This window comes from Paraburkholderia atlantica, assembly GCF_009362785.1.
Classification (GTDB): Bacteria; Pseudomonadota; Gammaproteobacteria; order Burkholderiales; family Burkholderiaceae; genus Paraburkholderia; species Paraburkholderia atlantica.
The window spans coordinates 1-41,154 of the sequence record NZ_WHNQ01000046.1 but is presented as its reverse complement, the minus strand read 5'-3'; the positions used below and the strand labels follow the sequence as shown (position 1 = coordinate 41,154).

At 59.8% G+C, this 41,154-nt stretch carries 33 protein-coding genes and 6 pseudogenes; 16 read left to right on the top strand and 23 right to left on the bottom strand.

Going from position 1 to position 41,154, the window contains the following annotated elements:
* From GCT19_RS35770 to GCT19_RS35720, 11 genes and pseudogenes are all read right to left on the bottom strand, one after another.
* Positions 1-1,159 (bottom strand): annotated as a pseudogene (locus tag GCT19_RS35770) (ATPase, T2SS/T4P/T4SS family); the annotation flags it as partial.
* 3 nt (positions 1,160-1,162) lie between these two features.
* Positions 1,163-1,846, bottom strand: coding sequence for a hypothetical protein (locus GCT19_RS35765; protein WP_227749413.1), 684 nt, complete (start codon positions 1,844-1,846; stop codon positions 1,163-1,165).
* 25 nt (positions 1,847-1,871) lie between these two features.
* On the bottom strand, positions 1,872-3,200 hold the full coding sequence (locus tag GCT19_RS35760; RefSeq protein ID WP_152854530.1) for a type 4b pilus protein PilO2: 1,329 nt from the start codon (positions 3,198-3,200) through the stop codon (positions 1,872-1,874).
* Positions 3,201-3,208: 8 nt separating this feature from the next.
* The gene (locus tag GCT19_RS35755) at positions 3,209-4,822 is read right to left on the bottom strand and encodes a type II secretory pathway protein (RefSeq protein ID WP_152854529.1); all 1,614 of its coding nucleotides are present in this window, start codon (positions 4,820-4,822) and stop codon (positions 3,209-3,211) included.
* A 4-nt stretch (positions 4,823-4,826) separates the two neighbouring features.
* The gene (locus tag GCT19_RS35750; protein WP_152854528.1) at positions 4,827-5,444 is read right to left on the bottom strand and encodes a toxin co-regulated pilus biosynthesis Q family protein; all 618 of its coding nucleotides are present in this window, start codon (positions 5,442-5,444) and stop codon (positions 4,827-4,829) included.
* Positions 5,445-5,447: 3 nt separating this feature from the next.
* On the bottom strand, positions 5,448-5,885 hold the full coding sequence (locus GCT19_RS35745) for a lytic transglycosylase domain-containing protein (RefSeq protein WP_152854535.1): 438 nt from the start codon (positions 5,883-5,885) through the stop codon (positions 5,448-5,450).
* Positions 5,885-7,186 (bottom strand): TrbG/VirB9 family P-type conjugative transfer protein, encoded by a 1,302-nt coding sequence (locus GCT19_RS35740; RefSeq protein WP_152854527.1) that lies wholly within the window; start codon positions 7,184-7,186, stop codon positions 5,885-5,887. The genes GCT19_RS35745 and GCT19_RS35740 overlap by 1 nt, the downstream gene beginning before the upstream one ends.
* Positions 7,183-7,971, bottom strand: a complete 789-nt coding sequence (locus GCT19_RS35735; RefSeq protein ID WP_152854534.1) for a transglycosylase SLT domain-containing protein — start codon at positions 7,969-7,971, stop codon at positions 7,183-7,185. Before GCT19_RS35735 ends, GCT19_RS35740 begins: the two co-directional genes overlap by 4 nt.
* Positions 7,972-8,002: 31 nt before the next feature.
* Positions 8,003-9,307, bottom strand: a complete 1,305-nt coding sequence (locus GCT19_RS35730; RefSeq protein ID WP_152854526.1) for a TrbI/VirB10 family protein — start codon at positions 9,305-9,307, stop codon at positions 8,003-8,005.
* A gap of 8 nt (positions 9,308-9,315) precedes the next feature.
* Positions 9,316-10,200 carry a TrbG/VirB9 family P-type conjugative transfer protein gene (locus GCT19_RS35725; RefSeq protein WP_152854525.1) on the bottom strand — a complete coding sequence of 295 codons (885 nt, stop codon included), beginning with the start codon at positions 10,198-10,200 and terminating at the stop codon, positions 9,316-9,318.
* Positions 10,197-10,898, bottom strand: a complete 702-nt coding sequence (locus tag GCT19_RS35720; RefSeq protein ID WP_152854524.1) for a type IV secretion system protein — start codon at positions 10,896-10,898, stop codon at positions 10,197-10,199. The genes GCT19_RS35725 and GCT19_RS35720 overlap by 4 nt, the downstream gene beginning before the upstream one ends.
* Before the next feature lie 470 nt (positions 10,899-11,368).
* On the opposite strand from GCT19_RS35720, the gene GCT19_RS35715 reads away from it, so the two are divergent.
* Positions 11,369-11,947 (top strand): hypothetical protein, encoded by a 579-nt coding sequence (locus tag GCT19_RS35715; protein WP_152854523.1) that lies wholly within the window; start codon positions 11,369-11,371, stop codon positions 11,945-11,947.
* A gap of 139 nt (positions 11,948-12,086) precedes the next feature.
* Here GCT19_RS35715 and GCT19_RS35710 read toward each other — a convergent pair whose 3' ends face one another.
* Positions 12,087-13,451 carry a replication initiation protein gene (locus GCT19_RS35710; protein ID WP_152854522.1) on the bottom strand — a complete coding sequence of 455 codons (1,365 nt, stop codon included), beginning with the start codon at positions 13,449-13,451 and terminating at the stop codon, positions 12,087-12,089.
* Positions 13,452-15,030: 1,579 nt separating this feature from the next.
* On the opposite strand from GCT19_RS35710, the gene GCT19_RS35705 reads away from it, so the two are divergent.
* From GCT19_RS35705 to GCT19_RS35685, 5 genes are all read left to right on the top strand, one after another.
* A complete protein-coding gene (locus GCT19_RS35705; protein ID WP_152854521.1) occupies positions 15,031-16,239 on the top strand; it encodes a ParA family protein in 1,209 nt (402 codons plus the stop codon).
* Positions 16,236-17,216, top strand: coding sequence for a ParB/RepB/Spo0J family partition protein (locus GCT19_RS35700; RefSeq protein WP_152854520.1), 981 nt, complete (start codon positions 16,236-16,238; stop codon positions 17,214-17,216). Before GCT19_RS35705 ends, GCT19_RS35700 begins: the two co-directional genes overlap by 4 nt.
* Before the next feature lie 2,710 nt (positions 17,217-19,926).
* A complete protein-coding gene (locus GCT19_RS35695) occupies positions 19,927-20,283 on the top strand; it encodes a hypothetical protein (protein WP_152854519.1) in 357 nt (118 codons plus the stop codon).
* Positions 20,284-20,801: 518 nt separating this feature from the next.
* Positions 20,802-21,227 (top strand): hypothetical protein, encoded by a 426-nt coding sequence (locus GCT19_RS35690; protein ID WP_227749412.1) that lies wholly within the window; start codon positions 20,802-20,804, stop codon positions 21,225-21,227.
* A 156-nt stretch (positions 21,228-21,383) separates the two neighbouring features.
* On the top strand, positions 21,384-21,773 hold the full coding sequence (locus tag GCT19_RS35685; RefSeq protein WP_152854518.1) for a hypothetical protein: 390 nt from the start codon (positions 21,384-21,386) through the stop codon (positions 21,771-21,773).
* A 61-nt stretch (positions 21,774-21,834) separates the two neighbouring features.
* Here GCT19_RS35685 and GCT19_RS35680 read toward each other — a convergent pair whose 3' ends face one another.
* The gene (locus tag GCT19_RS35680; RefSeq protein WP_152854517.1) at positions 21,835-22,455 is read right to left on the bottom strand and encodes an SEL1-like repeat protein; all 621 of its coding nucleotides are present in this window, start codon (positions 22,453-22,455) and stop codon (positions 21,835-21,837) included.
* Between the two features lie 235 nt (positions 22,456-22,690).
* Between GCT19_RS35680 and GCT19_RS35675 the strand changes: the two genes are divergently transcribed.
* Both GCT19_RS35675 and GCT19_RS35670 read left to right on the top strand, forming a co-directional pair.
* The gene (locus GCT19_RS35675) at positions 22,691-23,044 is read left to right on the top strand and encodes a hypothetical protein (RefSeq protein ID WP_152854516.1); all 354 of its coding nucleotides are present in this window, start codon (positions 22,691-22,693) and stop codon (positions 23,042-23,044) included.
* An 11-nt stretch (positions 23,045-23,055) separates the two neighbouring features.
* Positions 23,056-23,790, top strand: coding sequence for a hypothetical protein (locus tag GCT19_RS35670; RefSeq protein WP_152854515.1), 735 nt, complete (start codon positions 23,056-23,058; stop codon positions 23,788-23,790).
* Positions 23,791-24,966: 1,176 nt separating this feature from the next.
* Here the strand turns inward: GCT19_RS35670 and GCT19_RS35665 are convergent.
* Together GCT19_RS35665 and GCT19_RS35660 are read right to left on the bottom strand one after the other, a co-directional pair.
* A complete protein-coding gene (locus tag GCT19_RS35665; RefSeq protein WP_193727483.1) occupies positions 24,967-25,188 on the bottom strand; it encodes a hypothetical protein in 222 nt (73 codons plus the stop codon).
* Positions 25,189-25,385: 197 nt separating this feature from the next.
* On the bottom strand, positions 25,386-25,802 hold the full coding sequence (locus tag GCT19_RS35660; RefSeq protein WP_152854514.1) for a hypothetical protein: 417 nt from the start codon (positions 25,800-25,802) through the stop codon (positions 25,386-25,388).
* A gap of 365 nt (positions 25,803-26,167) precedes the next feature.
* Between GCT19_RS35660 and GCT19_RS35655 the strand changes: the two genes are divergently transcribed.
* Together GCT19_RS35655 and GCT19_RS35650 are read left to right on the top strand one after the other, a co-directional pair.
* Entirely contained in the window at positions 26,168-26,431 is a 264-nt protein-coding gene (locus tag GCT19_RS35655) for a hypothetical protein (RefSeq protein WP_152854513.1), read from the top strand.
* Positions 26,428-27,561: a sensor histidine kinase gene (locus GCT19_RS35650; RefSeq protein WP_152854512.1), complete on the top strand. Its 1,134-nt coding sequence runs from the start codon at positions 26,428-26,430 to the stop codon at positions 27,559-27,561. Before GCT19_RS35655 ends, GCT19_RS35650 begins: the two co-directional genes overlap by 4 nt.
* 713 nt (positions 27,562-28,274) lie before the next feature.
* On the opposite strand, the pseudogene GCT19_RS35645 reads toward GCT19_RS35650, so the two are convergent.
* The 8 genes and pseudogenes from GCT19_RS35645 to GCT19_RS35605 all read right to left on the bottom strand — a co-directional run.
* A pseudogene (locus GCT19_RS35645) lies at positions 28,275-28,433 on the bottom strand (ATP-binding protein); the annotation flags it as partial.
* 443 nt (positions 28,434-28,876) lie between these two features.
* Positions 28,877-29,875 carry a site-specific integrase gene (locus GCT19_RS35635; RefSeq protein WP_152854511.1) on the bottom strand — a complete coding sequence of 333 codons (999 nt, stop codon included), beginning with the start codon at positions 29,873-29,875 and terminating at the stop codon, positions 28,877-28,879.
* A pseudogene (locus GCT19_RS35630) lies at positions 29,872-30,288 on the bottom strand (tyrosine-type recombinase/integrase); the annotation flags it as partial. The pseudogene GCT19_RS35630 and the gene GCT19_RS35635, both read right to left, overlap by 4 nt.
* Positions 30,289-30,438: 150 nt before the next feature.
* Positions 30,439-31,437, bottom strand: a complete 999-nt coding sequence (locus tag GCT19_RS35625) for a tyrosine-type recombinase/integrase (protein ID WP_152854510.1) — start codon at positions 31,435-31,437, stop codon at positions 30,439-30,441.
* Positions 31,434-32,342 (bottom strand): tyrosine-type recombinase/integrase, encoded by a 909-nt coding sequence (locus GCT19_RS35620; protein ID WP_227749411.1) that lies wholly within the window; start codon positions 32,340-32,342, stop codon positions 31,434-31,436. Before GCT19_RS35620 ends, GCT19_RS35625 begins: the two co-directional genes overlap by 4 nt.
* 17 nt (positions 32,343-32,359) lie before the next feature.
* Complete coding sequence (locus GCT19_RS35615; RefSeq protein ID WP_227749410.1) at positions 32,360-33,592, bottom strand: site-specific integrase; 1,233 nt, start codon at positions 33,590-33,592, stop codon at positions 32,360-32,362.
* Between the two features lie 36 nt (positions 33,593-33,628).
* A complete protein-coding gene (locus GCT19_RS35610) occupies positions 33,629-34,240 on the bottom strand; it encodes a hypothetical protein (protein ID WP_227749409.1) in 612 nt (203 codons plus the stop codon).
* On the bottom strand, positions 34,237-35,106 hold the full coding sequence (locus GCT19_RS35605) for a site-specific integrase (protein ID WP_321576924.1): 870 nt from the start codon (positions 35,104-35,106) through the stop codon (positions 34,237-34,239). The genes GCT19_RS35610 and GCT19_RS35605 overlap by 4 nt, the downstream gene beginning before the upstream one ends.
* Before the next feature lie 524 nt (positions 35,107-35,630).
* On the opposite strand from GCT19_RS35605, the pseudogene GCT19_RS35600 reads away from it, so the two are divergent.
* The 6 genes and pseudogenes from GCT19_RS35600 to GCT19_RS35575 all read left to right on the top strand — a co-directional run.
* Positions 35,631-35,750 (top strand): annotated as a pseudogene (locus GCT19_RS35600) (tyrosine-type recombinase/integrase); the annotation flags it as partial.
* 87 nt (positions 35,751-35,837) lie between these two features.
* Complete coding sequence (locus GCT19_RS35595; RefSeq protein ID WP_152854507.1) at positions 35,838-37,085, top strand: tyrosine-type recombinase/integrase; 1,248 nt, start codon at positions 35,838-35,840, stop codon at positions 37,083-37,085.
* The gene (locus GCT19_RS35590; RefSeq protein WP_152854506.1) at positions 37,082-38,020 is read left to right on the top strand and encodes a tyrosine-type recombinase/integrase; all 939 of its coding nucleotides are present in this window, start codon (positions 37,082-37,084) and stop codon (positions 38,018-38,020) included. The genes GCT19_RS35595 and GCT19_RS35590 overlap by 4 nt, the downstream gene beginning before the upstream one ends.
* Positions 38,017-39,015 carry a site-specific integrase gene (locus tag GCT19_RS35585; RefSeq protein WP_152854505.1) on the top strand — a complete coding sequence of 333 codons (999 nt, stop codon included), beginning with the start codon at positions 38,017-38,019 and terminating at the stop codon, positions 39,013-39,015. Before GCT19_RS35590 ends, GCT19_RS35585 begins: the two co-directional genes overlap by 4 nt.
* 221 nt (positions 39,016-39,236) lie before the next feature.
* Positions 39,237-40,406: pseudogene (locus GCT19_RS35580) on the top strand (IS91 family transposase).
* 478 nt (positions 40,407-40,884) lie between these two features.
* Positions 40,885-41,154 (top strand): annotated as a pseudogene (locus GCT19_RS35575) (IS6 family transposase); the annotation flags it as partial.

The following is a 41,154-nucleotide window of genomic DNA, read 5'->3' as shown; positions in this document are numbered from 1 at the left end:
GCGACGCCGTGGGCTGGAACGTCTCGCCAGAGTTGGTGTTGCGCGCGACGAGATCCTGATAGGCGGCCGAGAGCGCGCGACGCACCAGCGCCTTGGGCAGCTTCCGGTACGTGTAGAGGTCGCCGTTCACGCGGAACCGGACTTCGACATCGTCGTTGAAGTCGCGGTACTCGAAGTGGATGTCACCGGCGCCATACGCGTGTGCGGCTTCGGCCACGTCGCGAAATGTGCCGATCGCACGCGAACTCTCCGGAAGAATGGCCGCCGAGCGGTTGCGCTCGGTCGCGTAGATCGCGGCGATCACCGCGTCCGTTGCGATCATCTCTTCATGCACCTTGATGTCGGCGCGCTCGAGATCCATCACATACGTCGGATACAGCGCGGACTCGTGGAACGTGCGGGTCGTGATGATGATCGCCATCCCCGCTTGCACTTCGACCGCCACAAACTCGCGGCGCGCCGCATCGGTAATGCGCAGGGTTGCATCCTGGCCGCGCTCACTCAGGATGCGCTTGAAACCCAGTGCGTCCGCGGCCACCAGTTGCGGCAGGCCTGACGGCAGGAACTCCGTCTGCTGCGACACCACGTCAGCTTGTGCATGGAGTTCGTGCACGTCATGTGCCTCGTCGGCGGACCCTGTGAGCGGCACTGCCTGCGGTGCAACGTCATGCGCTTCCATGCTTTGGACGGCGGGCTCAGCAAGGGGCTCCACCATGCTGGACGCCATCGCTGATTCGGGACCAGCATTGCGCATCGTTTCAGCGACGTCCTCCGCGACCCCTTGCCTTTCAGCCGGGTGATGAGCCGCCGGCTCAACGTGCGCCTGGTGCGCCGTCGCTTCGGGTTGTGACGGATCACCGCCGGCGCTCACCACGTACGAGTCTCCTTCATTGGCGTCGACGTCAGTGACGTCGCCCATTCTCAGCCGCATGCCCAACGTCATGGGCTGGCCCGGCTTCGTGTCCACAGGCTCTGCCTTGAGCGGCTTGTCCTTACGCACGAAGCGCGGCTCGCGATTCTTGTCCTCATTGCGACCTGCGCCCGCGATAGGCATCGACGCGGGGGATTCGTCAGTGAACCCGGCGCGCAGTGCACGGAACCGCCCAAGAATGCCGCGCGAGGACGGCTCGTCTTTTTCAATACCGTTGAACAGGCTCATCGTTTATCGTGCGGCAGCGGAAAGAGGAAAGGAGGAAGGCAGCGGACCACCGAGATCACTCAGCGTTCGCGCCGGACTGCCCGGCTGCTGCGCGTTGTCGGACGTATTGGTCGTGCCGCCGCTGATGGTTTCGGTCCAGGTACGCTTGCCATCGGTGACAGTGACGACGAATCCCTCAACCCGCTTCACGGTCCAGCCATTGAGCAGCTTCACGCCAACATGCGCGGGATAGGAGGCGTTGCGGTAGTCGTACAGCACCGACGTTCCGCTCGTATCGCTGAAAGCGCCAACGAATCGCACCGGTTCCGTGTGGGAAGCCGGCGGTGTCGCCCTCATGACCTGCGGAGCGACTGGCACTGTCGAAGGCGGAGGGGCGTTGAGCGTGACAGCAGTACCCTGCGGGCCGCCATCGCCGGCAAGCTGCCGTGCGATTTTCGAACGGGTAATCTCGTCGATCTCGTCGATCGACAGGTGCGGCGCAGCGGGATCCGGCAACGTCTGCGCTGCCGGTTGCGAGATGGGTTGCGAGATGGGTTGCGAAACCGGTTGAGAAGCCGCGGAGGCCGAAGCAGCGCGAGGCGAACCCATGTCGAGATTGGCCGAGGGTACGCGCACGCTCGCCGTCTGCATGTGCGGCGAAGCCGGCTTCGTCTGTTGCGCCTGCGCAGCACCGGTGATCAGCGTCAATGCACTGGCAATCGCCGTCAGCCGTTTATTCGAGAACATAGTATTTGCCCTTCGCTGTGAAATGGATACCACCTTGGTCGGCTGTGCCGCTGCCCGCCTTTCCTGTTGCGCCCTGTTCGGTCAGCTTCAGCTCAACGGTCATGGAGTCGAGCGTCATGTTGGATGGCAACTTCGCGAGCAACGGTGATTGCCAGCGAAAGCCATTGATCTCCCACGCCCCGACGCGAATCATCTGCGCAGGCCGCGGGCCGGTTGCGCCAGGCGGAATCGCGAGTAACGGCCTGGCCGGTTCGATGCGCACTGTGTAGCCGTAGCTGACCAGCTCGAACGGTTTGGTCGAAAGCTTCTGTGGTGGCGTCTGCAGCGCGTCGATCAGTCCCTGCTCGGTCGGCCACGTCTTCTGGTCACTGGCTGTCACGAGCGCGACGCCGGGCACCAGCGGACCGCGTGCTCCGGCAAGCAGACCATCCGCGTCAAAGCGCAGCGGACGCATCGCTTCGGGCGCCGCCTGGCGGAGGTCATCGAAACTGCCGCCATACCGGCGGAGGGTCAACGAGCAATAGCCCTGCGTCGCGCACACGGCCTTCTCGAAGACCCATCCCGCCACGACGGATTCGCTACTGCCAAGGGTGGAAAGAAGGGCTGGCGCGAGCAGATTCGCGCGCGGCATCTTTGCGGCGAACGTCTGGCGCACTAGCGCGGCGTACCGGTCTTCGAGCGACGGCTCTTTCGGGGCCGGCGGCGTCGGGGGATCCAACAGGTCCCTCAGTTGCATGCCGCCCAGGACAACGGCCACGAGAATCACGAGAACCGGCACGACTGTCGGCACGTTAGCCGGCAGCTTCGAAATGCGCCCCGTCTTGCGATCGTCCAGCAGCGCGGCCGCGCCGAAGCTCTCGTCCACGTCGCCAACAGCCTGGCCGGAGCCGAGCGTCGTTAGCGTCAGGTTCAGCCTCAGGCATTCCTGCTCGATCGCCAGACGCCTTTCGTGCGCCTTCGGTACCGTGAGAACCTCATCGCTGCGTACGACACCACGCACCACGAAGACGATGTGCACGCGCTGGTCATCCTGCAGCATGACGAGTACGGCAGCCCTTCCATTCACACGTTCGTGTTGGGCGATCCGCGCCGCGCCCGAGTAAAGCCTCGCGCCCTTGATCTCACCCGGCTCAGGTGCGCAGAAACCACCGATGGCGTCCTTGCCGACCTTGTATTCGATGTAGTGCGTCGCGCCGAAATCATCGGCGTATCGGCGGCGCTCGGCGCGCATCTGTTTTGCGGGATACGCGCGCCAGTCCAGTCCGAAGACCAGACGCGCGTTCTTCTCGCGCGGCAGCGGATCGGTAATGTGCATGCCCACGCTCACATCGACGGGACGACCGTAGCCGTCAGCATGATCACCTGGAAGGTCTTCGACTTGTTCCACAGACCCGTGATACCCGCGATACCGCCATTCGTCGTGCTGTTCGCAAGGTCCGTCATCTGGCCGTACAGCACGACCGTCTGACCATCAGACAGCGCAATCGTCTGGTCCTCCTTGCTGCCTGTCGTGTGCGCCAACTGGATCTGTTGCAGCGTCTGGCCAGAGCCGACCGACGCCGAGGTGAACGGGCCATTGAGCTTCGAACTGTCGGCCCAGTACGAGAGGATGATCTGGTTGTGGTCGTTGACGGCCGGCAGGATGTTGACGAAGTCACCCGTGGTCACGGTTCCCGGCGTGAGACCCGGCACGCCCCCAGACGTGGCCGTGAGGCTCCCCGCAGACGGCGATGTCGAGCGCAGATAGTCGTCGCTCTGGAACGAGGCGATCGAAACGGGCAGGCCGTTGAGCGTCATCTTCGTCTGCGTATTGTCCTGCACCGTGCGGCCATACTGGTTCAGCGCATTGAGGACGGCGTTCGTGCCGGAGAACGGCGCATTCGGTTGCAGCACTGACAGGCCGACCGTACCCCCGCCCGACGAGAGCGACGTGGGTGACGTGAAGCTGACCGCATACTTGGCAAGACCGCCCTGGATATAGTTGAACACCACGTCGGCATTCACGCCCGCCTGACTGCCGTTGTTCAGCGCGATCTGCAGCGTACGCACGCGCAACATCACCTGGCGCGTCGAGACGGCGTTTTCCTGCGCAAGCAGCTTGCCCATGCGGTCTGCCGCCTCACGCGTGTCGTAAATCATCACGAGCCGGCTTTGCGGGTTGACGTTGACGTGGCCCATCGGCGTGCGCAGTTTGTCGAGCGCATCACTGATCGACTTGATCTGGTCGAAATCGCCTTCCCGCCCCGTCGACGTCTGTGCTGCAAATGAGCCCGTATTGCCGCCCGATCCACCGGTGCCGTTCGCCTGGTTCCCCGTCGAGGTATCCATGCCCTTCGACATGGTCGACTTGATGGACACCTTGCCCGGGATTGCGGCGATCTGGTACATGCGCGTGACAAAGCGCGTGATGTTGATGGTCGAGCCGTCGAACGACCAGTCGAGACCGAGGTCTTCGGTCATGCGTGTCAGATACGCGCCGGCATAGCCCGTGAATACCTGCCCGTAGACAGGCTCTTCATAGGCATTCCCGTTCGAGCCTCTCGTTGTGACATTGCCGCCCGCTGACTCTCGCGGCACCAGCGAACTGCGCGGCACGAACACGTCCGGGCTCAGATGGACGGGATAACCGGTTGCGCCCGAGATCAGGGTCGAAATCTGCCTGATGCCGATGTTCGCTGGCATCGTCACCTTCTTCTCGCGGAACGTGGCGGGCAGCTTCGCTTCATACGCGACGGGCACAAGCCGGTCGCCGAGGAACGCAGTCGGCACATCTTCAACCAGCGCCATCGAACCGGGCAGATTGGCCATCGCATCGCTCCCGGTGCGATGAGCCGCGTCGTAGGACGCGTTGATGTCGCTCTGATTGACCGCGCAACCCGCGATCATCAGCGAGCAGGCGAAGGAAAGGCCAGTTTTGATAATGGATGCGTGACGCATGGTGTTAGTCCTGGCAGTTGGCCGCGCGCGCGATGACGCGGATGACGTTGTTCGTGTGACGGCAGATGCGCGTGGGCACGCGCATGTGATTGGTCGCCTGCATGACCTGCGTGAGAACGGTCGTGAAGTCGCCAGAGAAAGTCGCATTGAATTCGAGCGGCAGATCGTCATCGACCTTCCACGCAAGTTGCCAGCCCTGCGTCTGCAACCAGCGGTCGAGCGCGTTGCGCAGATTGAGGTCCTGCGGCGAGAGCGAAAGCGTCATCGTGGCAGCCGGTGCTGTCGGTGTGCCCGGCAGAACCACCGAGGCAACACTTGTTGCGGTATGTGAGGACGAGGCATCCAATGCCGTCCGCGCAACGGGTGCAGCAACCACTGCGGGTGCTGGTGCTGGTGCGAGTGCCGGCGCGGGCGCGGGTGCTGGTGCAGAAATCGCAGTTGTCGCGCGAGACGACGGGACTGCCGCGAGGATCTGCCATCCGTCGCCGGCGGGGGCCGCGACATGCGACTGGTCCGGGTCGATTGCGGCGTGGCTCCAGCCTGATGCGCCCACTAGCGCCAGTGCAGCCAGGATACGCGCGATCACGCGCACCCGTTCATTGCGTTCGATGGTCACGTTCATTCGTTATTGCCCCTGCCGCTGCAGGCGGCGATAGATTGCGTTGACATAGATCAGCTGCTTCTGGGTCGAAACCGCGTTATAGGCACCCACGGCCTTCCAGGTCGGCCCGAACTGTCTGATGTTCGAGGCCAGAATCCACGTACCGACGTAGGCGTTCACGCAGGCGTTGAAAAGGTGCTCCCGGCGAATGCCATACCGGGCAAGCCTGGGTAGCCACGATGAGTTGATCTGCATCAGGCCGATGTCTTCGGTCCCGTTGCTGTTCACGTTCACTGCGTTCGGCCGCATGCCGGATTCGTGCTGTGCGATCGCGCGGACCAGTTGTGCGCTGACGTGCCGGTAGGCAGCAGCGTCATCAAGGCAGTCAGCCCGCGCAACGGAGGCACTGCCGAGCAGCACCGCGCTGACCACGGAAACAATGGAAATGCGCGCCCCGTGCATCACGATTTCGCCACCGCAGTTGCAAGTGCCGTCGACGCGGGCCGGGAGCCGGGCGCGGCACGCTCGAAGTACTTCACATCGTGGCGACGGGTGACATTCACGGTATTGCCATCCGCGGTGACGATGAACTGTTCGGCCGTGCCGTTAAACATGTAGTACCGGCCCTTCTGCTCGCCGGAACCCAGGTGCTTCACGTCTGCCACATGGATCTGCACTACCGACCCGGCGAACTTGAAATACGTTTGGCCGTCGCGATCGAACACTGCCTCGAGGTGCGCCGGGCTGGTGGTGTCGAATTCATAGACAGTCCCCGCGGAACGCGCGAGTTCGACGGTCTTCGTGCCGTCCGACACGACCATGCGCTCGGCGCGCTCGATGGTCATCACGTTCGTACCAGCATCCCACTTCGGATGCAGCGAGCGGCCTTCGGGCGTTCTGAACGTCAGCTCCCCGGTCGGCTTCGACGCGAAGCGGATCTGCGTATGCGTGTCGTCGCCGTCGCGGATCGCCTGCGCGCCAAAGTATTCGGCCAGCAGGGATGCAGGCGCAGCGGCCGGTGCCGCTTCCTCTGGTTTCGCAGCCACCGTCTGCGCAACGGCATCGGCTTGCGGCTTCTCGCCAGCGGCATAATTGAGCGCGCCTGACTTCGGCGCATCGCGGTGCAGGCGGATGTGTCGCGACGTGAAGTCGACGTCCGCATACAGTCCGGTTTGCGTCATCAGGCGATCGAGCGCCTGCATCCAGTTCTCGCCCGCGCGCGTGGCAAAGGCGCTTGCATCCGTGATGTCCACGTCCTTCTGTGCTGAGCCTGTCCAGCCCTGCGGAGCCAACGCCTTCACAAAGCTGGCCACGGGCATGCTTGCCTTGAGCGCGCGGACCGGTTCGAGCGCACCATGTGTGCCGATGAGCACGAGGCGATTGGTGAAGCCATCGAAGCCAGCGGGCTGATCGTCGCGCAACGCCGCGAGCGCACCACGCGCTCCGCCGCCAATGAACGTGTTTGCTCTCGTCCAGCGCGCACTGGCCTGCCGGCCGGCCACCGTGTACGTGACCGTTTCGGGCGTGCCGTCGACCACGACATAGGGGCCTTCCGCGTGGCCACCGACTGCGGAAATAACCTGGCCCGCGCGAGGCTGGATGTAGGTCTTCGATCCATCGTTGAAGATGAGCGCGGGACGCTCGGCGATACCGCCAGCAATCTCGTAATCGAAATCGAATGGGTCAGTGTTCGCTGCATGGACCGTGATCGCGCCGAACAGCGCGAGACAGGCAAGAGCAGTTCGGGAAACGTTGAGTTTCATAGGCCGGCCTGGATCTGGTTGAGGTGCCGCGCGAAACGCGCGAGATACGCCTGCCCCGGAGCCGGATTGGCGCTGTGGTAATAGGCAATCGCCTTCGCGACGGAGTGCGTCTTGCTGTAGTTCTCGTTGAGAATGTCCTCAGCAACGCGGATGCTGGTGGCCGGAGACAACGCGTCCCACGGCGATGCGAAACGGCGCGAGTGGTACGCCCAGTTGATCTGCATTACGCCTACGTCGAAGTCGCTGCGACCGCGTGCGATCAGCGACTGGACGACGCGATAAGCATCCGCACGCGTCTTGAAGAAAAAGCCCTGCCCCGCGATGTTCAGCGTCCAGGGCCAGGCCCGCCCGTTTAGACCAGACTCGTTCAAGGCGATGCCCGCGAGTATCTTCGGATCGACGCTTCTATGCATGAGCTCAAACGGAGCTGTCGCGCTCGCGCACGCCCAGCCGCCGCGGCCCTCGGCGATCGCGGCCTGAGCGTCATCGTCCAGTACGGTTGGCTGCAGCCAGCCTTTCGCGACGAGCAACCGCTCGAGCGAGACGTCGCGCGAGTCGACCGACACGGTAATACCCGTATCCGGATTGCTTGCCACGGATTGCCCCACCAGCGGCGTCGCCCATTTTTCGAACACCTGGAGCCCGCACCAGAACACGGGCTTACCATCAAACGAAGCGAGCGCGCGGGCTTTGCCTTCGGCAAGAACAACGCTTGTCGGGCTGATCACTTCAGCGATCGTCGCAGCCTGGGCGCCGTGAAGGTACGCGACCAGCGCAACAACCATCCCGCCGATAGCAATAAGTTTTTCGAGCGACTTACTCATCGCGATACGGCTCCAGCACAATGTCGCGATTGACCTTGAGCATGAAACGGCGCTCACCTGGGTCCGATGTAATGGTCGGCGGGATGTTCTTGTATCGTTCAAGCACTGACTGGGCCGTCGTGGCGGCAACCTGGCCCGCCGTACTGCCGACCTGGGTGACACCAAGCGGACCCGTGGTGGTGGACGTTTCGCCACCGTCGTACTTGTGCAGAAGGATCGCGACGAGAAACGACGTCCCGAAAATCTTGAAGAAGTGGTTGTTGACATCGCCCGAGAAGCCAGCCGAACCGTCGCCATCCGCGCCCTGCGCGCCAAAGAGCGGCACATGCTTGCCGTTCGGCAGGCGCAACTCCGTCGCAGCTACGAGAATGCTTTCCTGGCCCGGCTGAATGTCAGAGCTATACGGCGCCGTGATGAAGCTGCCTTTGGGGATCATCAGGCAGTCGCCACGGATGCTGTCGTACACATCTTTTTCGACGATCAGTGAGGCTGTGCCGGGACGATCGGAATTAAGTCGCTCTGTCGAGAGCACGCCGATGTGGTGGGGAGGCGAAAGCACGCAGCCATGCGCCTGGCCCACAAAACCGGAGCGCGGAAAATCCTGGTCGCTACCGGACTGCGCCGACACATTCCTGATGAAGGTGGCATCGTGGTCCTGGCCCGAATATGGACGCGCCGACTGCGGCTGTCCTGCTCCTGCGGCCGCGAAGGCCGACGCGAGTCGTTCAGCGACCGACCCTCCCGCCGCCTGCGCGGCAGCCTGCTGGGCCGCGACCTGAGCGGGCGTGAGCACTCCCGGCAACGGGTTGGGCGTCGTAGACGCACGCGCCGTATCCTTGACCTTCAGGCCCGGTTTGAAGATCGGCGACGCGAAGATCGCGTCCGTGTCGGCGTCAGCCTTAATCTGCCTGGTCTGCTGATCGTTGATAAAACCATCGGCGGTTAGCGCAGGCGCGACATTCATATTCGACGTAGCCGCGGGCGAGGACGAGCGTGCGGCGGCCGCCGCGCGCGCTTCGGAGGCCGCCATCTTGCGCGCCTCGCTCAACTGGTCGTCGATCGTCTTGTTAAGGTCCTGCGTGTTGTTCGACTTGTCGACGACTTCAGCAGCCTTCGCCTTTTTCTGCAGCGCCGCCTGTTCGTCAACCTTGGCGCTCTCTTTCACCTGGTAGTAGAAGCCGAGTGCTCCGATCACGACTGCGGCGACGCCGCCCACCGCAAACAGTGCGTTGCGGGGCGACTTCCCCTTGAAAAGACTTGCGCGCGGATTGCTCTGCTGATCGGTCGGTGAGTTCATCTCGCCCCTCAGAAGCCGAACAGGCCTGCACGGCCGCGCTTGATCGTCACTTCCTCATTCGGGGCGCGCAGCACGATCTGGTTGGCTATCTCCTGCACGACGATGTACTGGCCGCGCCGAATGAAGTTCGGGCTCACGACATCCCCGTGATCCTTGACGAGGGGCACGGCAAACGGTGCATTGGCGGGCAGGCGCAGCCATACCGACTTGCCGTCATCGAACACGGTCTCGGGACGGAACGACGCCGAACCGGAGACTGTATAGTCGAAGTTGAGTTTGTCAGGCGAGACGCCAATTGGGCCCGAATCCGTCCGGCCCTCGGAATCGTCACCGTGGCCCTCGGGGCCAACGCCCGCTTGTTCGCGCGCGCGGACCTTCGCCATGACAGAGCCGGGGTAGCTGAAGCGCACAGTCTGATAAAACAGGCCGCCCATCGGCGACGACACGAGCGTCATGTCGTACTCGCGCAGGTTGGTGGTCAGGTGAAGGGTGTTGACGAGGCCGGGTTTGACCGGCTTCACGAAGAGGTGATTCTCGCCATCCGTGTCGATGACCCACTGTATCGAGTCACCCATAGCCGGATCGGTCGTCACGCGCTCGCCCTTCGCCAGCTCAATCGTTGTGTTCTTCAGCGGCGCGGTCATGATCCGGTAGATCTGATCGCGGCTATAGGGGAACACGACCATCCGAGCATCGCCCGGCATGGTGATCGGGTCCGAACCGGCGTTATAGGGATTCACCGGGCTCATCGGGTCGCTCATTGCTGTGGCGAGGTCAAACGAAGCGGCCGGGGCCGCGACGTCCTTCTTCGCTGCATTCACAGCCGGGCAAACGGCAGCCGCGCATGCGAAAGCGGCCGCCCACAAAGCGAGCGTGCGGGAGGCGATCATCATTGAGTTTTTTGGATCGAGAACAACGGATAGAACATTCCGAATGGATTCGAACCGAGTGCGTCTTCGGAAGTCGGTGGGACGATCTGATAGCGGATCGTCAGGGCGTATTTCTGGACGACAGGCCTGTCGGTAGGCGACTGCGTCGTGCTGGTTGTGAATTCCACGACGCCGGTCGAGTCTTCAAGCAGTGCAACGTTTGTGACGCGCACCTCCCGAACCAGCTTCGGATTCAGGGTAATTGCCTGGAATGGAGCGTCGCTTTTGACCCAGTCGCCGAACTGATTGCGCGCATTGCCAACCATCATGGCTTTGATGCCGTTGATATTCTTTGCCATGCGGGACGTCTGGATATCGTCTGTGAGGACCGGTTCGATCGTGAACCAGCGCTCAACGGTTTCCCGCAGCGAAGTGCGGATTGCCTGGTCGTCGGGCTTGTATGCGGCCAGTTGGGCGACTACTGCGTGGCCGTTGACGTCAGACGAAACGCCATATGCCTTGACGACCGACGGCGGGGGATTACGCGTGTAGACCGCGCCCCCAGCGATAAAGGCCAGGATGAAACAGAACGTCTTCCAGTGATTGGCTTCAGTACGCAGACGCGCACCCATGTCGAAGATGATCTTCTCAGGGTCATCGTTTGAGTAACCGCCAGGCGCGGTGGAAAGGGCGATTTGCTTCTTGCTGCGGAACAGGGGCATGACGGTCGATCCATTTGGGCCGACTCAATTGAATCAGCCCAAGGTGGAAGCCGATCATGCGAAAGAGATGCGATTTATCACCGCTTTTCGGCGCGGCCCCAGAGGTTCACGGACGGCCGAGCCGGCTCAGAGACCTAAGGTGAAATGACGCAGAAATTCGTGAGCTTTTGGGGAAATCGGTTGTCCTGTAAGGAGGTAGCATCTTCCCATCGACTGTTTCACGCGTTTCACAGTCGGCGGTCCGGGTTGCCCGACGAAGTCAGATTGGTTGTGTGCGCAGTTTTCCACTTATTTTCAATGCCTTATTCCCAAACGCATTTCAGTTTTTGCATGCGCGTGTTGAAGACAGGTGTCTGAGCCGGCTCAGACACCTCTTTCACTGGTGCAACGAAACGGGTAACTCACAACGCCTTCAGCATCCAATTGCTGCTGTCTCAGATAGATCGGTTCCTAACGAGCAGGCCAAGAACATGCAATACAACAACGACATGACACTTCGCCGCGAAGCCGCCATCGCGTTGCACGAGCAGTTGCGCGCAAGACGGGCTTCCGTAATCGCCATTGGTGAGTTCTATCTCTCAGTACTTGAACAGGGGCTGTGGCCGAGCTTGCGCGCCATTGCCATCGAACTGAACATCTCGTATCCGCAAGTGTCGAGGATGGTAGGTGCTGCACGACTTCCTGAAGCCGTGCTTGAAGTATTCAGGAATAGAAAGTTATCTTTTAGAAATATTCAGACGCTTCAAACGCTCACTCGCCAGCTTGGCGAACCCGAACTTACTCGTCGAACTGCGCACGTCACTGCGAATTGTTCGCTTGAAGAAGTGTTTGCTGTGCTTACCACTGGAAAGCCAGTCGTGCGCGAAGGCGTGCGGGTAAGGATCATTCCCGGTAAAAAATATTTACGCCTCGACGTGCCAAATTACGAGCAGATCGCCCCGCGGATTGTAGAACTGGAAGCGATCCTCAACGCGTTGCTTGCGACCTACAACCGGAAGCACCGGGCAGGAGCTCTCTCTGCACCTAAGAAGGCTGCGACGCGCAGCTGAACTCACTTGAAATCTGTGCGGGCGCATTTGATTGACCGAGCGAAGCCGCATTTCTCCTCCCTGTCTGTAGAAACGAACATCGGTCGCGGGCCCTATACTTTGTCGGTAAGCGGGCACACAGCAGGTTCCTGCTGCAGGTTCACGCCTCGTCAACAACGACCGCTTTAGAGACTCGCGCAGCCTTCGCCTTCCGCGATATCTTGCCGGCAACGAAGGAGCCGAATGCGCTGTACACCTTGGGATCTGTAAGTTGCGCGAGCAGGTCCTTCGGCTCCGCCTTAATCACTTTCGCAATGAGTATTGCGCCGGGGCTTGTCGCGAACTCTGCGGCCACATTTGCCTGTTCTTCCTGAGCGAGCGTGTTGTAGTGGTCCCAGCCAAGTGCCACTTCCTTCTGCTTTTTGTCGTTGGCCGCGGCGCTCAGTTGGGCTTCACGTGTGTCGGCGTCCTGCTGCGCTACCTGCTGAGTGGACTCAAGCGCCAGAGCCTGCTGATGGATGTCCTTGTCGATGGTGCCCAGCAGGTAGTCCTCGCGTAACGCCTTCATGAAATAACCGCCTGCGCGCACTTTAACCTTCCCCCGGGCAGCCATATGTCGCGTGTATTCGATGGCTTGGTTGATGCGGTCATCGGTGTACGTCGAACGATTGGCAATGATCTCGTTAAACTCCGCCCTGTTGAGCGCGAACTCCTTGCGCAGCGTGTCGTAAAGGGATTTAAGTACGACGAGCGCTGTTTTTTGCTCATCGCCTTGGCGCTGTCCCTGCAACCTGAAGCGTAGTTGGCCGATGCGCTTGGACCCCGGAACGTTTTGCGTAAGCATGTCGATACGAATGCCCGTAACTTCCAGGATCTCAGTCATCGCGATCTCGAGCACCTTGCTGCGGAAGTGCTTGAAGAGGTCGTAGGTCTTGGTCTCGCAACCCATCAAGGCGCGCATGGCGGTGACCTCGAACCATGGCGTCACGCCGTCTGCCATGTATGGCTGGAGCCGGTCGTAAAGAACCTTCGAGTGAATAGACTTGAAAACGTAGCGCAGACTCAGGAAGTGCGATGCACTGGGATTTTTTATGGCTCGTTGAAGCCGCTCCGCCAATTCAAAGGTGAACTCACCGTCGTCAACAAATGCCGAGCCCATCAAAGGGACAGAACCCCAGCGCTCTTTGGTGGGGTCCGCGACGTCGATTTCGGTCAACTCGATCGCGGCTTTCTGGGCTTCGCGAATTAGCTTGGTGAGGTGCCGCCGGTTTTCGCTCGTGGTGCACATCAACCATTTGAAGAGCCCAAAATCGACGCGATACTCCTTGCGGATCTCAGGGTCGTCTGCGACCAGGAAGTACGCAACATCGACAAGACGGCGGGCCGCGAGGCTAAGGTCGACGATCTTGACGAAAGCGTTGCTTCGCCGGAAGCCCAGATCATGGGGTGCCGCAACAATGCTTTCGCCTCTGGCCGTGTAGTCTTCAAACAAGGCCAGAGCCAGTTGATGCGCCGCGCTATCCATACCCTCTCCAGTTGGTCTGGGCCGGAGCGTGACCTGGTAAGGTCGAAATGTCAAAACAATTTCGGTGACTTTGCCTGATAGAAAGTTGTTCCCGCCGCAACATGCGCGTTCTGCAGCAGTTGGAGGTGGCAGACAAACGGAGCCGAGCGCCGACAAATACCGTCGGTTGCCGGCGGGAGGAGCACAATTTTGGTGACCTTTCAGTCCCCCCGTTTTCAAGAGACCGGCGTTAGCAATCGCGATTGTGAGTATGTGTTTGGCCGAGCGAACTTCGCGGCGGTTTGGTTTGGTAGTTAGTGTCTTTAAGAAAACTAAACCAACATACTAGTGATAACGCACTGCAATAAAATCAAGAACTTAGCTTGGAAAGGTCACATTAGCGGCTCGGTTGGTCACCGGGATTGTGCGGCAAAGTCATCGTTCGGTGCAGTTAGGTCACTCAATTTGTCTCAAGAGCCGGGCGCGGATATTGAAAGGTCACCGGATTTGTGGCGAAGGTCGCCAAAATTGTTCGGGGGGACGTGGCAGGCCTGCCGGAGGCTGGTCTCGGGCAGTTTGGGCCCCGGCAAGGTCACCGAAATTGTTTGCGCCAGCGCACACTGCGTACGCCAAGACCCCTGTTGCGGCAAGGCTTCGCGACAGTGCCGCTCATGTCTGGCGTGGCAAGGCCACGAAGATTGCAGATCCGTCCGTGCGCTTGAGTGCCCTTAACTTGGCAAAGTCACCGAAATTGTAGGATCGCGACGTGAGACATGGTCTGGGAACAGGTCGCCGAAACTGTGGAGATCTGCCGCTTCGAGGTCCGCTCGGCGCCGCTCGGCAGCCCCGGCGATCCGAGTGCAGTCGGGGAATAGAGATTGCCGTGGCGAACGCATGCTAAGCTATTGACGCGGTTGGGAATTGCAATCGGTCAGGGCCTCTTGCGAGCGGTTGCTGGCGCCCATTGAGCTCCGGCGGCAAAGTCGCCAGAATTGTAGGAGCGCCTATGATGCGCCAGGAAAAGTTACCGAAATTGTTGGCAGGGCACCCTATGTTTGCAGAAAAGCCGCGAGCATGGGCGTTTGCGCGTTCTCTGGGCCGAGAAAGGTCACAAAAATTGTAGGCCTTAGCGGATTACCGCCATTTAAGATAGCCTGCAAAATGGCTGAAGCCAACAATTTCGGTGACTTTGCCTTCCCCGTGTTCGGAAGATCGCACAATCCTGGTGACCTTGAGTCAGGCGAACGTTTTGGAGCCACAATCTTAGTGTCTTTGCCCTTCTATCGAAGCGTAGATCGGGGGAACCGCGGGTCCGTTGGAAGCTCACCGAACGAAGACTTGCTCTTTTGAATACGCCATTTCTGCGACTACAACCGCCTTACACAACCGTTTGATTTTCGGTCCCCTCCAGCGAGGGGGTTATGGGCTGCTGGCGGGGATCACCATTCCGTCGTTGCTGAGCCATCGGCGGGATCTTCCCAAGCCTTTACAGCGCGTTCTGACGCGTCGATTTTTTCGAAAAACTTAAAGTAAAGGATGAAGTTTTCCCCTCGATCGCTTAATCTACGCAACATCAAGAATTTCGATGGGAGCGTCGAATATGCTAGTGAAGAGTGAATTTCCAGAACTCAATAGAACCGTCACTCTTGACGGCGTGGAAGAACTTTCGAAGAAACTCGATCAGCTAACCCGCGACCTGAGGAAGGACATTCTGACGCCCAATCCGCGGAAGCATGCCCCGACATTCACGTCTACTCAGGTGGCGGAGATGTGCGGCATCGACCGCGCGAGGCTTCACTACCTAGCGACCCGGGAGGGCAGCACGCTCCCGCAAGGAGAGGTCCAGGGCAATGGCCGGATCCGCAATTTCAGCCTTGCCGAGACGCGGGCATGGGTCCAGCAAGTCTCTCCGATCAAGAAGTCACCTCTGCTGGAGAAAGGCGAAGCAGCGGGACGAATTGTTGTCACCTCGAACTTCAAGGGGGGCAGTTGCAAGACCACCACCACCATGTGCATTGCGCAAGGGCTCAGCCTGCGCGGGCGCAAGGTATTGCTGGTTGATCTGGATCCGCAGGCGTCGCTCACTGAGCTGTGCGGCCTGTATGCAGAGAAGATGTTGGGCGAGGACGATACAGTACTTCCTTTCATTTACCAACCGAACGAGGCCGAGCTCGAAGACGTTGTGCAGCCGACGTACTGGGACGGGATTGATGTCATTCCAGCCCACCCAACGCTTTTCGCGGCTGAGTTCTGGATTCCCTCGCAAGTAAAAACAGTTAAGGGATACAAGTTCTGGTCCATTCTTCGTGACGGCTTGGCGCCGCTGCGCAGGAAGTACGACTACATCATTCTCGATACGGCGCCGTCGCTCTCGTATCTCACTATCAATGGGCTAATGGCGGCGGACAGCATGGTGATGCCTCTGGTTCCGGAAAGTCTGGACTTCATTAGTTCGGTCTCGTTCTGGAGCCTCTTCAACGACATGACGCCGGCTTTCAGAGAAGGCGGCGACAGCGAAAAGAAGTTCGACTTCGTCAGTATTTTGCTTTCGCGCGTTGACAACAATTCGACCTCCTCGGCCCCGATCGTTCGCAGCTGGGTGCAGGCGGCATATGGCCACTGGATGAGCCAGACCGAAGTGCCGGCAAGCTCGGTGATGAGCACAGGCGCGGTGGGGTTATCGACGGTGTTCGATGTATCGAAATGGGAGGGCGGCAACAAGACGCTTGCCCGTATTCGCGAACCTCTTGAAGAGTATTGTCGCTGGATGGACGATTTTTACGCCAACAAGTGGGGGACAACAGAATGAACATGCGCGAGCGCCTTAAGGCAAACACGCAGAATTTGGTGCCGGCCGCGGAAAGACACATTGAAGAGCCGACAGGGGACAACAACCGGCCCAAAACAGGCATTGGCTTGATGACCAAGCTGAATCAGGCTGAGCAGCGCATTGCAGAACTCGAAGCGCAAGGGGCGCAGAGCGTTGTCCCTGTCGCCAAGGTTCGACCAAATCCTTGGCAGCCTCGAACCCGATTCGTCGAAGCCAAACTTCGGGAGCTTGCGGAGAGCATCAGGGAAGTAGGATTGATGCAGCCGGTCCTGGTCCGTCGCATCACGTTGCAGGACGGCGAAGAGTACTTTGAGCTGATTGCTGGTGAGCGTCGTTGGCGCGCACATCAGTTGCTTGAACTCGAAGACATCAAGGTCATTATTGTCGATGTCACGGACGCCGATATGGCCGTCATGGCGCTGACCGAGAATATTAGCCGGGAAGACCTAACCGACTACGAGATCGGGAAGGCGATGCGTCGGGCCGAAAAGGAGTTTCCGGACCGGAAGAAAATGGCGGAAGCGATGGGCCTTAGCCGCAGCTCGCTCTACCGCTACATGGCGTTCGAGAACCTTCCGACGTTCATGCTCGAAGACCTGGAGCGGAGCCCTGGACTCTTTAGCGGTAACGCCGCGAGCGACACGAACACAGTGCTCAAGAAATTCGGTCAGTCGGCGTCCGAAGTCGCGGCGGATCTTTGGAAGCAGCTCGTGAGCGGTAGCCTTGAGCAGAGCAAATTTGCGAAGCTTCTCGAGGGGTCCATGCTCCGACGCGGAGCCGCGCCGCCGACCACGAATCGAGACATTCATAAGGTCTATGCAGGTAAGGCTCACGCGGGCAGCATAACGAAGGATTCGGTGAGTTTCACCGTCAAGCTGAAGAGCGCCATCTTGACCGAGGCACAGGAGGAACGCATCCGGTCCGTGATAAATGAGCTGTTCGCTGATATCCCGTAATCGTAGCGAGCGAACGCGAAGTCCCCTCTTCGGAGGGTTTTTTTTGTGTGTTCACGTAGCAATACTGTTGTGACAGGCTCCGCCCTATCGAATCGAGCAATCAGCGGGGCGTGTCGTAACGCCAGGTACGGCGCCGGACACCACCGACGCCGAAACGAGGTGACGCAATCTGTTCCTACTAGGAACACGGGCTCTGGTCTCCAGGCGCAGCAGGTCTGGGATCGCGTTGGTTTTCGGATGTGCGCGTTGCCGGTAGGAACACATTGCACGGGCGTAAAAGGGCGAGCTGCCCGTCCGGTCGACCAGCGCTGCGACGCCATCAGGCGCACCGAAAATTAATGAGCGGCCGCACGCTTCCGACGTCGCTCGCAACGGTGGGGTTTTACTGCGAAGGTGCCCAATAGGGTGAGATAGAGATGGTCCAAGGTCGCATCTTTTGTCGACGGCATGGCATGGCACCGAAGCTTACCCTTGACCGTGTCCTACTAGGACACGCTGCTCGCAGTCCGGCAATGAAAGGGGTACGTCTGTCCGCCTACGTTCACAGGTCGCCCTGCTCGGTCGGCGAGTCATTTCACTAGGGGGTCGCGGTTTCACCTACCCCGACGAGCGCGCGGAATGAGACCCCGTCAGCTCTTCCCGTGTGTTCGTCTAGTAACACATCATAGATTACACAGGGAAAGCGCACTGTGGTGTCGCGCGAAGGCTGGGAAAAAGCGGCGGCTGAGACTCACCCGGACCGCGGTTCTACGGACCGCGGGATTGGTCACGAGCTGCGTGTTCCTATTAGGAATACGGTGCCCCAACGCAAGGAGCAAGAGCACGAGCAGCTGTCTGGCCTATTCGGGTCGAAGACTTCGGCCTTGAGTCGGGGGGTGCGAAGCGACGAAGATCGCAAGGAGCGCGGTATCAATGGCGCCCGAAACATTCTTAAAACCGGACACTCGCCCGCGCGCGTGGGGCTGCAGGACGGCTACACACCACCACGTTACGCGGATGGATGTGGCCATAGATGGGGCGCCGCCGCGTAGCGGCGCGGGCGTCAACGGCTAGTATTTGATGCTAGCGAATCCGCCTCCGTTCCGAGCGATCGAGCGATCTTCGTCGTGCGCTGTATCGCGTGCGACTGTGCCTGCGTGATGGTGCTCAACGCTTGTGCCGCCAGCGCGCGGCCTGGGCCGATGTCGCCGGTTTGATTCAAGTGACTCGGAGACTCGTGCGGTGGCGCGAGCGATTGGGCGGTAAGTCCCGTCACTCTGCATAGTTGACGCGGCTGGCAGGGACAGGAAGGGGGCCGGTCGCAAGCGGACCGTAGCATCGCCTCGGCGTGTTCCAGGTAGGAACACGGTGGTCGTAGAATCCAGCCTGCCCGACAGCATTTCTAATCGCGTTCCTGCCAACAACAGCGCCATCGAGAAGAAAAGCCGCGTAGACGACTGGCCTCGTCGAGATACCGTATGTTGCAATCAACACCGGCACACTTTCGTGATGCCTTTCAACAACAGCATCAGAGGTCAGGACGTCGAAAAGCGAATTCGACTCGAACTTGTCCCCGGTGAGCATCCCGCGGGCACCCAGATAACTTACCTTTGCTTCGACCGTGTCCGGCACGACGAGGGACGACAAAAGCGGCAGACCGTGAAGTTGAGCACCACGTCGTGGCCACGAAAGCCCAGCGCGCGCACAAGACGTCGACTTCCCTTTCGGACGCGCCCCGAAGGCAGGCTCTTTCGGCAACACGGGCGGCTGGGCGCCGGCTCGGTGTAACGCGCACAAATCCGGTCGGGGATGCCGTCAGGCGCGGCGAGCGACGCTAGAGCAGCTGGGGCAGCGTCTTGTCGACGGCGATGTGATATTCATTCTAGCCGGTAGCCAGGAGATCGCCTGCCGCCCAGGGTTTTTGCCGGATAGATTTTGCACGGCTACCAGCCCCTCTGGAAACCCACTAGCACGAGCACCGCGAACCGCTGCAACTCCGGCGAAAGCGGGCCGACAAGCGGACGCCACCGAAATGAACGCCTCAGTTTGCCCTCGCCGATCCCTTTTGGATCCGAGTTAGCCATGAACTACAAGTGGCGGCACACATGGGTACCAATGCTCGACATCGCGGTCTGCTCACGGCATACATACCTAAGAATGAGTCGCTCCAATTCGTTATAACAGGGGCGCAGCGTCTCGCGAATCGGGCCAGTGATACAGATAGGCACGCATCGAGATATCGTTACTCGGAACCTGCAATAGCCCGTTCTACGATTTATCCGTGGCTGCTGCTTAGCTCTGCCGTCACGCGGCCGATGCGTTCGAATATCACCAAGGCATAGGTGACGAGTGCGCACCGATTTCCCTCAGGTTCTTGCTCATCTTGTCTCGCATCAGTGCAAGCGCGCCGAGCGTTGCCGAATTCGCGGATGCCAGTTCACGATCGCATGCAGCCTTGCTGCGGCCCGTGCGCCGCACGGGGAAATACAAGCGCGGTCCGCGATGATTTCGGCTCCCGAGGGTGGCACTCGGGAGCGAGCCCCGAATCCGTGGCGTGCCAGGCGGATTCTTGACTCCGCAGTTATGACAGCATCGCAATCTCTCCATCGTGGTCGCTTCATTACACCCGGACCGCTTGTCACCGCGTATAGCCGGCCAAACGTGGTGAGCGGTCCGCGAGCGCTGCTCTGCTGTCATTCTGCAAGTCACTTGGCTCAGGTCCTAGACTCCCATGCGAAATAACGTCACAACTGCCGCCGGTTCGTGCCTGCCAGCGACACGATCAGTCGACCAGCGGATCCTTGAACTTCTAGGCGCATCCTCGCTGAGCCCGACGGAAGATCAGCAAGGCGTCTGCGCGAACTGGATCACACCGAGGTGCACCGTTATCTACATCCCGCATTGCCACGGCCTGATCGACGAAGCGGTGCCCGCAGCCGCCATCCGACGACTGTGCTTCGAGCATCCACAGCACAAGAAGCTGTCGGACACGGCTTTTAAAAAGCTGGGTCGGCCTGCACGACGTACGACGCTGCTCGTCATTAACGGTGCTCGAGGTTCTGTTTGGCAGGATAAACGCTTCTCCTGAGCCTGCCCCCCAGCGATAGAGTTGCGGCGTGGGTCCGTCGCGCAGGGGTCTAAGGCTTGGACTGAGACCGACGGCTTTCATTTAGTTATGCCAAGTTAAACTGGCCACCGTTAACACCGTACCGGTTTCTGTTACGGAACCAACAGCGACCCCGATCCAATAGCCGGGTCCCCGAATCATAGCGGCGGCGGATACGGTACCTTCGTGAAACATTGCGAAACTGTTTTCAATTGCTTGGAAGCCCCGTCCGTCAATGCTTCCCCGCTGTTCCCGACATTTGTTTCACGGCGAATTTTTGCTGGGGGTAGCAAAAAGCTGATCGGTGCGGTCGTAAAACGATGGCGTCTAGGCGCCGTTGATTCTGTCGTAGTGAATGATACGTAATTTGTAGCGGACCTAGCCTACGATGAACAACTGTTACTTATGGATCGTTACCAGACGGGGGGGCGAACCGACGTCGTTTCAGGCGAGCCGCCTGGACGTAGACGTAGTAACGAGCGACTTCTCCAAGGCCGCGATTGCTGGATAAAACGCGCCGCGAGACCGTTGTCGCGCAACACAGTTTCCACCACGATTATATGTTCCGGACTTCTTCGCTTCGCATGGCCTATCGCCTCGAACTCGTGGCTCTGGCGCTGCCCGCCAATTGCGCACCTGAATCGCTCCCGGCGCCCGTATCCCAATTCGTCGCCGCGTGCTGGCCCGGAATGAGCCGGGCGCAGTTGCTTGACCGCGCACGTCGGTTCACGTTGCGCGCTTCACTGCGGGCGCGCACCGAACGCAGGCCCGACGGCGTGCAGTTTTATGCACTCGTATTGGTGACCGACGATGCGCGCGCCGAGCTCGTAGCTCATGTGCGCCGACTCGCGCGTCGCGGCGGGGCCCGGCGCGCCCGAGCCTCTTTGCCGCCAGCGCAGGACGAGAGGCAAACCGGGCTCTTCTAAGAGCCCGGTAATGGAGTAGTTGCGTCTTTGCGGCCTCATTTCCTGCCGCGCCATACAAACTCCCCGTCGGCCCAATAATGTGAAGGCAAGCGGTCTGCCGCTTTTGCGGGCTGAGGGTGATCTACAGTGCAGATCAGTTACTGAAAGGAGTGAAGCATGGAAGCGTACAACCCTCAAAACGCGCCCGAGCCTGACTCATGGCTCGAACTCGACGAACAGGAGCGCATTGCCCTGGCCGAGGCCTGGCATCGGGCGGCGCACGTCAAACTTTCAAATGTCACCGCACACGCCGTGCTTCATACCGTCGTGGAAAACCAGATTGCGATGGGTCTCGACCCTGTGGTCCTGGCCATGCATCGCCTCATAAGCGAAGGACTGACGCGGCACGATGCTATTCACGCGATCGGCTCGGTGGTCGCCGGGCATCTGTACGACGTTCTGAGCGCGGGGCAGAAAGGCAATGTTGACGATTCCGAGGCCCGCTACCTTGCAGCGGTGGAGCGGCTGACCGCAAAAGGGTGGCGCAAAGGAGGAAACAGTCATTGAAACGTCATCCATGATTCGAAGTGAGACACCGTTTCGCGCGGGGTGTCACGTCGACAGGGTTTCAACCCAGCGCTTCCAGACGGCGTTGGCAACGTTTATCTTCGCCACCGCGTCGATAACTTTGCATGGCCTTTGTGCGGTCCCGGACAACGCTATTGTCTTCCGCACCCCAGACACCTTCCCAGAAAAGTCCGAGGTTGTGTGCTGAGGCCTTGTGTCCCAGGTCAATGGCCTGCTCGTACAGCGAGCGCGCACGGATTGCGTCCACCTGCATGCCGCGCCCGAGCCGTGCACTGTCGGCAAGCGCCGCGGCGGCCAGGCCGCGCAGACGACCGTCCGCGGTCTCGTCCTTCATCACGTCTTCAAGAATCGCGTTACCTCTGCCAAAGTCCGCCTCTCCTCCTGTTGGTGTGACGAGAGAAATAGCCATGGCCATTCGCCAGGCGGGATGGCGGTTCGCGCCAATACGCTCCAGCAACCAGCGGCCCAGATGGGGTGCGCGGTTTAACGTGCTGGTGAGCAGTGCATTTGCGATCGCCGCGAGCGACTCCGGTGACAGGAATCCAGTCTTGTTTGCCGCAATGACGTGGCGCGAGAACTTTTCGACATCCAGTGTAGGGTCAGCGTGGCGCAACTGATGCCATTCGCGCTCGATTGTCCCGACCCAGCTTTCCATTTGCATGGGAGCAATCTCCCGGTGAAGAATGCACCTGATTCTAGCTCACCTTTTGCCAATTGCAATGTCGGGATCCCGTGTCCGTGGCTGCGTACGTTCGGCAGGTGGCGGTGCCAGGCAGTGAGGAGGAGAGGTATAATAATGTGCACTATTTATACCTCAGGCACGCGTCGCTGGCGGCGACCGCATGTTCAGCGCTCAGTCCGATTCGCGTGAGGTGATAGAAGGAGATGGTTCCACGATGGCTAATGCATTCGAACTCATTGCCCTGGCGCTGCCTGGCGATGTCGCGCCCGAGTCACTGCCCGCCACCGTCCGCCAGTTCGTCGCCGACTGCTGGCCCGGAATGAGCCGCGGCCAGTTGCTCGCCCGCGCGCGGCGCCTGGCGCTGCGGCCGTCGCTGCGCGCAGGTTCGGCGACTGCGCCGGGTGAGATTGGCCGCTTTGCGCTGACCCTTACGGCGGGCGTCGAGATCGTGTCCCTGATCGCGCATCTGCGCCGCGTTGCACAGCGCCGCGCCTCCGCGCGCAGTCGCAAGGGGGCCACCGCCTCCCGGCCGCCCGCGCGCGATCCGCGCCAGGCGTTGCTGTTCTGAGGGTGCGGCAAATGGGACGACCCCGGATCGAATGGAGCGACTCGCAGGTGCGCGCAATCTCGAGTGCGGTTGCGATGCTCGACCGTCACTTCCCACGGGACAACACGGGTTTTCTGGACGGGCTCGTTGCGGCGGTACGCGCTACGACGGGCCGTGTCTATGGCGCCACGACCTACGGTCGGTTGTTGCGGGATGTCGCGCCGCAGGTCGGAGTACGTCGGCGCCCCAGTACGCCGACAATCCAGTCCGCGGTGTTGCGCGCGCAGGCGCTCGAGCGTGGCGCCGTACAGGCGGCTGCCGAAGCGTCCGCGCTGCTTCCTGCTGACTCGCGCGTAGCAACGGCTGCCGCCGTAAAACAACTGTCCGCGGTGGCCCAGCGCAGGAAACGTGAAGACGCCCGACATCCCGTCACCGTCGATGCTGACGCGCTGCGCGCCTCGCTCACGCCACTGTTGCGCGAACTGCTGCGCGAGAGCGTCGCGCAGCTGCATGCACGAGCCGGCCAAGGGGTGTCATCCAATGCGGACGACGAGAGCGCACGCGAGCTGCAGCTGACGACGGCCACGCTCAAGGACGCACGTGCGAGGATCCGTCAGCTCGAGTTCGAAATGGGTGAACTGCGCCGCGAACTTGGTGCCGCGCAGGCCGCGCGCGATCTCGCGGGTGTGCACGTCAGTGCGATGCTGGAGGATCTGCGCGAAGCGATCGCAGCGTCGCGCCAGGGCCGCAAGGCAGCTCGCCGGTAACTCGAAATGCGGGGAAGAGTCCGCGGCTGCGGTCGTGTGCCTGGATTCGACGGGGGCTGGAATCAGCTTTAACCGGGCGAGTGAACACCAAAAGGACCAGTTCCAATACCTGACGAAAATCTGTCAAGACCAAAGATTCAACATATAGCTCGTATTCCTACGCAATTGTGGAATGGGACCGATCGTGGTTTCCTCGGGACGTTGCCTGAATTGGTATTGAGGTCGGGTAGCAGCGGTGCATTACTGCACCGCCGCCGCCTAAGAATCGTGCATGCGGGTTTCCCCGCACACGGCCAAAGCCTTTCAAAGCCCCATTGCCGGGAACGGTTTCACTACTGAGACTCCGAGGGCACGCGCGATCCGATGACAATCCGGTGAAGCATCGTCAGGTTATTAATCGTGTCCTTTCCGCCATCGATCTCTCGTTCCAAGTGAAGTAGACGCCACCCACTGGATTTCGTGATCAACTGATGCCAGGCTGGACAGGACCGCTGCTGATCGAGCCACAACCGGATCAGCCGCATCCGGCCCTTGAGCGAGTCCATCATCGCGAAGCCTAACCGCTCTTCGAAATAACTTTCCTACTGCGGGTCGAACGGGTTTGCGACACCCTTGACCTTACGGTGCCGCCGAATCGGCGTACCGACAATGTCGTATAGCGTCAGAAGTTCGCGCTTTCCAATGCCGTAGAACATATTGAATCTGTCTCAATTGCGGATAGAAATTTGTCAACTCGCATCGGTGTGCAAAATCGCAACTAACTGTCAGTTCCCATCACCACTCTCTCAGCTTCGCCACAAACCGTCTTGCAAACAGAAGGGCAGTTTGGCCGACCGAACGAATTTTGCAGATGCTGTCTGCAAAATCGCTCACACATCAGCGAATGACCGGTCACGCGAACATCGAGCGGGCCTTGTCGGCCATGAGGCGATGTTCGCCTCTGTCGGCAATTGGACATTTCGAAGAGCGCTTTGTATCCGAAAGCGCCCATTCAGCGCCTGTGCTGCATCACGTCCCAACAATGACGATGGTCCATCTGCCTGAGTTGCCGCCGCCGGATCAATTCGCGTCGATAGTGAGCGGCAACCAGCAGCACGGCGGAAGTCAGCCCAAACAGACCGACGGCGATTCCTGTCCACGATTCGGCCACGGAATACTCCTTGACTGCGGAACGGATTACGCAAGATGTGTCATTCGTCGTTCGGGACACGAGCGGCGGCCTTGAGGAGCAAGGTGTCCGTCGCTGGTAATGAGCGGGCGTTGCTGGCCGGATGCGAGTTGTTCCAGCGTGACGAGCTGGCGGTCCAGAAGCGCCTCCAGATCCGCACCGTCCAGACACATCAGGTCGGGCGCATCCTTGAGCAGCATGAGGGTGGCGAATTCACGTGGACTTAGCATCTCCGTCTCCTGGCTACACCTGCCGTTTCGCTGGGAACCTGATCCATCGGCCTCGCTTCGCGAGCAGGATCAATTCGGGGATGGCGGCTGCGGAATGCGCTCCTGTTCGGGTAGGAGGTCGCGCGCCAAGGCGATCATCTTAATGCTGGAATGCGCGATAGATCAATATGTGGGAAAGACTTTTTCGAAGGCGATCGTCATGCCACGATGGTGCCGTCGCGGTGCAGCATCCGGCTGATATGCGGCTGGACGGCGACTTCCATTGCGAAGCCATCAAGCTGACAGATCCGTCCTGTTCCATCCCCGCAGGGCTTACCGTCCCAAGATGGCAATGACAACCGCAAAAGTCTGTCGATATGTGCGTCGGCTCGGGACGGCCCCCTTGTCCTCGGCAGAGGGTGAGCAGCGTTAACATGACGGCGGTTTTGACGTCGCGTCTCTTGTGCAAAGCCAGAACCCTTGTCCGGTTCTGCAGGGGCCGCCGCGAGACCATCTTTGAGGGTTCGAATATCCTTTAGCAACTGGCTATTTGATTCAGAGAGGTTCGCCATCTTTCTCCGCGAGCCGGAAACAGGCAATACCGCCAACAGAACGATAAGCAAGTCGGAAGTCACTGGCTTGGCCAGACCACGGCTGACGCCGGTTTAGACGTGATGGCCGCTGATATGCGCGGTGCGGCGGCCCGCGCCGAATAATTCGGGGTGGCGCCGCGGCCGCTGGCGTTGCAGCGCTGGCCCGGTTGCGTAGCACGCACTAAAATTTACTCAGTCGGTAGTTCTTTCCCGCGCTATGCGACCAATGAAATTCCGGAGGTTCTTACGATCGAACCGTCCGCGTCCCCTGTCGTGAGCCTCGTCCGGCGAGCGGGAGCGCCCATTACCCCGGAAGTGGAAGGACGTCCCGGCCGGCGCCTGATTTTGCGGCGGAAAACAACGGCCCGCATCGACTCGCGCAGGCGCTCGCCGGGTCGGCCAGTCCCGTGCTGCAGGTACTGGCCGACATCGCTCTTACACTGTGCAACGCCGGTAGCGCTGGCATCACCCTGCTCGAAAGCGGCGGTGACCACGAACCTGTATTCTGCTGGACCGCGCTGTCAGGCCATTGCGCGGACCTGGTGGACAAGGTGATCCCCCGTGGTGACAGCTCTGCCGGGGTCCCGCTGGCACTGGGCGCCGCGCAGCTATCCGCTTTCCCGCAGCGCCACTGGTCGCATGGCGGCCTTCAACGACCGAGGGAATCATGAGCCTGTCGGACTTCATTGAAACCAATCTTTCTGCGCTGGTTGCGGACTGGACAGAATATGCGCGCACAGTCAGCCTGACGGACACCCGTCTCACCGAGACCCAGCTGCGGAACTCGGCTTGTGACATCCTGATGTGGATTGCGGCAGATATGCGCGAACCGCAAACTGACGCGCAGCAGAAGGCCAAGTCGTACGGCGATCGGCACGATGCACAATCCGCTTTGGACAGGGTCGCCCGCGAGCACGCGGACGATCGTCTCGCGCATGGCTACGGGATCAACGATGTGGTAGCGGAATACCGTGCCCTGCGCGCGAGTGTGCTGCGGGAATGGTTGCAGACGTCACCGGACCGCGCTGCGGTTTTTCAGGAGATGATCCGGTTCAATGAGGCTATTGATCAGATGCTCGCAGAATCGGTCCGGCAGTATGCGCAACGCACGGAGCGCATCCGTGATCTGTTTGCCGGCGTGCTTGCGCATGACCTGCGTTCCCCTCTCGGTGCGATATTGAATTCGGCGGAGATCGTTTTGCATGACAGCGGTCTGTCACCATCCACCGTGAGAGCAGTGGCGATCGCGCAACGGGGCACCGTGCGCATGAAGCGGATGATTGATGATCTTCTTGTTTTCACGCGTACCCGCCTCGGCGACACGCTTCCAGTTGATTTCACGTCGCAGGACATCGGGCGTATCTGCAACGACGCGGCAGATGAGGTACGCGCTTCGTATCCGGATGCACGGATTGACGTGCGCGTTATGGGCGACACTGCCGGCAAGTGGGACGGGGTCCGGATCGGCCAACTGCTGGTTAACCTGCTCGTGAACGCAGTCCAGCACGGTTCAGGGAATATAGGCGTGGATGCCTCCGGTCAAGGCGGACAGTTGACAATCGTCGTGTCGAACGAAGGCGACCCGATACCGGCGGTCGCCCTGCCGACGCTCTTTGATCCATTGACGCGGGCCAGTCATTCGCCCAGGCAAGGCGGGGCGTCTTCGAGCATGGGCTTGGGCCTTTACATCTGCCGGTGCATCGCCCACGCGCACAACGGCACCATACAGGCCGGGTCGACAGGCGGCAGGACGACCTTCACGGTCCAGATCCCCCGTTTTCCCGTCCGTGCTTTGACCTGAACGGCGCTCCGTCCCGGAGTTCTCACCGGAGTATCGATCGCGGAGGGTCGCCGATCGGCGTGCGTCGAATGGGCGGGTTGGCCAACGCCTGTCATCGTCCTGGGCCTTCACAAGCACACTCGAACGTCGACTTACTGCCCGGTAGCGTGAGAGGAGCCGCTTGCTGGCATCCGCAGACGCTCAGCGATCCCCGACGGGCTCGCTACTGCAAGTGTTGGTCGGCGCTGACGCTTGTCTGCCTGTAGGACAAAGGTCGCATGGACAATAATGCTGCAGGCGCGGGCTACCTTCCTGTTCAGGCGCGTCGCCGACGCGCCCACCCCGGAAGCTCGCGCGCGCCGCTGGCATGCGACGACGCGCTATTCCGTCTGGCCGCTTCCGCAGATCATCCGGTGCGCCAGCGCTTACGCCTTCGTGTATCGCATTGCGAGGTGTGCCGTGGATCGCGATCTCGAGGAGTTCTGTGTTGCCTTCGAGGAGCTGGGCGCCGCGCGACGCTCCTTCCAGAGGGTGTCGGCCAATGAGCCTGACCATTCCGTAGATATTCGCGTCATGTTGACAGCACTCAACGAGGCCACACACCGGTATTTCTCCGCTATTTGCAGACTTCGACAATCTGCGTTCGACGACCAGTATGCGTATTCCACGCAAATCGAGCAGCCGTTCCACGGCAAAGCGAGCGCTGCGGACGTGGCGACGCGGGGTGAGTTCTTTTACTCCTTTCCGTCTTCGGTGGTCAAACCATTTCGGCGCTTGCGCATCGACTCGCCCGATAGTGTGAGCCGATGCGCGTTGTGAACCAGCCGGTCGAGAATCGCGTCGGCAAGCGTTGGATCGCCGATAGCGGCGTGCCAGCTGTCGACCGGGATCTGTAATGCGCTGAACAAGCTTATGCGGAGTCCGATGGCACGAACCCCGCTACCGTCAGCGTCCAACGGTCTTCCCCCGATGCGTAATATGCGCCGTGTTCAGCGACGCAATTAGCTTGTCTGTCGCCTTGAAGCGCCCGGAACGTAACTTCGGCGCCACGACAGATTCTAGCGCCTCCAGTTTCACGGACTGATCGATCCGTGTGTACATTTCCGTCGTCTGCATGCTCGCATGACCGAGCCATAGGGAAACCTTTCGCAGGTCCTTTGTCGCTTGCAGGACAGTAAGCGCTGAGGTGTGGCGCCTATGTCGCTGGATAGATAGGCGTCACTATCTGCCGTTCCGGACTATGTCGGGTAACGAGAACAGGTTTTTGCGAACGCCAGACACTCACGCGTCGTGACGCAAGAAAGCCCATCCCATCCCCCGACATAGTTTGGCCGCCCTACAGGCTATTCAGGAAGCCGAGGAGTTGGTCTGTCGGCTGGTAGCGAACCGGCTTTCCCTGTGGTGGAGATGTCTTCGCAAGGGCTTGCTCCTTCATCGTAAGTGTCGCTTCGAGATAGATCTGCGTGGTTTCCACCGATTCATGCCCGAGCCACAACGCGATTACTGAACGATCGACGCCAGCTTGCAGAAGGTCCATGGCCATCGTGTGCCTCAAGCGGTGGACGGTGACCCGTTTCTGCTTCAACGAAGGGCAAACTCGGGACGCCGCCTCGCGATGCTTGTTTAGCAGATACTGCACACCGTGGACGCTCAGACGATCGCCTTTGGCGCTCGGAAACAGCACTTCACCACTCCCGCGTTGAGGTTCTCGTAACCAGCCCTTCAGCACCGCGAGCGTGGATCTTGCGATGGGAGTGCAGCGTTCCTTACGGCCCTTGCCGATCACACGCACGTGAGCGCCGGTTCCGAGGACGACGTCTTCGCGTTTGAGTCCGGTGATTTCGGACAAACGTAGTCCCGTCTGCACCGCTACGAGTATGAACGCGTGATCGCGTCGACCTGACCAGGTGCGCTGGTCAGGCGCGGCAAGCAAGGCATCAATTTCCGGGCGCGTCAGGAAGTTGACGAGGGTGCGTGCGAAGCGTTTGCTGGGAATCGCAAGCACACGCTGGATCTGCTCGGAATGCGTCGGCGTCTCGAGCGCCGCATATCGGAAGAACGAATGAATTGCCGTGAGCCGCAGATTGCGGCTGCGAATGCTTACGCCCTTGTGTTTCTCCAGATCATCCAGAAACGCGACGATCAAAGGAGCGTCGATCTCCTCGAAATTCAGGCGTGACGGTAGCTTATGCAAACGCTGCTGTACGAACTTCAGAAATTGACGGAAGGTATCGCGATAGGAACTGATTGTGTGAGGACTCGCCTGGCGCTGCTGCATGAGTCGCTGTGTAAAGAAACGCTCGAGCAGTGGAGCGAGGCTGGCGGACATGGTCATGGCCGGTTCTCCCAACGCTGTTCGAGTCGGCGCATGGCCTCGTGCATGAGTTCCGGTGAGCCGCTTAAATACCACTGCGTATCGGCGACATGGACGTGGCCGAGATAGGCGGAGAGGATCGGCAGGCAACGCGTCGGATCCTGTTCAGACTGGTACCAGCGCAGGAGCGTGTTAGTCGCAAATGCGTGCCTCATATCGTGGAGGCGTGGTCCATGGTGGTCGGCAACACCACGCAGGCCGATCTGCCGTGACAGCGTATAGAAAGTCCGATGTACGTCTGCGCCGTCCAGGCGATTGCCCCGGTTGGATACGAACAGATAGGAGGAAACTGGCCGACCTGCCCAATGACGATTGCGGCGTGCAATGTAGTTGGCGAGCACATCACAAGCCGAGTCGTGCAATGGCACGAGCCTGGACTTGTGGCTACGCCGCTAGCGGCGTAGCCACAACTATGCCGCATTCGAGGCAATGCCGATCTAGCTGGGGCTGGGCCACGAAGGTGCCGGCAGTGAGCCCAGCGAGACGATGTTCACGAGTCATCTAGCTCGGCATAGTTTAGATGCCTAAAGACCTTTGAGAAACGCTGCGAGCTTACTGTCAGGCCGGTATCGTACGGTCTTACTATCATGTGGCGCGACATTGGCGAGAATTTTCTCTTTCAACTCCAGACTGGCATCCAGGTACATTTGGGTTGTCTGGGGGGATTCATGGCCCAACCACATGGCAATGTTAAATGGATCCACGCCGGCCTGCAGTAATTCCATGGCTGCGGTATGTCTCAATACGTGCGGAGTCACGCTTTTTTTGCGCAGCGAAGGACATACCCTGGCAGCCTGCGAAGTGTACTTCTTCAGAAGGCGTTGTATGGCATCCGAACTGAGATGTCCGCCTCGAACACTCGGAAACAGCGGATCGTCGACGGGTGCCCGAAGCTCTTTCATCCAGGCTTTTAGAACAACGGCGGTCTGTTTACTGAAGGGTGTAACGCGTTGTTTTCGACCTTTACCTACAACATCAACGTGCGCGCCAGTGCCAAGGGTAACATCCTCGCATGTGAGGCCGGTCATTTCCGATACACGAAGTCCCGTCTCCACTGCCAGTCGGAGTAAAGCATAATCGCGACGACCGCACCAGGTGTTCGTATCGGGTGCGGCAAGCAGCGCCTTGACTTCCGGCCGCGTCAGAAAGTGAATGAGCCTGCGATCGTAGCGCTTTCCAGGCATCGACAGCACGCGCTGGATTTGCGCAGAATACGTGGGCGCCTCGAGGGCCGCATAGCGGAAGAACGAACGGATCGCCGTCAGGCGCAGATTCCGTGTACGGGCACCGATGGCGCGGGTCTTTTCCAGATCATTCAGAAATGCTGTCACGAGCGGCGCATTGATGTCCTCAAATGCCAGGTGGTCCGGTGGTTTGTGCAGTCGCTTGTTGGCAAACCGAAGAAGCAGCCTGAACGTGTCCCGATACGAACTGATCGTGTGCGGACTGGCCTGCCGTTGTTGCATGAGGCGTTCCGTAAAGAACCGTTGCAATAGTGCTGGGAAACTGACGGTAGATTTCATGGCACATCCCTCCAACGACGCTCCAGGCGCTTCATCGCCCGCTTCATGAGCTCTGGATTCTGCTCTACATACCAATACGTATCTTTCATCCATTGGTGACCGAGGAAGGTCGACAACACTGGTAACCAATGCTCGGGGTCTTTACCTAATCGGTCTAATCTCACCAGCGTCGTGACCGCGAATAGATGGCGATAGTCGATGAGCCGCGGAGCATGCTTCGTTGAATCGCGAAGACCGATTTTCCGTGTGAGTGCCGTAAATGTATGGGAGATCATGTCTCCACTGAGAGGCTTGCCTTGCGAAGTGAGGAATAAACGGGGTTCCGGGCGACCCGCAAGACATAGTTCACGACGTCGAAGGTAGTCTGCAAGTACATCTCGAGTGGTGGAATGGATAGGAACCAACCTCGATTTCCCGTGCTTACTTTCCCGCACCGTCAGCACACATTCCTTCAAGTCTACGTCTTCAAGCTCCAGATTGACTGCTTCACCGGGGCGCAATCCCGTTACGCTTAGGAGACCGATCAGTGTAAAATAGGTCCACCTCCGGAGCCCCCATACCGGAGGAAGGGCCACTGCGGCGGCCAGTATCTCTCTGGTTTCCTCATCGGTGTAAAGGTGGGGAGCGCGCCGGTGATATCGGTGCGGCAGCAGTCCGGCCGGTGGAATCTCCGTGTGTGGATCGAAGGCGCTCAGATAGCGCGCAACGTCACGCACTACACCTAATCGCTGAGCCCAGATTACAGGTTGAACCGATGGGGATTTTTTCGCCCAGGTTAACGCCAGCGACCCCTTAATGTGTGAGAACCGACGCCGTTCCATAAAGCTGACGAAGTCTTCCAGCCGCTGGCCTGCTTCATGGAGTTTGAATCCCATACGACGGCGCATCGTCAGGTACTCTTCCATTGAATTGCGTAACGTACTCACGATCGACTGCCCGGCCATGGCGGCGCCAAGATTCGCAGCGAGTCCAAATCGATTTTGGTATATATTCTCGTCGAGTCGGGACTCTTGTGGCGCAAGACCTCGCTAATCTCGGCCAACGAGGATCCTTGACGCAGCATCTGCGTCGCTAGCGCATGCCGGAATTGATGGGCTCCTTTTCTCTGCGAATCGATGCCGGCCCGCTCCAAAGCGTATTTGACTACATTGCTTACCGATTTTGACGTCCTGAAGCCACGAATCGGTGCGTTTATACGCAGGAAGACTCTCCGACTCTCAGAATGCGCACGACCGTTTTTCAGGTAGTCGGCGATCGCTTCACCCACCGTCGCCAGCAATGGCAATGGCGACTCCTGACCGCCTTTTCCATGAATGTTCAGCGTACCAGCTGCCCAATCGATGTCATCCAACGTCAAGGAAGCAACCTCGCCACTCCGCAATCCGAGCCGGGCAAGGAGGAGCAGAATCGCATAATCGCGGCGTCCGACGGGACGACTGCGGTCACAACTGGCCAACGCGCGCCTGGCATGTTCAGGAGATATCGCCTTGGGGATTGAAGTCATTGACCAGTGAGCGACCTTGGGAATCGCTGCAGCGAGGTCAAGCCGGATTAAGCCACGATAACGCGCATATTGCAAAAAAGAGCGCAACACCTTTGTGATCGAATGCGTACGTGTTGGATACTGAGCAGCCTCATACTGAACAAAGTCGATGAGATCACAGGCATGGAGCTCCGAAAGCCGCGTTGCTCCGTCACCGTATAGTTTTTTCAAAAACAAATACGCATACGATCGATACGTTCCGATCGTCGTGGCTGCCAAGCCCCGTTCGTGATGCAGATACAAAGCGTATTCGCTTACCAGTTTCTCAGCTGGTGTCTGCGCAACGGGTGCGTCCCTTGCAACGACTCCATTATCTTGCAGCAATTGCACAAAACATCTTAGCGCGTATTGTTCGCCTTTCCGTGGACATCGGTAGTATGCGCGGTAGCGCAGGTAACGAAGCGTGGTTTTGTAAGTCACTTCCTCGATCGACGTTTTCTTGCGCTTGAGCCACACGCTGAAATCGGCAACGAGACGCAAGTATCTGCGAATGGTTTCTTGCGGATAACCTTGATCATAGAGCATGCCTTGAAATGCATCGAGGTGCTCAGCAAGAGGGCCTTCGGGCGCATCGAGCGAATGCGACCGCATTTTGGGATACGACTTCTCCATGACCTGCGTCTCTCGCGAAAGCGGGGCCAATGTCATTTAGACTATGCCGATCACGTTTGGTTCGTTGCGCCTGAATGTGCGACTCATTGTGTCTGGATCGAACATAGTTTGGGAGGCGGCATAGTTACCGAATTTGGTACCACGAATTGTTAGCACCCCAGTGGTAAGATCCACGTCCCGAAGCTCAAGATTACGTGCTTCCCCGAGTCGTATGCCCGACACACTCAGCAACCCGAGCAAGCAATAGAACGTCCTGGGCCGAAGTGCGCTGCGCTCATAGCGATATGGCAGTTGAAGAGCAGCCGCTAGTAAGTTGCGAATCTCTTCGTCCGAATACAGGTACGGTCGAGCCCGTTTGGGTTGGAACGGCAGCAGACCTTGCACTGGAATCTGCGTTCGCGAATCAGTGGCGCTGCGATGGCGCGCGAACTCGCGTACGAAGCTCAGTCGCCTCGCCCAGTGTGCGGGTTGGGCTTCGAACGGTTGTTGTGCCCATACGAGAGCCAATGCCTGGGTGATGTAGGGGGTGCGGTGTTCCTCCATGAAAGTGACGAAATCGAGTAACGCTTTGCCTGCATCGCGCAGCTTGAATCCCAAACTGCGTCGAAGACAGAGGTACTCATCAACTGCCTGCCGAAGCGTATTCATTGCACACCTCCCGGCCACGGCACAGCCAGCGTGCGCAATGCCTTGATATCGACCTTGGTGTAGATCGTCGTGGTTTGCGGATGCTGATGCCCCAGTAACTCGCCGATCTCACCGAGCGAGGCACCATGACATAGCATCTCAGTCGCCAATCCGTGACGAAACTGGTGAGCTCCCCTAGTTGGAGCGTCGATGCCAGCGTGCTGGATGGCATGCCGCACAACCGAACCAACTCCACTTGGCCCGCTAAACCCCGTGATCGGCGCCCTGGCACGCAAAAATACACGACGACAAGTGCTACGCGGACGCCCACGAATCAGATATGTAGCGATTGCCTTGCCGACGTCAGCAGGCAATGGCAATTCGTTGCATTGCGTGCTCTTACCGCGCACGCACAAGCGTCCCGCACTCCAGTCGATATCACCGAGCTCGAGTGACACTACTTCCCCGGCGCGCAACCCCAATCTAGCAAGCAAAAGCAAAATGGCATAGTCGCGAAGACCGGTTTTGCTTCGTCGATCGATGCTGGCCAACAACTGCCGTGTTTGATCGGGGGCGATCCCACGTGGTATTGACGGCATCGCCCAGTTGGCCACGACTGGAACAGCGGCGGACAAATCCAGGGTAATGTCACCGCGATAACGTGCGTAGCGTAGGAACGATCGCAGCGCGGCCGTCAGAAGCTTCGCACGCTTTGGCTGCATACGCTGCGCCTGACGCTGCGCAAATCTCACAACATCGCCAGCACATAGGCGAGAGAGTGTGACGCGTCCTTTACCGAAACGGTCGTTAAGAAAAGCGCGGACGAACGGCACGTAGTTGACGATCGTCGCTGTGGCCAAGGCCCGCGCTTCACGCAAATACGTCACGTATGCCTGCACGCAGCACTCAGTCGACGGCAGTCGAGGCGACGCTACTTGCTCCGCAGGAGTCAATTTCTCCAGGTGAAGAAAGTCAATGAGGTGTCTAAGCGCGGCCCGATCTCCTCGGCGGGGCCGAATATGCCGAGCCCGATATCGCAAATACCGTATCGCGTGGTCAGCGCAGATGCTGCGCACTCCGACACCCGTCTGTTCAAGCCAGCGGCTGAACCCTGATGCGATCCGTACTTGCTGCTTCAGTGAACCCTCGCGATATCCCTGCTCACTGAGCGATCTCGCAAATGGTGCGATGTAGGCAGCAAGCGACCCTTCGGGCGGCCGCGACAGTACAACCGCGCCATGAATGGTGCACTTCACGATGAGCTCCTTTCTGACTTGCGGGGGCTGGTGGAAGGAGTCAAGACTATCTCCCGGCGATTGCATGAATCGCCCGTGAAATCCAGGCTATCTCCGGATTACCCGACATAGTCCGGAACGGCAGATAGTGACGCCTATGTCGCTGGATAGATAGGCGTCACAGCTTCGCGACGCACCTGCTCGAACAGAAGGTGGACATCCGCGTCATCCAGGTGCTGCTCGGCCATGCGAAGCTCGACTATCTCCCGCGCCGAACTATGTCCAGCTTAGATTGAAGGTCCTCGTTGTTCGTGAAGATGCGGCGTGGACGCTCAACATTGGCATGCTTCTTTTCGGGCACTTCCGCCTGAAAGGAGAAGACCGTGGAGCATTCCTATGTAAGTGCCAAGACGATGGTCTGCACCGTCGGAGGCCTGATATCTGAGCACCTTGTCGCATTCGTCGAGTGGCTGGTCGAGCAACAATATGCGGAGAGTTATGCATTTCTGGTTGCCCGACAGGCGCTTGCATTTGGTCGGTGGTGCAACGATAGGCGGCTTTCACTGTGTGCCTTGAACGACAGCGACATCGCACGATACCAGCGGTTGCGATCGCGGCATCGATCGAGATGCCTCGAGACCCGACGCCGGGAGCTGCGCGCGTTGCAACTATTGATCAACTACTTGCGTAGTCGAGGCGTGTGTCATGCCTCTCAAGCGCTCGCGGCGGCCGCTGACAACGTTATCGAAGAGTTCGCGTTGTGCCTGCGACGTGATCAGGGGTTAGCGGAAGTGACTGTCGAGAACTATGCGAGGTGGGTACGCAGATTCCTGGTGTGGCGTTTCGGTCGCGGAGATATTTGCCTGTCTGATGTTCGTGCGGCCGACGCCGCTGCATTCATTCAGAGCGAAGCAAAGCGCATGAGGCCGGCCGCGCTGAAGAATATTGCCAACGCTTTGAGGTCGTTCTTCCGTTACTCGCAGTCCCGTGGCGAAGTCTCCGCAGGACTTGCGGCAAGCGTGCCAACGGTGGCCACCTGGGCGAGCACGCCCCCAATCCCGAGAGCCATCTCAGCGGAACATGCCCAGCGCGCAATCGACAGTTGTAACCGACGGAGTGCCGTAGGGTTACGCGATCGCGCCGTGCTGCTACTTCTGGCGCGGCTGGGGCTGCGTGCCTGCGAGATCGTCAGGCTGACGCTTGACGACATCGATTGGGATCGCGCTCAATTGCGCGTGCGTGGAAAAGGTGGGCGCGAGAGCCTCCTGCCATTGGCCGCCGACGTTGGTGAAGCAATCGCCGCCTATCTCCAGCACGGGCGGCCCTCCTGTCCAGATCGGCACCTCTTCCTTCGTTCCGTGGCGCCGATACGCGGGTTGATGGAAGGTTCAGACGGGATTGGCACGATTGTGCGTCACGCAATCCTACGAGCGAGAGTCGACGCGCCTCATCGCGGCTCACATCAATTCCGGCATGCTTTGGCCGTACGCATGTTGCAGCTCGGCGCGTCGCTGCCTGAGATTGGCCGGGTGCTACGCCATCGTAGCGTGCAGTCCACCAGCATTTACGCGAAGGTGGATGTCAACACACTCCGGACATTGGCGATGGCCTGGCCGGGAGGTGTGCGATGAACTCGCTTCGAGAAGGACTCAGAGAGTACCTTGACCTGCGCCGCAGCCTTGGCTTCAAGATGCGCGAGGCCGGCCGGCTGTTGCTCCAGTTCATCGACTTCATGGAAGCACGGCAGGCAGAGTACATCTGCAATGGCCTGGCGGTCGAATGGTCGCAACGTCCTTCGGTTCAACCCGCCGAGTGGGCCAGGCGGCTTTGCTTTGTGCGCGGCTTTGCCCGCTACCGCAGCGCCACCGATAGCCGCACTGAGATTCCCCCAGTAAGTCTGTTGCCGCATCGTTCCACTCGGGCGAGACCGCATCTGTACACGGAGCAGGAAGTGATAAACCTCATGGACGCGGCACTGAAATTGCCGGTGACCTGGCCGTCGACGCCGCTGCGGCCGTGGGTGTTTTACTGCCTTATCGGCTTACTCAGTGTAACGGGCATGCGTATCGGGGAGGCAATGAGCCTTGAGCTGGATGACGTGGACATTGATAACGCTATTCTCACGATTCGCGGTGCAAAACAAGGTCGTTCGCGCCTGGTTCCCATTCATGCGACTACCTGTGCCGTTCTGGCAGAGTACCTCAGGCGCCGCGAGCAGTTCTTCGGTCATCCCGTCTCATCTTATGTCTTTGTTAGCGGCCGCGGAACTCGGCTGGACATGGGGCGCGTTCATCGCGTGTTCTACGCACTATCACGGGCAACTGGTTTGCGGGCGGAAGGTGCAAGCAAAGGGCCGCGTCTGCATGACTTCCGTCACCGCTTCGCTGTCGAAGTACTGACACGTTGGTATCGGTCTGGGGAAGATGCCTGGCGCCTGTTGCCGCTTCTGTCGACTTACCTCGGACACGTATACGTAGTCGGCACATACTGGTATCTGAGCGGCTCGCCCGAGTTGATGGCACAGGCGATGGCCCGGTTCGAGCGGCGCTGGGGAGGCTCATCATGACACGCGAGCCCAGTTTCGCCGTCCTGCTGGAGAAGTTTTTTATCCAGCGCCTGATTCAACAGCGTCAAGCAAGCGTACACACGATCGCATCGTACCGCGACACATTCCGGCTGTTGCTTGAGTTTGCCCAGCGGCACTTGCATAAAGCGCCATCCAGCCTGGCCCTGGAAGACGTCGATGCGTCGCTGATCTCGGCGTTCCTTGATGAACAGGAAAAGGTCCGGAAGGTGACGGCCCGAACGCGTAATCTGCGCCTAACGGCAGTGCATTCGTTCTTCAAATATGCGGCGTTCGAGATGCCGTCACACGCTGCGCACATCCAACGGGTGCTGGCCATTCCGGCCAAACGGTTTAGCCGAACCCTGGTGCCCTTCCTGAGCCGGCAGGAGGTCGATGCCTTGCTGGCCGCACCTGGCCAAGATACCTGGTCAGGTCGCCTTGATCACGCACTGTTGCTGCTGGCGGTTCAGACAGGGTTACGCCTGTCGGAACTAACCAACCTTCAACGCGAAGATCTATATATTGGCATCGGCGCGCATGTGCGAGTAATTGGCAAGGGACGCAAGGAGCGTTGTACGCCACTGAGCAAGAGCACGCGCGCAGTGCTGGCCGCCTGGCTTCGTGAGCCATCGCGGGCCGAAAATCAGCCACTGTTCCCGAATGCTCGAGGCGGTCAGCTGAGCGCACACGGCGTACATTACCTCGTCCACAAGCACGTCGCAGCCGCCGCAAAAGAATGCCCATCGCTGAAAAACAAGCGCGTAAGCCCACACGTGTTGCGGCACACGACTGCAATGGACCTATTGCAAGAAGGCGTCGACCCGTCGGTCATTGCACTGTGGCTTGGTCACGAATCGGTGGAAACTACACAAATCTATCTCGACGCCAATCTGACGTTGAAACAGGAGGTTCTTGACAGGACTACACCGCCTAACGGGAAGCCTGGACGGTATCGACCAGATGACCGATTGCTGGCGTTTCTAAAAAACTTGTGACCAGATCTATGTCCCGCTTAGCGCTCGGCCGTGCGTTACCGTACCACGGTACTCTGCGCACCGGGACATAGTTCGGCGCGGGAGATAGTCGATGCTATTGACTGCAGTCAATAGGCTGGAGAACACCGCGCTCTACGCCCAGGTGGCCACCGACCTGCTGCACGAAGTCACCAGTCCGCTGGATCGTCTGCCACCCGGCTAGGCCCGCGCTGTCGCGCCTCATGCTGGAGGTTGCGGACATCTTCCGCAGCCACGGGCCAGCGTGGCGAGCCACGGCGCATCTGAGCCTGGGGCAGCTGAAGGTCATGTCGGCCATCGAACGGTGCCGCACGGCGGCACCGGGCGGACATGTGCTGCGCTGTTCCGGCTGCGCAAGCTCAGAGGTGTCCTTCAACTCATGCCGGAACCGGCATTGCCCGAAGTGCCAGGCCAGCGCCGCACACCGCTGGCTGGCGGCACGCCAGGCCGACCTGCTACCCGTCGAATACTTCCATGTCGTGTTCACCCTGCCTGCACCCATCAGTGCAATTGCGTAGTATAACAAACGGATCATCTACGGCCTGCTGCTCGACATTGCCGCCGACACGCTGCGCACGATCGCCGCCGATCCCAGGCATCTCGGCGCGCAGATCGGGGCGACGCTCGTCCTGCACACCTGGGGCTCGGCACTCACGCATCATCCACACGTGCACGGCATCGTACCCGGCGGCGGACTGTCGCCCGACGGCGAGCGCTGGATCGCCTGCCGGCCCGGCTTCTTCCTGCCGGTGCGCGTGCTTCCACGCCTGTTTCGCCGACGCTTCCTCGAGGCGCTCGAGGTGGTCCACCGGCGTGGCCAGTTGCAGTTCTTCGGCGAATACACCGGGCTCGCGGATTTCGCCGCCTTTGCCCAGTGGCTTGCGCCACTGCGTACCTGCGGATGGGTGGTCTACGCCAAGCGTCCGTTCGCCGGACCCAAAGCGGTGCTCGAGTACCTCTCACGCTACACGCACCGCGTTGCCATCTCCAACCAGCGCCTCGTCGCCTTCGACGAGCGCGGCGTGACATTCCGCTGGAAGGACTACCGGGCGAAGGGACGCACCCGCTACAAGACCATGACATTGGAGGCCGGCGAATTCATGCGCCGCTTCCTGCTCCATGTGCTGCCCGCTGGTTTCCACCGGATCCGTCACTACGGGCTGCTCGCCAACCCCGTGCGCCGCGCGAGTCTCGCGAAGGTGCGCGATCTGCTGCACGTCGCACCGGGGATCAGCCCGTCACCGGACGAGTCCACCATCGCAACCCGGCCGGTCTTCATCTGCCGTCACTGCGGCGCACCGATGATCGTCATCGACATCCTCGCGCGCAGTGCCCCCATCCGCGCACCGCCGATATGCCGAGGCGAGACATGAGCACAACGGTTCCCCGATATCAAAACCGAGCGTCGGCTTTGCGGCAACGCGGCCCACGAGCGGACGTTTGCGCCTGGCGCTCACGCGAGCGCCTCCCAGGTCCGCTTCACCATCGTGGTCTCCCGACAGGACCACTTCGCTACGACGTCAGCGCCCGTGCAGAGTCCCGTCTGGCCGCACCTCACCCACCATCGCTGCGCATCCTGACCTATCAATCGCCATAGCGGCGAGTTCCGACCACATCGGAGCACTCCGCGGTTTCCTCCATCGGGCTTATTCGACGCCTGCCGACACGCGCGGCGGCATTCACATTCCTGCGGCCGATGGCAGGCATCGAATAAACCTTAACGAACGGAGCCTTTCCCGGCAATGTGCGAAGAACCATTTTTTGCGGGGGAGCGCGCCCGGGGGCGGTCTGAAAGGTTCTGTTGCAGTAAGGCCCACGTTAAGATTGGGTAGCGAATTTTTGAGCTGTGCGATGAAGAAGACGAAGACACCGCGAACCACACTCGCGCCGGGCTTAGCCAAGGTCCTGAAGCGCCTTCACTACCCGCTTGAAGTGATTTTGCTGTGCGTGCGATGGTACGTGGCCTATTCGCTGAGTTTGCGCAACCTTGCGGAAATGATGGACGAGCGTGGTATCGCGGTGGATCATTCGACGGTGCACCGCTGGGTCATCAAGCTGCTGCCGCTCTTCGAAAGGCGCTTCCGCAAGCACAAGCGTCCGGTTGGGAAAAGCTGGCGAATG

What these genes read in the sequence shown, in the direction of transcription:
- GCT19_RS35730 (WP_152854526.1), bottom strand. Translation starts at nt 9,307, where the DNA reads ATGAACTCACCGACCGATCAGCAGAGCAATCCGCGCGCAAGTCTTTTC.
- GCT19_RS35740 (WP_152854527.1), bottom strand. Translation starts at nt 7,186, where the DNA reads ATGAAACTCAACGTTTCCCGAACTGCTCTTGCCTGTCTCGCGCTGTTC.
- GCT19_RS35710 (WP_152854522.1), bottom strand. Translation starts at nt 13,451, where the DNA reads ATGGATAGCGCGGCGCATCAACTGGCTCTGGCCTTGTTTGAAGACTAC.
- GCT19_RS35675 (WP_152854516.1), top strand. Translation starts at nt 22,691, where the DNA reads ATGGCTAATGCATTCGAACTCATTGCCCTGGCGCTGCCTGGCGATGTC.
- GCT19_RS35620 (WP_227749411.1), bottom strand. Translation starts at nt 32,342, where the DNA reads ATGGAAGAGTACCTGACGATGCGCCGTCGTATGGGATTCAAACTCCAT.
- GCT19_RS35700 (WP_152854520.1), top strand. Translation starts at nt 16,236, where the DNA reads ATGAACATGCGCGAGCGCCTTAAGGCAAACACGCAGAATTTGGTGCCG.
- GCT19_RS35650 (WP_152854512.1), top strand. Translation starts at nt 26,428, where the DNA reads ATGAGCCTGTCGGACTTCATTGAAACCAATCTTTCTGCGCTGGTTGCG.
- GCT19_RS35635 (WP_152854511.1), bottom strand. Translation starts at nt 29,875, where the DNA reads ATGACCATGTCCGCCAGCCTCGCTCCACTGCTCGAGCGTTTCTTTACA.
- GCT19_RS35695 (WP_152854519.1), top strand. Translation starts at nt 19,927, where the DNA reads ATGCGAAATAACGTCACAACTGCCGCCGGTTCGTGCCTGCCAGCGACA.
- GCT19_RS35590 (WP_152854506.1), top strand. Translation starts at nt 37,082, where the DNA reads ATGAACTCGCTTCGAGAAGGACTCAGAGAGTACCTTGACCTGCGCCGC.
- GCT19_RS35665 (WP_193727483.1), bottom strand. Translation starts at nt 25,188, where the DNA reads ATGCTAAGTCCACGTGAATTCGCCACCCTCATGCTGCTCAAGGATGCG.
- GCT19_RS35755 (WP_152854529.1), bottom strand. Translation starts at nt 4,822, where the DNA reads ATGCGTCACGCATCCATTATCAAAACTGGCCTTTCCTTCGCCTGCTCG.
- GCT19_RS35705 (WP_152854521.1), top strand. Translation starts at nt 15,031, where the DNA reads ATGCTAGTGAAGAGTGAATTTCCAGAACTCAATAGAACCGTCACTCTT.
- GCT19_RS35715 (WP_152854523.1), top strand. Translation starts at nt 11,369, where the DNA reads ATGCAATACAACAACGACATGACACTTCGCCGCGAAGCCGCCATCGCG.
- GCT19_RS35685 (WP_152854518.1), top strand. Translation starts at nt 21,384, where the DNA reads ATGGAAGCGTACAACCCTCAAAACGCGCCCGAGCCTGACTCATGGCTC.
- GCT19_RS35720 (WP_152854524.1), bottom strand. Translation starts at nt 10,898, where the DNA reads ATGCCCCTGTTCCGCAGCAAGAAGCAAATCGCCCTTTCCACCGCGCCT.
- GCT19_RS35745 (WP_152854535.1), bottom strand. Translation starts at nt 5,885, where the DNA reads ATGCACGGGGCGCGCATTTCCATTGTTTCCGTGGTCAGCGCGGTGCTG.
- GCT19_RS35760 (WP_152854530.1), bottom strand. Translation starts at nt 3,200, where the DNA reads ATGCACATTACCGATCCGCTGCCGCGCGAGAAGAACGCGCGTCTGGTC.
- GCT19_RS35670 (WP_152854515.1), top strand. Translation starts at nt 23,056, where the DNA reads ATGGGACGACCCCGGATCGAATGGAGCGACTCGCAGGTGCGCGCAATC.
- GCT19_RS35585 (WP_152854505.1), top strand. Translation starts at nt 38,017, where the DNA reads ATGACACGCGAGCCCAGTTTCGCCGTCCTGCTGGAGAAGTTTTTTATC.
- GCT19_RS35725 (WP_152854525.1), bottom strand. Translation starts at nt 10,200, where the DNA reads ATGATGATCGCCTCCCGCACGCTCGCTTTGTGGGCGGCCGCTTTCGCA.
- GCT19_RS35735 (WP_152854534.1), bottom strand. Translation starts at nt 7,971, where the DNA reads ATGGTTGTTGCGCTGGTCGCGTACCTTCACGGCGCCCAGGCTGCGACG.
- GCT19_RS35680 (WP_152854517.1), bottom strand. Translation starts at nt 22,455, where the DNA reads ATGCAAATGGAAAGCTGGGTCGGGACAATCGAGCGCGAATGGCATCAG.
- GCT19_RS35750 (WP_152854528.1), bottom strand. Translation starts at nt 5,444, where the DNA reads ATGAACGTGACCATCGAACGCAATGAACGGGTGCGCGTGATCGCGCGT.
- GCT19_RS35615 (WP_227749410.1), bottom strand. Translation starts at nt 33,592, where the DNA reads ATGGAGAAGTCGTATCCCAAAATGCGGTCGCATTCGCTCGATGCGCCC.
- GCT19_RS35610 (WP_227749409.1), bottom strand. Translation starts at nt 34,240, where the DNA reads ATGAATACGCTTCGGCAGGCAGTTGATGAGTACCTCTGTCTTCGACGC.
- GCT19_RS35625 (WP_152854510.1), bottom strand. Translation starts at nt 31,437, where the DNA reads ATGAAATCTACCGTCAGTTTCCCAGCACTATTGCAACGGTTCTTTACG.